Below are 57,671 nucleotides of genomic sequence, written 5' to 3' on the forward strand. Positions count from 1 at the left end.
CCTTCCTGGTCGGTGACAACGGCTCAGGCAAGTCCACCTTGGTCGAGGCGATCGCCGAAGGCTTCAACCTGGACGCGCGCGGCGGACCCGCCCCCCCCCCAACGCGCCCCCCCCCCCCCCCCCACAACGCGGTCAGGATCAGCCGTGGTTGTAGAAGGCGTAGATGGCGCCTCCGGCCGCCGCGGCGGTGGCCAAGCCCTGGGTGAAGCCGTTGTTGAACGCGCCGACGTTGAACCAGCCGCCGCCCCCGCCCATCGCGGGTGCGTCCAGGGTCTCCAGGTCGTCGATGCGCAGGGTGGGCGTGGTGTGGATGTCGTTCCTCATCGTGGTAGTTCCTTTCGTGTTTCTGTGCCGAACGCGGATGCGGTGCGGCGGGTGGGTGTGGTGCCGGACAGTGGTGGCGGGATCAGCGGTGACCGCCGGACAGGCCCCAGCCGATGGCCCCGCCGATGGCGATCGCGCCGGCGCCGGCGGCGAGGCCACCGGCGTACCCGAGGCCCCACGAGGCGGCGTCACCCCAGGCGCTGGGGGCGTCGAGGGTTTCCAGGTCCTCGATACGCAGGGTGATCGGTGCGGTGACGGCGACGGTGTTCAGGTTGTTCATGACGGTTTCCTTTCATCGATGCTTCGCGGATCGGTGTTGTGTTCTTCTCGTTCGGCTTGGTGCCTGCAACCAGTTTTGGCCACGACGGCCACGCGGTCTTTAGGGAATCAACCGCAAGAAATCAGGGGGTGGGGGCCGCGTGCGGGTTCCTTCGGTACCGAAGCCACCGAAGGCCGGACGCGAACGCAACTGCGGCCACATCAAATCCGTCTTCGCCGCCTCGGCACCGCCACCACCACCGGCGCCGAACTGGGCAACGCCATAGACACCTGGGGCAGCGTCCTGGACGAACCCCTCTCCTGACCGCTGCGTCTATCACTTGTGTTCGGCATCTCGCAGAACACCGCGCGGCGCTACACCGCCCTGGCCGAACGCTTGCTCGGCGACGAACTCGAGCATCCGGCAGACCGGTAGAGTCGCTGGGCGCTGCGGAGACTCAGATGTCACGAGCCGCCGCAATCCTGGATCTTCAGAGGCGGAAGGCCGTGGGGTCCAGCTGAAATCGCTTCAATCCGGCTGAACTCACGGAAGCGTTACTGGCAACCCTGGATATCAGGTCTTGCGGAATAGAATGCTGCGGACGGTTTGGCTCAACGCGCCGAGGGCGCAGCGCTGAGGACCCGGCGGCCGGCCGTTGCCCTGCGTGAGTTCCGTGCCGGGTCGCCTCCGGCCTGCTCGTCCCGCTGGCGTTCACCAGCGGTCAGCTGCAAGATCCTGGCGCTGCGTGGGAGAATCCCGGCTGCGCTGTTGAGGCCCCCCTCCGGCCGTATTCGTTCGGAGGAGGCGGGATCAGGAGATACCGACCTGGAACGGCAGGCCCACAGGGACGTTCTTTTTGCCTTCGGACAGTACCTCCAGGCCGCTGTGACTGCCTTTTTGGGGCAGTGCGCAGGGCCTGGGCCTGGGTGAGCAGATTTTCGAGAGTTCGTCGGGGTCGGTGAGGAGGTAGTGAACTTCCAGTACCGCATTCCTGCCCAAGGCGATCTTCACGGGATCGTTCTTCCGCTCGCTCAGGTCTTTGCAGACGATGATGGTGCCTTGGCCGACAGTAGAGGGCTTCGCCGTGCACGTCGAAGTGTGGGCCTTGCCGTCCTGCCACACGATCACTACAGCGTCGAGCCGTGGCACCTCAATTCCGCTGTAGTAGAACATTTTGTTTCCGGTGGGGAGGGTGTAGGTGACGGGTTGTCGGTCGCGGTTGTGCTTCGTCCATTTCGAGTCCAGCAGCAGGGTTTGCGTGGCGACTGGTTCGCGGGGGTTGAACACGACATTCACGGGCTGCCCGTTGAGGTCGTGGCTGGTCCACTTGATGTCCGCGCCGGACTCGAACAGTTCTTCGGCGGTGCCGGGCGGGTCGTTGATCCAGTCCCGGGGGCGGGCTTCGAAGAAGCTCCAGAGGAGCTGGCTGAGATTGTAGACGGCGACACCGACGGCGATGAGGGTTCCGGCGGGCGGGAAGGCCAGCCCGATCGCGATGCCGGCGAGACCGACGACGGCGACGACGCTCTGTTCGACGTTGCCGGTGGTGATGCCTTCCACCAGCGACATCATCTCACCCACGCCGGGGGCGAAGCTGGCCGCGATGTAGGCAGCGGACTTGGCGTAGTCGGCGACGGTGTTTGTGGTCAGGGCTCCGGCCGCGGTGGTGGCTCGCCCGGCCCAGTCAGCGAATTCACCGGCCTTGTCGCTGAGCTGCCGCACCGCCGGGCTCTTGCTCGCCTTCGCCGCCCGGCCAATCAGCTTGGCCAGGCCGGGGCCCACGCCGGTGACGGATCGGGGCTGGGTGAGCAGGTCCCGGGCCTGCGGGTCCTGCTTGACCAGCTCCTCCAGCTCGTCGACCTGCGCCTCGAGGTCCGCCGGCAGATTGTCCGCCTGCTCGGCGGTCAACTCGTTGCAGACACGCTGAGGCAGTGCCCCATTCGAGCGCTTGGCGCAGCCTGTCTCCGCGACGTTCTTCAGTTCCTCCGGAGTGCTCTTGAACATCCCGTCGAGCACGTGCGAGATCGGAGGCGCGGCGACGTCTCTCGACGTCATGTCCTCGGGCACTGCCACAGCGGTCGGGGACGCCGCGACCGTGCCCGCGGGCACCGCGGCCACGGTCGTCACCGACCCCGCCACAGCCACCACGACCGCCAGGGCCAACACCGCGCAACGACGCAACACTGCCGGAGAAGAACACATAAAATCACCGTAAACCCGATCACGCCGTCCGGGAATTGCACAAATAGGTGAGCTTCTCCGGTTGTCCGGACACCTTGGCGTGTCCGGCAAATATGGGGAACCTCAAAGCTTCGGTGATGCTGCTGTTGGTCCGCGACTGGCGGAATTTGCGGTTGGTCAGCTCGGCGATCCAGCTTTCCGCCAGGTTCGGCCACGAGCTGCTGGTGAGGGGCCACGGCCAACGAGGGGCGCGACCAGGCGAGTTTGTCTCGCAGGAGATTATGCCTGCGGATGGTCGGTGACTCTCCTCCAGCGGCCGTCCTGTCCGCGCGCGATCTTCGCGATACGTGTGGCGGCTAGTTGGTAGAGGACTTGGGTGAGGACGGAACGTGCGACGCCCAGGGTTTGGGCGATGTTGGCCGTGGCAGCTCCGGCGGCACCCGCGCTAAGGATGATGTTGAAGGCCTGCGCGCCGTGATCGTCCGGGTAGTTCATCACGGTGTCCGGAATGGACAGTCCCTGCATCATGAACGTTGCCCGCAAGCTAGTGGGGGTGAGCGGACGACGGCCGAGTTGGCGGGGCCCGAGGCGTGACGACACCAGCGGCCATTCCTCGGAACGACCGGACGACAGGAGCTTGACGGAGCGCATCTCACTCCTACACGACCGACACACACGCACAGCTACCGGGAAACCCGGGCACACGTGCGCTGCGGAAATGAGCGGTGCGGTGGCGTCACGCGGTGCGCTCAGCGGCCCTAGACATCGCGGGCATCGGTACGCGATCACCTGAGCAAGTTCGGTCAGCCACGCTTCCTCGTTGTGTGGCAATCCGATCTCCCTCAGACAACTCGACGCTCGTGCGCACTCGAATGGCCGCCCCCTGTCACTTCACTGTTCACCGCACACGATACGGCCCGTACACGACCCGCTACCTCTGAGGCGGTCGCTCGAACGGATGTTTCCGGCCCTGGTCGTTGGCAGATATCAGCTTCCGGTCAAGGTGGCCGGACGGGAGCGCCGGAACAGATCGCTGCGGTGCTGCATACTGGTGACATGTGTGACGGTGCGCCGTGCCTGTCACCAAGATCGGCATCCGGCTAGGGAAGTCGCGCGGCGGTGTGAACGACGCTTGTCACCAGTTGTGGGCTCGAACTGGCACCTGAGGTCTCCAGGCCGTGTTCGGCCACCGGCCACCGGTCGCTGGTGCGGCGACCTCGCGGTGAGGTTGTGGCGGCCGACACCGTCCTGATCGGGTGATGTAGGACAGTTCCTGACCTATGTGAGCCCTAGTTTGATCTTCATGAGTACTGACATCGTTTCCTTCCGGATCGAGATCCCGCAGGCCGATCTCGATGATCTGCGGGACCGTCTGGCCCGCACCCGATCGCCGTACCCGGTGCCCGGCGTCGGCTCCGACCGGGACCACGGCATCGCCCCCGATTACCTCCACGAGCTGGCCGCCTACTGGGCCGACGGGTTCGATTGGCGGGCTCACGAGGCCGAGCTGAACACCTATCCGCAGTTCAGCACCGAGATCGACGGGCAAACTGTCCATTTTCTGCATCTGCGCTCGCCCGAGCCGAACGCCACGCCGCTGTTGCTCAACCACAGCTACCCGACCTCGTTCGTCGAGTTCCTCGCAGCGAGCGGGCCACTGACCGACCCGCGCGCCCACGGCGGTGACCCGGCCGACGCGTTCCACGTGGTCATTCCCTCGCTGCCCGGCTTCGCCTTCTCCAGCCCGCTCTCCGCGCGCGGCTGGAATCTCGAGCGGACCGCGCTGGCGTTCGGGGAGCTGATGACCCGCCTCGGTTACGAGCGCTTCGGCGTCGAAGGAGGCGACATCGGCGCCGGGGTGACCGGCCGGGTCGCAGCGCTGCTGCCCGAGCGGGTGATCGGCGCCCACACCCACGGCGACCGGCTCCAGCTCGGCATGGCCGGCGAGGATCTCCCGGTCCCCGACGGCCTGAGCGCGAACGAGCGCGCCGGACTGGAAGCAGCGCAACATCGTTGGTCGCAGATGAAGGGCTACCGGGTGCTGCAATCGACCGAACCCAACGCCCTGTCGGCGGGGCTGACCGATTCCCCGATCCTGCAACTGGCCTGGATCGCGGAGAAGTTCGTCGAGTGGGCCAACCCCACGACACCGATCAGCCGTGAGAATGTCCTGATCACCGCCAGCCTCTACTGGTTCACCCGCACCGGGCCCGCGGCGGCCGACTTCTACTGGGAACTGGCGCACGCTGAGAACACCGGCTGGGGCGGGGCTTCGGGTGTGCCCCAGGGTCAGTCGCTGTTCTACAGCGACCCACTCGTGCGCAAGGTCCTCGGGGCCGGCGACAGCGTCGCCTTCTTCCGCGAGCACACCGAGGGTGGGCATTTCCCCGCGTTCGAAGTCCCCGACCTGTTCGTCGACGACATCCGCGCCTTCTTCGGGAAACTCCGCGACTGACGCCGATCCGCCCGGCAGGCAACGACTTCGACAAGGAGCAGCCCGAACCCCACATCCTCCGCGCAGCGTCCAGCGCAGGATGGGGCGACTCCGCGACGGGACACCGACCGGTCGTGCTGCTTGCACAGCAATCGAACCCGGCGACGCACAGCAGCAGACGAGCTGTTCACCAAACCTCGACCGGTGACAACTTCCGCTCACAAGTGACAGATACGGCTCACAGACACAACATGGACGTTGCGCACGTCACCTATCGGCCGTTCGGTTATCGAACTATAGTTCGATCGCGCTGAGCGCCTCCAGACCGAGCGAGCCCTTCCCCTCCCAGCGCCCGGGTCACCGTCGAAACACGGCGAGACCTACGCCACGGGCGACGACCATGTGTCTTCGAGCCCTGGGGTCGAAGGCTGCCATCGGCTTCCCCGTGGTGTTCCTGGTACGGCGGGGATGGTGTGTGCGCGTTGGGTTACGAGTGGTCAACGGTCAACTGTGGACCGTCTCTCCAATTCGACAACCCGCCAGTTCGGTGGAGTGAACTGGAGCGGATCGCGTCCGGCCGCGCGCCGGGAACACCGGGTGATGGCGGGGATTCCCCGGCGTGGTCGCGTACACGCGGCAGCTACGCGCCGCCTGCGGGGATGCCGGTTCGCCGGGGCCGTGACGACGCGGGGGCGGGGATCCGTGTCCCGTACGCCGAACTGCACGCCCACTCCTACTTCAGCTTCCTTGATGGGGTGTCGGCGCCGGAGGAGCTGGTGGAGGAGGCGGTGCGGCTGGGGCTGGACGCGGTGGTGCTGACCGACAAGGACGGCATGTACGGGGCGGTGAGGTTCGCCGCGGCGGCGCGGGAGCTGGGGATGCGGGCCGGGTTCGGTGCCGAGCTGTCCCTCGGTCTGGACGCCCCGCAGGGCGGGGTGCCGGACCCGGCGGGTGAGCATCTGCTGGTGATCGCCCGGGACGTGGTGGGGTATCACCGGTTGTGCCGGGTGATCTCCCGCGCGCAGCTGGCCGGGGAGAAAGGCCGACCGGTCTACGACCTGGACGAGGTCGTCGAGGAGCTGCGTGGCCATGTCGTGGTGCTGACGGGGTGCCGCAAGAGCGCGGTCCGCCAGCCCCTGGAAGGCCGCTACCCGGAAACCGGTGCTGCGGACGCGGCAGCCGCGCTGAGGAGTCTGGTCGACCGGTTCGGCGGCGAGCATGTGCGCGCGGAGTTGATCGAACATGGCATGCCGCTGGACTACGAGCGCAACCGGGTGCTTGCCGGGATCGCCGCTGATCTCGGGGTGGCGACGGTGGCCAGCAACAACGTCCACTACGCCAGCCCGGACGAGTGGGAGCATTTCTGCGCGGCAGCTGCGATCCGTGCACGCCGGTCGATAGAGGACATGTACGGCTGGCTGCCGCCGGCCGGGACGCAGTTTCTGCGCTCCGGTGCGGAACAGGCCGAGCATCTCGCTCCGTTCCCCGGCGCGGTCGGGCGTGCTGCCCAGCTCGGTGTCGAGGTCGCCTTCGATCTCGACCTGATCGCCCCGGATCTCCCGCCCTTCCCCGTGCCCGCGGGGTTCGCTGACGAGAACACCTACTTACGCCACCTCGTCCTCGACGGCGCCGCCCACCGTTACGGCCCCCGCGCCGACGCTGAGGCCGCCTACGCCCAGCTGGAGCACGAGCTGCGGGTGATCGGCGGGCTGGGGTTCGCGGGGTATTTCCTGGTGGTGTGGGACATTGTCCGGTTCTGCCGCGAACGCGGGATCCTGGCGCAGGGGCGGGGGTCGGCGGCGAACTCTGCGGTGTGTTTCGCGTTGCGGGTCTGCCATGCCGACCCGGTGCGCTGGGGTCTGCTGTTCGAGCGGTTCCTGGCTCCGGAGCGGGACGGGCCGCCGGACATCGATGTGGACATCGAGTCCGATCGTCGTGAGGAGGTTATCCAGTACGTCTACGAACGCCATGGGCGGTACTGCGCGGCGCAGGTGGCGAACGTGATCACCTACCGGCCTCGCTCCGCGGTCCGCGACGCCGCTCGCGCCCTCGGATTCGCCCCGGGGCAGCAGGACGCGTTCGGCAAGCAGGTCGACCGGTGGCGCGGCCTCGCCGACCACACCCCCGGCGACGGCATCCCCGACGAGGTGATCGCGCTGGCTGCGCGGTTGGAGGACACACCCCGCCATCTCGGCGTCCATTCCGGCGGAATGGTGTTGGCGCATACGCCGGTGTCGGAAATCGTTCCGGTCGAATGGGCCACTGCGAAGGATCGGTCGGTGTTGCAGTGGGACAAGGACGACTGCGCGGAGATCGGGCTGACGAAGTTCGATCTGCTCGGGCTCGGGATGCTCTCCGCCCTGCGCTACATGATCGATTTGGTCGCCGACCACCACGACCGCACCGTCGACCTCGGCGACCTCGACCTGGCCGACCCGGCCGTCTACGACATGCTCTGCGCCGCCGACGCGGTCGGTGTCTTCCAGGTGGAGTCCCGGGCGCAGCTGGCGACGTTGCCGCGGTTGAAGCCGCGCAAGTTCTACGACCTGGTCGTCGAGGTCGCGCTGATCCGGCCGGGCCCCATTCAGGGTGGCTCCGTGCACCCCTACATCCGCCGCCGCAACGGCGAAGAACGCTGGGAGCACGCGCATCCGCTGCTCGCGGACAGTCTGGATCGGACACTCGGGGTGCCGTTGTTTCAGGAGCAGGTGATGCAGATGGCCCGCGACGTCGCGAGCTTCACCTCCGCCGAGGCCGACCAGCTGCGGCGTGCCATGGGCGCCAAACGGTCGGAGGTGAAGATGCGGAGACTCGCGAAGCGGTTCTTCGAGGGTGCCGCCGCCAACGGGGTGCCCCGCGATGTCGCGGTGAGGGTCTTCGAGCAAATCTCGGCTTTCTCCGGCTATGGCTTCCCCGAGGCGCATTCCATGTCGTTCGCGTTGCTGGTCTACGCGAGCGCCTGGTTCAAAGAGCATTTTCCGGCGGCGTTCTGCGCCGGGCTGTTGCGTGCCCAGCCGATGGGGTTCTACTCACCCCAATCGTTGGTCGCCGACGCCCGCCGCCACGGCGTGATCACCCGCGAGCCTGACCTCAACCTCTCGCTACCGCACGCCACCCTCGAACCCGACCCGGGCAGCACCGGCGGCGTCGCGATCCGCCTCGGACTGGCCGGGATCCGCACCGTCGGCACCGAGTTGGCGGAGCGGATCGTCGCCGACCGCGACACGAACGGCCCCTACGCCAGCATCGGCGACCTCACCGAACGCATCCCGCTTGCCACCCCCGTCGCCGAGGCGCTGGCCACCGCCGGCACCTTTAGCGGTCTCACGCCTCGGCACACCGACCGGCGCCAGGACCTCTGGGCCGCCGGGGCCGCCGCCCGGACCCGGCCCGAGCATCTGCCCGGCCTCGCCCTTGGCCATACCGCGCCCGCCTTGCCCGGCATGAGCGCCTTCGAGATCACCGCCGCCGACCACTGGGCCACCGGCATCACCCCCGGTACCCACCCCGTGGAGTTCTTGCGCGCCCACCTCGACCAGCTCGGCGCCATCCCCGCCGGACGGCTGCTTGAGGTCGACGACGGCACCCGGATCCTCATCGGCGGCGCGTTCCCTGTCAAGTCAGCGTGTTGATGTCCGCTAGGAACGTGGAGCCAGACTGGGCCCGATCAGTCATAGGGCTGTCTCGGCCGAGGTGACGGAGTTCCCTGTCGAGACACCATACGACGCGCCGTTGCTGGGATGGAGCCGTTTCTGCGGCGTCCTTGACGTGCTGGCGCCTGCGACGGTCAGATGAGTCGCATCCGGTAGGCGAGGCTGCGCACGGTGGCGTTGACACTTTCGTAGCCGGGTTCGGTGAGCAGATGGGCGATGGCGCGACGGGCGTAGGGGTCGGCGCGCAGGGTGTGCGGGCTGAGGGCTTCGGCGTCCTGGAGGTGCGTGACGGCTTGCGGTTGTTGTGCGTGTAGTCGCGCGAGCGCAGCTCCCACCAGCAGGTGAAACGAGTACTCGTCCACGGGGTTGTGCTTCCGGATTTCGTGTATCTTTTCCGCGACCACGGGTGCGGCGTCGAAGTGCCCGAGCACGGTCACGAGTTCCAGATTGTTCAACAGGAACGAGGTGCGGGTGAGGCGAGGATAGTCGTCGGGCCGCGGTTCCAGCCAGCCGAGTATTTCCCGTGCTTCGGCGAGGTGGTCAAAGGCGACGGCGTCGGCGTGGGGACGGAGACGTGCATGTGCGAGAGCCGCCGTGATGTGGAGCCTGCCGTACATGATTTTCGTGCGATGTGTTCCCAGGGACGTTGACGATAATTGGGTTGCGGCGTCGAGCGCGACGTCCGCTGCCTGCTCGTAGAGCCCAAGGCGTGTGCAGAGTTGGGCCTGTTGCCATGACCAGACTGTTTGAAGGACGAGGTCATCGGATTCGCGCGCCAGCGTACTGGACCTTTCGATAACTAGTACCAACAGGTCGATGTACCCTAGTTCTCGGAGGACCTCCGTGCACACGTCTTGATAGACCGTCACCAGGAGACGGCGGAGAACGTTCTCTTGAGGGTGTTTCCGGGATGTCAGCAGCCTGTGGATGTTGAGGATCAGATCGGGTAGCTGATGCAGCGCCTGGCTGTAACGGCATTCCAGGACGAGAGTGCGAAGATGGCCTATATAGGCGTTGAGAGCGTCGATGTCGGTCACGCTTGCCGAATCCGATGGGGTGGATAGCGGTGCCGCGATAAGTGTCAACCTCAGCCGGTCTGCCGCGGCGTCGAGGGAAATTCCGCCCTGTTGCCGTGTTTGCGTCAGGAAGTCCACACCGACCAGGTCGGCGGCTGAAACGTTGAGCACATCGGCGAGAGCGATAATGTGTGAGACTCGGTCGAGGTTCCGGTGGCCATTTTCTACTGTTGACAAGAACGCGGGCGAGAGCCCTGCCAGCCTCGCGGCGGTGCGTACGCTCAGTCCTCTGATTTGTCGATAGAACCGGACGCGTTGTCCGATATCGCTGAAGGTTTCACTGGCGGGACTGCGTCCGGAAGGTGACGGCACGACATCGACCATAAGCAGATTCCATTCTGGGGAGAATAGAGCGAACGGGTCTACTGTGACTGTGCTGTGTGCGTTTGATCACGGAACGGCGTCGCGACCGTGCGGTCGCCGGTGTGCGCATAGCCGAGCCAGTGTGGCATACCTTCGCAGCTCACACCAGGTCTTGGTGTCCGTCTCCCGGTGCCTCAGGTTTTCTTTGCCGCGAGAATTCGGAGTGAACATCGTTGGCGTTCTGCATGTTTGGGCATTCGGCGCCGACGGCGTCCCGGTTTGGTGACATACACGGTTCCGCGGGGAGGTGCCGGACGAATCAGCCCATCTGCGACGACTGGCATTGGCGGCTCCCGGGGACCGAGCAGCGAGGAGGCGTGTTGGGTGGTGGTCGGACGTGCTGAAGCCGCCCGAATGCTTGAGGTTTCCGCCGAAAGACGTAGTCCTGACAAACCCTGTCGACTGAAGGGTGTGTGACGAATGGCGGTGTAGCGACAGGGGCGATGCAGCTGCATGGGTCGCATCAGGACGAATACGAGGGGACGGGAGTGTTCACCGGCGTAAACACTCTCCCGGGATGTGCCATTACGGTGGTTCCCGTTGTCATAGCGACGGCACCTGAGTTGACAGTGGTGGTTCGGGCACACAGTCGCACAAAGAGTGCGCATAGGACCAGGCGCACAGCTATCCCCCCACCCCCCGCAGCAGCGCCGGACTGGACTGTTTTGGGTCGACGCTGCTCCACGGCAGACGTTCGCCGAAAGGTTCACCGTGAATTTAGATGATGAATCATTGCAGTTAATGCTGCGACATGCGATACGAGGTTGCGACGGCGCGGGCCTGTATCTCGGCGTGCACGTGCTGTCGAACCGTGGCGAATCACATCTGATGTTCCCGCTGACGGTGGCTCGTTCCGTCGACGTTTTCGTGGCGGCCAGCGATGCGACGGTGGCCATGGCCGGGAACCCGCACCCTCGGTGCCCTCATCCGCGCGTCCGTTCCGGTGACGGTCTGGAGAACGCCAGACCCACTCCGAGACAGACGCGTCGTTTACGTCGCATTGGGGTGCTCGCGCTGAAGCCTGCCCGCCGGGCGATGTCGTCGTGGGGCCGCAGGCTATTGCGGCGTACTCGACGCATCGACCGGCCTCCGAACGGCGACGCTGCCGCTGCTACCTCGCTGGCGGGAGCTCAGCGATGACCGGGTCGTCCGCCCGTCGTGGCCTGAAGCACGGCGGGTGCGCGGAGAGCTGCTGGGCGTCGCGACTGCCTGGTGTGCAGGGACGCGAGAGAAGTCCTGGGTGGTGGCTGCACGGCGTCAATCCCCAGCTGTCTGTGGGCGTACCAAGCTGGGCAGCCCCGGGATGCGGCGAGCGGGGAGGCCTTGTGGCTTCGGGTGTGTGGTGTTGTGCGGTGGCAGTGAGCGGGCTGGCGGGTCGTGGCACGCCGATCTCGCCGTGCGTGCCGCCAAGCCGGTGCGGGGTGAATGGGGCGTGACGGTGCGGATGCGGCAGTGCACGGCCACGCGGCGTCGGCGAGTGACTTGGACGCGGTGGGTGCGCAGGCTTGCCTCTCGGAGGAGTCCGGTCGATCGGCGGGCGGAGTTGGTCGATTCTCTGCAGTTGTTGCTCGAGCAGATGGCGGAGGAGGAAGAGTGCTGCAGCGGTTCCGTGCGGTGCCGGGAACGGCGTGACTGTCTGGTGCGTCTCGCAGGAACGGTGCTGGCGCTGCTGGGGCGGCACCGGCTCGACAGGCGCGGCGATTGCGAGTACTGCAGCGGAGCGCGGCCGGAGGCGACCGGTTGTACGGTGCTGCACACCTGCGACCTGCTACTCGGCGAACGCACCGAGGTCGCATGGTGGCTTGCACTTGGGTTGACTCGCCGTCGCCGTACCTTACAGCAGGTCCGGGCGTGGCTCGCGTGTACTCGCGCGTCGACACCCAGCACTCAACCACGGCGATCAGGGTCCGAGGGACACCCTGACCGGTCCACATGACTGTCGCTTGCCAGTGTGATGGGTTCTGTCTCACTTTCCGTGAAGGTAGCGATTGATCGCCGGCAGTAGCGGCGACCGTGGCGGAAAGGCCACTCGTTTGGCACCACGACCGTCGGAGGGAGAGCGGGACAGAGCCCATCCTCCTGGCAGAAAACCCCTCAGGGGCGTCCCATCACGCTGGCAGGCGACACATGAAGTGTGCGGAGAAGCTGGAAGAAGCGACTGGACTGTCGCCATTCTCGTGTCTGTGGCATCGGCAGGCGGCCACCGCTCCACCTGCCGCGGTCACGGCCGAATCGGTGTCGCGCCCTGCGCTGGAGCACGCCCCGCAGCGCATCGACGGAGAAGTCCTCGTTGTTGAACCGGATCACGCCGTCACGCACGACGGGTTTCGTGGGTGTTCGGTATCCGAGTATCGAATATAGACGGTCGTGATTGTAGTGGCTGAGATAGGCGAACACAGCTCGGCGAGGGTCGTCGCGGGTGGCCCAGGCCTGGGCCACGATCTCGGTTTTGAGTGTCGCGAAGAACGACTCCGCGACGGTGTTGTCGTAGTACGACCAATGCAGATGTGGGCGTTTTGAAGCCATCTCCCCGTAGGGCGACTCCGAGGGCTCATACCTTCATCATCCGTGCAGCGCTCTACCTACCCTCACAAACTCCTTCACGTTCAGGACACATGGGGAACCCTACCCTTTAGTGTTCTTTATCCGTGTGTGCCCCGTTTGGGGGTACAGGATTGCCTCCGGGTGACCGTTGTCCAGTGGGTACGGCCAGGTGCGTTATGAAGAACAGGAAGGACGCCATGATCAGTCGTCTACATGGAATGATGGCTGTGAGCGCGGTCGCTTTCGCTGCGCCTACGGGAGCGCCCACGTTAGCTGTCACTGCTCCTGCCGTCGGCTCGTCTATAGCTTTGGGGGCAACGACCAGAGATGTTCGGGCTCCTCTCGCAAATGAACAGTGGATCGTTCTGGCCTGGTCCGCAGCTCGTCGTGCCCGAGCCGCCCACGCCTACAAACCCAGCCTCATTACCGAAGACGAGGCAAAGTTCGCCCAAGCCGAAGTCGATGCCGCTTCGGGCGACAGCGCTAACCTCTCCAAGATCGTCTTCCACCTTGGAAACATCGCCGGTGCCGCCGCTCACGCCGCGTACTACATCAGCAAGACAGAGCCTGCCGGTGACGTCGCGAGCGCGGCGAGCGCTGCCGGCAAGGTTACCGCCCACGTTCAGGAGGCTACCCGCACTGCTCCTGATATTACCCATTATAGGAAAATTCGGTGCGCCGAAAATATTGCCATCACCAAAGCAAATAAGGCCTTTGGTTCGATAATTCCCGCGTTGCCATAGCCACACTCAAAGTGCCTACATAGCCTGCGCCTTCTTGCATGTGTCCACAAGCTCACCGCGTTCCGCGGGAGCGCAACGTGGAACGGAGAAGCGCTACGTTTACGTTCAAGAAAGCCATCTAGGCGATCAAGGGCCGGGTGAAGGCCAGAACGTGCAGGCCAGCCCTCAACCAGAATCTGGAGCTGCTGCTCATCCTCAACCGGATGTTGGCGGCATAGACGAACTACTTCCGATACGGGGTGTCCAAGGAAGTGTTCAGCTCAGTCGATAGCCATGCATGGAGACGGCACATGCGCTGGATGCGCGCTAAACACAAGGGCAGAACCGGGTTTGGAATGATTCAACTCCGCGATCGGAGTGTTCCGATGCACACCCGAAGAGCTGGCCATGCCCACAGATCACTACTGCTGGCGATCATGACAGCGCTCGGCGTAGTAGGATCCCGCACACCTCCGGCCACCGCCCAACCCGACCGGCCGCCTTCGTCCGCTTCGGTGGGCCCGATCGGCTGGGACGTCTATCGCTCGCTGGACGCGATGGCGGCGCTGCGGCCGGGTGCGCAGAGCAAGCAGTTCTCCAGCTTCGATCGCACCGGCGGCAACGAGGACGGCTTCGGCGGCGTGTACAGCTGCCTGCGGATCACCGCCGAGGGCTGTGTGATCGCGGAGAAGACCGGCGCCGGTGAGATCGAGAGCATGTGGTTCACCCGCGACTACGGGAACATGGTCAACAACGGCAAGCTCAAGGTCGAACTCGACGGCCGAGCGGTGCTGGACTCCTCGCTCCAGGACATTGTGGACGGACGGCTCGGCGCGCCGTTCGTCTGGCCGCTGGTGGGCAACGGCGACGACACCTCGGGCGGTTCGGTGATCAAGGTCCCGATGCCGTACCAACGCTCGATGCGGGTCACCGTCCAGCACAACCCGCTCTTCTACCACGTCACCTATCGCGAGTTCCCCGACGCGGCGGGAGTGCGTACCTTCGACCCGCGCGATCGGGCACTCGACGTCGTGGATCGCTTGCGGGGCTTCGGGATCCGCGATCCGAAACCCGCCGCGAGCCGGGCGAGGACGAGTTCGGGCACCGCGGACATCGCCGACGGCGGCACGGCGAAGTTCGCCTCACTCGGCGGTCCGGGGACGATCAGCCAGCTCCGGGTGACGCTGCCCCAGCTGATCTCCGAGCCCCGGGTCCGCGACGACGGCCGGGCGTTCGGCGCCGGTGGACACAGCTCGTTCCGCGTCGCGATCGACCCGGCCAACACCGGCGTCCGGCTGACCCGGCGCCCGGATCCCGCGATCGGCCATCAGGTCGCCGACGTGTCCGTCGACGGCAAACCCGCCGGGCGGTGGACGACCGGTGCCCCGACCCCGCGCGGTGTGTGGGCGGATCAGGTGCTCGACCTCCCGGCGAGCCTGACCGCGGGCAAATCGGTACTCACCATCGCCAATACCTTCGTCTCGTCGGACCTCGACATCAACGAGTTCCGCTACGACGTGCATTCCCGAGTGGACGGAAAGTGGCGGCGCACCGACGTCCTCGACCTCGGCCCGCAGCACCCCGGCGAGGAGAAGGCACACGGCTACCAGCTGACCATGCAGAGCTGGAACGGCTTCCAGATCTACCGGTACCAGCGTGATCCCGCGAAGCTGGCGGCTTCGCAGGCAGTACTGTCCGGCGCCCGGCTGCGGATCACCTTCGACGGGAAGACCACAGTGGACTCGCCGCTCGGCGAGTTCTTCGGCTCCGGGCTCGGCAAGTTCGACGGCCGCACGATGCTGTCCTCGATCGACGCCACCGACGGCGGCGCGCTCACCGCGTGGTGGCCGATGCCCTACCGCCAGGGCGCGGTCGTCGAGCTGGTGAACCAGAGCGGCCAGCCGATCACGCAGGCCACCGTCGAGGTCACCGCAGCGCCTACACCCGCCGTCGACGCCGGTCTGCGGCCCGGCGGCGGTCTCGGCTACTTCACCGCGACCAGCCACAAAGGACTGACGCAGAACGGCGCGGACTGGACGATCCTGCAGGCCGCCGGACGCGGCGTGTTCTACGGCGTCACGCAGAGCATGACCGGGCTCATCACCTCCGGCAACCGGCGGGATTATCTGGAAGGCGACGAGCGCGTCTACGTCGACGGCGTCGGCAGCCCGCAATGGCACGGCACCGGGACGGAGGACTTCTTCGAATCCGGCTGGTATTTCCGCGACGGCACGAACTTCGCGATGCCACTGACCGGGAACCCGGCGTACAAACTGGACGGTGACGGCTGCCGCTACGACTGCACCGGCGCCGTCCGCCTGATGGCAGGCGACGCCGTGCCGTTCTCCTCGGCGCTGACCTTCGGCATCGAACACGGTCCCGCGAACAACGAGCCGGCCGAGTACAGCACCACCGCGTACTGGTACGGGCAGCCCGACGCGGGGATGCGCCAGACCGACCTGGTGGACGCGGGGAACGACACCAGCCGGGACGACCACGACTACACCGCCGAGGGCGAGACCCGGGGCACACTGACGTCGACCTTCGAAGGCACCCAGGTCCAAGGTCCGGTGGCCAGGGCGAGCACGGCTTCGACCGGCGCGGTGTCCTTCACCATGGCGCTGGATCCGCGCAACGCGGGCGCGCGGTTGTTGCGGATCGGCGACCAGAACGCGGCCTACCAGCAGGCCGCGGTGTATGTCGACGGCAGACAGGTCGGCACCTGGACGCAGCCTCTGGGGAACACCACACACCGCTGGCTCGAAGACACCTTCGCGCTCCCGGCGAGCGTCACCGTCGGCCGGTCCTCGATCGACGTGCGGATCGTGCCCACGAAGGGCGCCCCGGCGTGGTCCGCCGCGCAATACCGGCTGGAGGTGCTGAGCAGCTTCTAACGGCGTGTCTTCGCTGGTAGTGGGCTTGCTGGGCTCGGTGCTGATGGCGTCGGCGCCAGTGTGACCAGGCCCTGGGTTGCGAGGCGGTCGAGCGGGGTGGTGATCTGGTGTGCCAGGAGACGCTTGACCTCGCCCAGTGTGACTGGGATGAAGCCGCTACCAGGGCTTTTGGGGCTATTGCGGCGGTGACGGCCAGGTAGGTGTGGGCGAGCATGGCAAGGGTGATGTGCCGGTACCAGGCGTCGTAGCGGCGGACCTGGTACTGGTCGAGGTCGACGTCGGTCTTCGCGGTCTGGAAACTATCCTCGATCGCCCATCGTGCTCCGGCTACGAGAATCAGCTCGTCATCGGTCGTTCCCGTTGGGGCACAACATAAGTAGTAAGCGACCTCGTACTTGCCTTTGCCGTTTCGGGTCAGTGAACGGCGGGCCAGCAGCCAGCGTCCCCAGCCGGATGGAGTGGTGTCGGAATAGGTGGGCAGCTCGGCGACGGCCCAGTCGAACATCCGTGGTCCTTTGGCACCGTCGCCGCAGCTTCGGCGTTTCCACGCGTCAGCGGGCGCGTGGGCAACGAGCGCGTCAGCGCGGGACGTGCCGGCCAGCGCAAGTATGACAAAGCGCGGCTGGAGTATTAGGCCACTTCGACGACACTCCCGCAGTGGTGTACGAAATACAACAGGTTCCGAAACGTGACCCCGTGGACGAATACTCCTTCCGTCTACTCGTGGGAACCGCGTTATCGCGAATCGGCTCATGCCGAACGAGCGCCGTCAGGCATCTCCAAGAAGCCGAAACCATTAGCCCACACGCTCTGCATGCCGACCCCTACGCCCACTGTGCGGTCATACAACTACTCGCAGGACCCAGCTACGAAAGCGTGAATGCCAGCGTGCGCGGACTCGCCTGCCGAATGCGACTTCCATGAGCCGGAGCGCAGTTGTAACCGTTCTCGGACGCGCTCGCGCGGATGGAGAGCTCGTTCAAGCAGTTCCAATGGATCAAGGAGAGTTCGAACGTTCGGCCGCTGGCCGGGTTCCTTGCCGACGGGAGGATCGTCGGCCACGAGCTCCTGGACGAACTGCCGCCGAGCCGCAACGTACACTACGGTCGGCAGATGATTACGCAGACCGGTGTGCTGCTCGAACGCCACGAGGATCTCGCGCGGCTGTCAGAGTGACTGACCACCATCTGTTGGGCAATCCGGCCGAACCCCTCGACCTCATCCGCCCGCTCCTACGCTGGTTTCTGCTGCGGCGCGCACGTGCCCGCCGCTTCTCGGTCTCAGTCGGCTGAGATCTTCGCCATCGCCGGTCTCCCAAGGCTCGGCTGCTTCCACCGGAATTTCGTTCGTGCGTGTTCACGGCACTGAACACTTACCGCACCACACCAAGCTATGATGTGCGAGTGCTTGCGCCGGAGTGGCAGGTGTTTCCGATATACCGGCGGTTCTCGCATGACTTGACAACGTGAGCGCGCCGGTACCTCTGCGATACACGTCGTGAACACCCGGCCCACGGTATCCACAGCTGAAGAGAAACGGCATCAAGACCTATATTGGCGCGCTCAAGAGCCAACTCTGCTCTGTTTTTCCCTGACTGTGACCCGTGAGAACGAGGAGTCCCTATGTACACAAGGATCCTGGCTGATCTGCTGATGCAAGCCACTCTCCCCAGGGCTCGCACCGCGTCCGCGCTGGCCGTAGCCGCACGTGCGCCGTATGAGGTGTCAGGGTGCGTGTCCTCGGTGACCACGCACCGACAAGCCACACAGAGCGACGACTCGGCGCGGCCGCGGAATTGTTTGCCACCGGCGATGTAGCGGAGCTCCCCGGGATACGGTCGCAGCTGACACCCAGGACACAGCAGGCCGCAGAGACCTTGGTGGTCAGTGCACGCTGGCTCACCGTCGATCTGCACTGGTGTACTCGCGCCTACTGCGATCTGCTTGTCGCTCGAACGGTTGGACGGCAGGGGTCGCCGGAACGATACCGCGCGGGACACCAAGGTCGTGCGGTCGGACGGGACGTTGACGCGGTCGCAGATGCATGATTCGCTCCGCGCCCTGACCGAGGACCTGGCGGCGGAGGAATTTGCCGGGGGACCGGGCGACCGCGCAGCGGTGGCAGCGTGAGTGCTTGGTGCGTCTCGCAGGAGCCGTCCTGGTGTTGCTGAACAGCACCGGGTGGATAGGCGCTGGCGGTGCAAATACTGCAAGCCGGCTCGGCAGTGCGGCGGCGTCGGGAACCAGTGATGAGCGCGCTTGTCGATCATGTAATGGCGAGCCGACAACAGCTTCTCGTCGATGTGCTGACCGGACCATCCGGGGAAGTACAGCGAGTAGAAGGAGGAATGAAGAGTGAAAAGGATCAGAACGTTCATAGGCGCGGTGTTCGGTGTCGGGGCCGTGGCCGTCGGGTTCGCTCCCGCGGCTGCCGCTGCGGACGGCCCCGTGCGACCGGATATCGTTGGCGGAGCCGATGCCACGGAGACCTATAGCTTCATGGCGAGCATGCAGACAGTCGACGGCAACCAGGAGTGTGGTGCCTCGCTGATTAAGCCCGACTGGCTGGTCACCGCGGCGCACTGCGTGGCGGGGAAGGAACCGGCGGATTGGCAGTTCCGGCTTAACTCCAACGATCGCACCCAAGGCGGCGAGGTCGTGAAAGCGGACCGGTTCGTCATCCATCCGAACTATCTGGGGGAGGCCAAGCCCTCGGATATCGCGCTAGTCCACGTCGAAGCCCCTGCCTCGGCGGCGCCGATCGCCATCGCGACCGAATCCCCGCAACCGGGAAGCTCGTTCCGGGAGATCGGCTGGGGGCAGACCTGCCCAGAGCCCGGGTGCGGTGAAGCGCCGGTCGCGCTGCAACAACTCGACACCACCGTCGCCGAACCGACCATCTGCCAGCAAGAGCCGACGAACAACTTCGATCCGGCAACCGAACTGTGTCTGGACAACCAGAACGGCACCGCCAGCGCCTGCTACGGCGACTCAGGAGGCCCAGGACTTGTCAAAAACGGTGACAAGTGGGTTCTCGTCGGCGCTACCAGCAGGGGACGGACACCTGCCTGCACCGAGCTGCCCCACATCTACACCAACGTAACCACCTATACCACCTGGATTGACGAACAGACAGGAGGCAACGCCCCGCACGCACGGAGTCCGCAGCATTGACGTACATGTTGGGTTGCCCGGCGTTCGTCGTACCGGGCAGCCCAACCTCCTGCGGTCGGCGGGGAGTCCCAGTCGACCGCTTCGTGAAACGGACTGAAGTGTCGGCCCCGCGGGTGGCATGGCGCTCGACGTGCCGAATCAGAGCAGCGCCCCATCCCCGCGGACCCGGTGTACGCCACGGGGGCAGACACCCAACCACTGTCTACTCCGGATCGGTGTTCCGCGGACACGCACGATAGTCGCGCGACGGGCCGGTACCGAAGTACGAAAGGGCCAGGACACATGTCGGACATACCGCGGAGGCCTTTCCTCATCGCAGTCGGCGGAGACAGCCGTCGCGGCGAACGGCAGGAGCCTGCTCCGCCCAACGGAAGCCGACGCCGACTCACCGACCTTTCATCTGCGAAGTGGGTGTTGCTCACGCCCGGCTTTTGCGATTCGGTGGCGTCGGCCGGTCTGGCCACTTGGTCGGTGTTCGACTTCAATCGAGGCCTCAACCAGAAGCCGAATACGTCGGTCTCTTGGACCAGGTCCGGATCACCTCAGCCACGCTCAAGCCTGCTCGCCCCTCATCCCAGCTCGGCATATAGAAATCATCACTCTGAGCTCGATATCTGTTCCAACAGCGTGGAAGGCGGAGTAGACGGTTACCATCCGTCGACGCAGACCGCGTTGTCGATCGTGGCGATCGTGTTGTCAGCTATGTCGTTGGGCTGGCAGGCCGCGACGTTCGCGCTGATCGGTGGCCGCGTCCGGGCCGAACTCCGCCCCGGCGGCGTGTACGACGCTGGTGCCGGTCTGGTCACCATCCGTGTCGACAAGGCCTCACAGAACTGGCGACACCAGATTCGATAACACGGATTCGAGCGGGCCGTCGCCGCGATCCAGGTGGCCAACATTGGCCGGATGCCGGTCACCGTGCGCAGTTGGCAGTTGCGGGCCATCCCGGGGCGCGGCATTCACACCGGTCGCGAACCTCATTGGCGAGAAGCTGCCCTTCCGCCTGGCGGCAGGTGCATTCGACACCAGGGCGGTGGGCTTCGAGGATGTCCTGGGCCTGGTGTCCGCATCGACGGTCCTGGCGGTCGCGGAGCGTTCGTCGTCATCGTCGAGGTGCACCACGACGATGGCCGCGTCCGCCGAACCAGCAACGGCTGTCCATCGCGGCCCCGCCGCGGTAGCTGCGCGTTCCTGAGATCGGCGCAGCGGCTCGCGGCGTCTGGTGCAGCCCAAGTGCCAGCCGGTCACCCCGTGGTAGGTCGTGAGGACGCATCCGACGCTGGTCGGCACTCGAGCCTGTGCCCACGACCGATGCGCGCCTGACTGGCGCCGCAAGTTTCTGAGCGCTGCCCCCGGTTTTGTTGGAAACGGCGGTGTGCCCCTGGATTTGGCACCGTGAGCACGTGGTCAATGGGCGGGTTCCTGCTGTGTGGTGCAGTGGATTCCGCCGCCTCCGGCGGCGATGGCGTCGATGTTGATCTGCGCGACCTGCCGGTCCGGGAACAGCCGCGCCAGCGTCGAGCGTGCCGCCTCGTCGGTGCGGGCGTCGCCGAATTCCGGGGCGATGACCGCACCGTTGCAGACGTAGAAGTTGACGTATCCGGCAGCGAAGGCGCCACCAGGGCTCTTGGGTCGCACCGTGGCTGGGCTTTCCAGCACCTCCACCTGCAACGGGCGGTTCTGAGCGTCGGTAGCCGAACGCAGGATCTCCAGGTGTCGCTTGGTGACGTCGTGGTCGGGCGACTTCGGGTCGGTGTCGAGTCCGGCCACGACGACCCCGGGGCGGGCGAAGCGGGCGTAGAAGTCGGTGTGCCCGTCGGTGATGTCGTCCTTGGAGATCACCCCGGGCAGCCAGATGATCTTCCGGATACCCAGTAGTCGGCCGAGTTCGGCCTCGACATCGGCCTTGGATTTGCCGAGGTTGCGGTTGGGGTTGAGTACGCAGCTTTCGGTGATGATCGCGGTGCCGTCCCCGTCGACCTCGAGCGCGCCTCCTTCCAAGTGGAGGTCGGTGCGCAGCGACGTGACTCCGGCTCGGCCGGTGACGAATTCGGCGACCTTCGCGTCGCGGTCATGGGCTTGTTTGGCGCCCCAGCCGTTGAAGTTGAAATCCACTCCGGCCAGACCGGACTCGCCCTTGACGAAGGCCGGGCCGGTGTCGCGGATCCACAGATCGTCGATCGGGGCGGGAATCAACTCCACGTTCGCAGACCCGATCAATTCGCGCGCGAGGTCGGCCTCGTCGGGCCGCACCAGCATCGACACCGGTTCGAACCGGGCGATCGTGGTGGCTACACCGGCCAGGTCCTTGCGGACCTGCGGCAGCAGCGCCGCTGTCCAGATCGCCTCGCCGGCCCCGAACGCCATCCAGGTGCGTGCGTGCGGCTGTCCCTCCTCCGGCATGACCCACCGCTGACCCTCATCACTGCTCCCGCTACCAGCCGCGGCGCGGGCATTGGGTTGGGGGCGGCTGCAACCGTCGAGCATCGCCCCTCCGATCATGGCCATCACGATCTGTGTCACGTGTCGCCGACGCATCTTGGCCACTTCCCATCTTGTCCGGGCGCTCGCAGGGTAAAATCCGCGGTGAGCACGACCCGTGTTGACCAGGACTGTCGTTGGCGCGCCGGGTAACTCACCTCCGCGCCCTGCCGGTCCCTTGACAAAGAGCTGTCTCATTCCCTTCCACGAGGTCAGTCCACAAAGTCCGGCGGCCATACGGCAATACTCGGGACGGACCTTCTCGGGCGGCCTCAGATTTCCTCCTTGGCGCGCCTACTTCTGTACACGAACCAGTCTCGCTTGCGGTTCATCGTGGGTCCTCATCTGCCCGTGTCACCGCGGCGATTTCCTACCCCAGTGGCGACGTTGCGTCCGCATTGACCGAGGGCCCGTATTCCCGGGCGAACGGGTCCGATCGGCGAATCTCATCGCGAGGCTCGGTACTCGCACCGACGGACGTTCCCGCCACCAGTACGGCGCAGATCGGTACGGCCAGGGCGAACCCGGCCAGGACGAACACGGGAAACAGGAACGAGAAGACTTCGACACCGGGAGGGTAGGGGGCTGACGCGGCGAGGTGCACTCGCACCGCTGCCATGCCGGTGTAGTGCATTCCGGTAACCGCAATCGCCATGACCAGACCGGCCAACAGTCGGTGGATGATCAGGTCAAGCTTTGCCGTGAACCACAACGCGACAGCCGCCGACAGTACCGCGATGATGACCGACACTGCTACCAGAGTCGGCTCGTAATCGATGGTTCCCTGGACGTGGACTGCCCACATACCGGTGTAATGCATGATGTTGACCGCGAGGCCAGTGACTATGCCCGCGATCAACAGCCGCCACCACGCGAAGTTTCCTCGCGTGCCGAGCACCGCCAGTCCGACGAACACAGCGATCACAGCGAGAATCGCTGACAGACCAGTGCGAGAAATGTCGTAACGCACCGGCATGCCGGGCGTCGCGAAGCCGAGCATCGCGATGAAGTGCATGAGCCAGATGCCCACCCCGCCGATGGACAACGCCGCCATGCCGAGCCACAGCAGGCACCTTCGCGCTGTGCCCGCACGGCGGGCCTGGACGGTGCACGCCAAACCTACGGTGCAACCCACCGCTGAGGTTATGTAGGCAAGGGCCAGCAGCCATTCACCCATCGCGAAGTGTTCCATTCGATGATCCATGTCGTTCCTCGCTCGCGTTGTGGACTTCGGGGACGTGTGCTGGGCGTGCACGTGGTCAGAGCCTGTGCAAACCGTCGAGGACTCTTTCCAGTAGACCGATTCGGGCACCTGGGGCGGTGTCTTCGGTGAGGGTGTCGAAGACGTGCACCAGCCCCGCACTGAGCAGATCGCTGACCAGTACTTTGGCCACGCCGATCGGTACCGACAGCAGAGCCGAGATCTCGGCCATGGACTGAGGGCGCTGACACAGTCTGGCTACGACCGATCGTGGATCGGCGCTGTTGTAGGGCACGGCGCTGCCGGCGCTGGTGGTCCGGACGAGCGCCTCCACGGCCAGATTGGCTGTGGGACGGGTGCGGCCTTCGGTCCATGCGTAGGGCCGCGCCAATGATGGGATGGCGATGGTCGTGTTGTGTTCGACATTGGAGTCACCGACATCGTTCACAGCCCGGCCTCGGGTGCTGTGTCTCGGCGAACCGGTGTGTCGACCATCTTCCCGACTCGATCCACCAGCAGGGTCATCTCATAGCCGACCAGGCCGATGTCACAGGCCGCGTTGGCGAGTACGGCAAGGTTGGAGCCGTCGCCCACGCTCATCAGAAGCAGATATCCCTGTTCCAGTTCGATGACCGACTGCACCGTCCGCCCGGCGGCGAACAGGGCAGCCATACCGGTAGCGAGGCTTGCCAGGCCAGAGGCGATGGCCGACAGTTGATCCGCTCGATCGCGAGGCAGCTGGCTGTCGGCCGCGACGAGGAGTCCGTCCGCGGACACCAGCGCCGCATGGGTCACGCCCGCGACCTCCTCGGTGAACGTCGACACCAGCCAGTCCAGCGACGGCTTCGGCGATACCGGTTGATCGGTTTCCATGTCCCCTCCTGGACGAGTGCGTGCGAAGCGATGCACCTGCCGGCTCCTGCAACGCGGGACCGTCGTCACGTCCTCGGCCCCGAACCGCTATCCGAAGGCGACTCAGCAGTACGGCGCCTCGCCGCCCATAGTCCCTGGCTATGGCGGGCCAGGCCGCTCCGGATCACTGCGGGATCGCGGAAGCCGGCGGTCGACCGCGCCGTGGTGGGCGGCGCGGCGGCTCCGGGCGCGAGGTGCGCGCCTGGCTTGCGTATCGGCAAGCCAGCCTCGGTGCTCGGGGTGTTCGTCGATGGTGGGAACACCTTCCCTGTAGCCCGCCGAGTCGCGTCTGCCGGCACCGTCCGGTTCTGGAGGTGCGCCGGCTGCTCATGATCGGCTCGCTCCGTGTCCTCCGTCCCGTGCGCCGCGTCCTTCTCGACGAGCCATCCAGACAGAAGCTGATCGAAGATCGGCGTCTTGGCCGGTAGGTCAGCACCCGGACCCGGCCGGACCGATGGGGTTTCCTGGGCATCCGGATCGTTACGCGGCCAGGTCATCTCGATATCGTTTCCGGCCACGGGCCTCGGGATGCCATCAAGATCGGGCTGGGCTGGCGCCCCCGCCGCGGGGGCCGTGGATTGCGGGGGAAGCCCTCCGACGACAACGATTTCCGAGGGGATATGGACACTGGCGGTGATGCCAGTGGCTGTGGGCTGGTCCCAGTTCTGGCGCAGCCGGACCGTGACACCCAATGGCCTTGCCAGCCGTCCGACCACGAAAAGTCCCATTTGCCTCGTGGTCTCGGGGTCGGCATCAGTGACGGCCAATCGGGTGTTCGCCGCCACGACGTCTTCCGTCGCCATTCCCAGCCCGTTGTCGACGACTTCAATCAGCAGACCACCATCGGCCGCGCGCTCTGAGGTGAGCAGGACCTTGTTCTCGGGTGCGGAGAACCGGGTCGCATTCTCGACCAACTCGGCGAGGATGTGCACCACGTCGGCGGCGGCCGCGGCGCGCACCGCCCCACTGGGGGCATGACCGAACACAATCCGTTGATAGTCCTTCACCGCGGAAGCTGCCGCGCGCATCAGCCCGGCGGTGCTCAGCGGCGTTCTGTCGTGGCGAACCGGCTTGCCCCTAGCGAGAATCTGGAGGTTCTCGCCGTTGCGCCGCAACCGCGTCGCGATGTGGTCGACGTGGAACAACAGCTCCAGCCGACGCGGATCCTGTTCGTCCGCCTCCAGCGCCTCGATCACCGACAGTTGCTTATCCACAAGGGACTGACTGCGCCGGGACAGCGCCATGAACATATCGCTGACATGCCTTCGCAATTCCGCCTGCTGCCCGGCAAGCCGCACGGCCTGCCTCTGCATCGCCTCGAAGGCTCGCGCCAACTGACCGACCTCGTCCCTGGACCGAACCGGTACCGGCTCGACGGACCGCCAGTCCACGTCCTCCCCCGAACGCATCCGTTCGACGGTGTCCGGCAGCCGATGATGGGCTACCGCCAGCGCGGCGGCGTGCAACCGCTTGATCGGCCGTACCAGAGACCGCGCCATATACAGGGCAAAAGCGAGAGCACCGAGCAGCGCGCCGAGCACCATCGCGGCATCCCGGAGCGCGTCCGAGCGGGTCTGATTCGTCAGGTCCGCGAGGCGCGCCGACAGCGAGCCCAGGTCACCTCCGACGATCTCCCCGAGCGCGTTCAGCTCGGTCCTGATTGGCCCGATCATGCTTGCCAGGTCTATCGCCTCACCACTGAGCACTCTCTCCAGTGCTGTTCGCCGGTCCGCGGCCGCCGATGCGACCTCAGAAATCTGGGGGGCCAGGTTGGCCGGCAGAGTGCGCACAACCTCGTCGCTGGTCGCCGCCACACTCGCCGCCACTTGACTAACGGCGGCGATCAGCGTGACCTTGGCGGGAGTCGCCTGCGTGGCGGCACGGAGCAGAGCCTGTTGGCGCGCCAGGTCACACCGCAGCTTGAGCAGGTTCGCGGCGGCATTGGCGTAAGCATCAAGGCCACTATCACCGGCAGCACTGACCGTTCCAGGCAAAACGCCGCTCAGCAAGGAAACAATGCCGTAATAACGCGAGGTCTCGAGCACCACGTCCCTGCCACGCGCCTGGACACTCCGAAGCGCGCCAAGCTGACCAAGTGCGTCGTGGACGTCCTGGTCTGCACGCGCGCTGGTTCGCGCGACGCCTACCCGCGCGGCGACCACCGCCGCCTGCGCGTCGACCTGGGCGGGCACACTTCTGCTGTTCGGGCTGCTTCCCGGTACGGCGGTCTCCTCACCGACAAGCCTCGCCAAGTCGGCCACATCCTGCAGCACGGGCAGCTGGTCGCGCATCGCGCTGAGCTTGTCAGCCTGCGCCAACTCGGCCTGCACTCGAGCCCCGGCCAAACTGAGCGCGACGGCCGCCGGCAGCAGGAGCACGACCGACATCCTCGTCCACAGATTCCACCCGGCGGGACGCCAACGCGCAGTGGTGCGGGGGAGAGCATCTGTGCCGCAGCCTTCCATAGGTAACCAAACTCGTTTCCTGCCGTGCCGGAACCCGCAGACGAGCGGATACGCGACGATGTGGAGTTAAGAGTCCTGGGAGGAGCGCAAGTGCGGCCAACCGAGCTCATCTATCCAGCTCACCACTCTTCGCGAGCCTCAGCGACTCCGCTCTGGCCCACTTGCGGTCCGCCTGGTTCACCGTCTGGCGTACCCACGCCGTCCTCGCCATAATCTGGTCCGCGCCGCGGGTTGCGCTGCCAGCGTCTTCCGCGCCACGGTCCGCAGTGGTGCCCCTCCACCGCCACGTCATCCATATCGCCGCCCGTATCACCCGCTCCGGCCGAAAAGTCATCCTCCACCCTTCCCATTCACTGATCCCGAAACGACAGCCACACCGCACTGTTCATCGCCACCCGGGAACCCGAACAGCCTGCTCCCGCGTCCGCATCTGCTCCACAGTGGACACGCACGGTGAGACGCCGGCAACCCCGCACGCCCGCCAGGCAAACAAGATCAACAATCACGCCAAGATCACAAACGTCCCTCGCTGGATCCAGGTTGACGCACCGAATACGTGAAGATGTCGAGTCGTATTCACCTGCAAATTTGGGCAGTTTGTTCACGATACGTACGCGCGCAGATAGGTTGCCCCGCTTGTACCGGTCATTCCGTGGCAAGCGGTCACTCCACGAACGATATGACCACATGGACCTTTAGTGTTTATGGCTGTGAACACGCGTATCGGATCGCTGGACGTCCCGATGCTGCTGCCCGGTGGAGGGGAACCGATCTCCTTCATCTGTGCCTGGCAGCGCCGACGTGGAGGCTACGGCCGGTGCAGCCCGGATTGCATGGACGAGCGGCTGCGGAAGCCAGTGACGGCGCGATCGTCCGAAGATCAACGGGTTGTCTAGGGACTTGTCAATGGTCTGGCCTGGGCCGAAGCAACGACCAGCTCGAGACTGGCCGATGGTGGGCCCGGAGCGGCGAACAGAAGGTCCAGCGGCTCGTGTGGAAGTCTCGCGCGGACGCTGAGCGCGAATCAGGACCGCGGTCGAGACGGAGCCGTCGCGATGATCTTGCCCACGATGGCAACCCGGACGACGGCCCCGTGACCCCGCTGCTCGTGGCGTTCGTGCTCGCAGGGCCCGCCCGACGTGCACGAGCGCCCTCGGGGAGCCGGGCCGCACGACCGCCAGTGCGCCCACGCCGTCGCAGTCGACGAACTCCCGGCCGGGATCGGCCACGATCGCCCCGGCGGTGGCCAGCCCGTTGAGCGCACCGTGCCGGGCGCCGATCGCGGCCCCGGCGCTGGCACAGACGTGCATCTTGTGCGCCGTGGCCGGGTCGGCGCCCTTGCCATCCAGAAGCGCGATCGCGACGGTGCCCCCGGTCGCGTAGTACTCCACCGCCACCTGGTCGCAGTTGACCGCTTGGTCACCTGGGTGAGTGGCGGTGGCCACCCGCAGGTCCAGGACCTCGGTGGAGCCGGCGGTCTGCAGCCGCCACTGGTCGCAGGTGATCGTCGCTGCGCTGATAGTGCTGGTCATGATGGTCACGTCGGTGTCCCTTCCTAGGTTGTGGCTGTGCCGCCGGCGTGGACGCCCGTTGTTGGACCGATGTTGGACGAACGTGGGGTTCCGGCACTGCTCCACCATCAGGCACCAGCGTTGCGGAAACCGTGGTGACCGTGGGGCGAGCGCGGCATGAACCCGCCGCGGCGGGCGTGAGAGCAGGAACGATGGCAACGGGGAACGGCCGGCCGGGTCGCGAGCGCGGGGAAGTGTCGGTGCCCGGACGTAGAGTCGGGCCGTGAACCAGGCGCCAACCGACCGGTCAGCCTCGGCCGGTGCACCACAGCCGCACTCGGCGGTGCGCTCCGCCTCGCCTGCCGGGTCGTCAGGCGAGCGAAGTTTCGTGCATCTGCATGTCCACACCGAATACTCGATGCTCGACGGTGCGGCGAAGATCGCCCCGCTGTTCGCCGAGGCTGCCCGGCACGGGATGCCCGCGGTGGCGATGACCGACCACGGTCACCTCTACAGCGCGAATCCGTAACGCTGAACCTGTTGTCCGCCCTTACTAAAAGCGCTTTCCTGGCTGTGGCTGCGGGATCGGGTCCTGCGGCGGCGGTCGAAAACAGCGCCAGAGAACGCGATGAGCTCGAAGTCGGATCGCGCCCGCTTCGGACTGGCCCGCCCAAGGGAGGTATGGTCCACGCGGCGGGCCACCTTGCTCCAGGTCTGACCATCAGGGCGAACTCGTGCGAATTCTGCCCTCGCTGCCACCGTCTGAAAACGGGGCCGTGATGTGGGAGGACATGACCGCCGGACGTGGAGACAGGGACATACCCCAGCGCCGGTACCACTACCCACGCACCGCAGATAATACTTTGACCTGCGGTAACCTGCGAACTTGGTCCACTCGGGTTACGGTGACCGGACTGTCGCAATCGGAGTAATTCAATAGTTAGCCTGGCCGGGAGCACGGGAGGCGGCTATCGTACGTACGGCTACACCTTACGACTCCCGGGTTCCAGTGTGGGTGGAGCCGACGCTCGCCAAACCCGACGGCGGCCGATCGCTAATCGATCCACAGTGGATATAAGAATTCACGCTCGACTTGCGTGCACGGTTTGACCTGTTGGTCTCTAGATGCGATTTCACATTGTCCACAGGGTGTGTGGCACGTGAGGTTGGTAGCGGCGGTTTCTCGGAATACCGCTTCATCACGCTGATGAGCAGGACTGCGCACCTGTACCCCGTTGATGGCGTGGAGAGAATTCGCCGTCTTCGGTTGCGATGAGTGACGGGCCGAGTGCGGTGTCGGTGGCTGATCCGGTCGCCTTGCCCGGATTCGTGATCTTCGGTGATACCGAGCTGATCATGTTGTCGTTGGTGGATTGCAGCGCGCCGTCTATGGGAGGCATGGCGGGTGGTAGGTGAGGTTCGGGAAGTGCTGGTTCCATTCGGCGGGGGTGATCGTGGGGGTGGCTGCGGTGCAGATGCGGGTGGCGACGCGTTCGGCGTCGGTGTCCCACAGGCGGATGCTGTGGTCGAGGCTGGCGGTGGCCAGTGTTTGTCCGTCGGGGCTGAACGCGGCTGAGGTGAGGCTGTCGCCGTGGCCGGTGAGGGTGGCCAGGACGGCCGGGGCGTGCTGATCTGTGATGTCCCACAGGCGCGCGGTGTAGTCGTCGTCTGCGGTGGCCAGCGTGCGCCCGTCGGGGGTGAACGCGACCGATCCGACATGGTCCATGTGGTCGGTGAGGGTGGCCAGTGGGCTGGGGTGGTGGGGGTCGGTGGTGTCCCCGAGGCGTGCGGTGTGGTCGTCGCTGCTGGTCGCGACGGTGTGGCCGTCGGGGCTGAAGGCCACCGCCCGGACGGGCTCGGTGAGTAGCGGCGCGAATGTGACGCGACAGACGTACCGTAGCCCAGCGCCGTCGTGGAGTGTGGGAATCTGGACCGGCACGCTTTACAGACCGACCCCAACTACCAAGACGACGCAAGCGGTGAGGTCTTCATCGGAGGGGGGACCGTCAATGAGGAAGGCAAGGCCGACATCCTCGTGAGTCTGCCGGAGAGCGCGGCGAGCTTGCCGGCCTCCACGACAACCCTGATCAATACGCCGAACTGCAGTAACGGGCTGCCATGTCCACTGTGGATGAATTGCTGGCCCGGAATGGTATGATTTACGCTGAGGAAGTTGGGCGCCAGGCTTACCCATTCCTCCCCACGCTGAGGTGGATGAACCCGGCGGGTGAGACTAGTGCCCGCGCGGCGATCCGGGGCGAGTTCGCGGCCAGGGCTGCCGCGGCGCCCAGCGAATTGCCCACCAGCACAACCCTGTCGGCGTCCATCGCCGCCAGAATCTTGTTCAGCGCCCGACCGTATCAGGCCAGCCGGGTATAGGCGAGTCGACGCGGGTCACTGAGTCCGGGCTGTCCCGGCAGGTCCACCACCGTGGTGGCCCAGCGGCCCGACAGCGCCCGCAGCCACGGCAGAGCGACCGCAGCGTTGAAGCTGGTCCCCGGCGCCATGACGACTTGTGTCCGCCCTGTTCCGGCGAAGGTGAGTTCCACTCGGCCGACGGTGGCGTCCAAGGTCGTGCTGGTGAGTGGGAAGCCCGCGCTCGCCAAGGCTTCCGAACACCATTGCCGCATCGCGTGTTGACCTCGCGGGTTCCTGTATACGGTCGGCATGGCGCCAGTGTGTCCGGCGGCTCGTGGCTCGTCCAGCTTGATCAACCGGAGGTCGGGCATGCGACCTCCCCCGGTCAGGGAGACCGGTGCTGAGGGAACGGGAGAACAGTGCCGCCCGGGTCGGCGAGCGCTGTGCGAAGCTGCTGGTTTTCCAGGGTGAGCTGGTTGACAACCCGGACGAGCGCGGGGACGTCGGCGCGCAGTTGGGCAAGTTCGGTGTTTTTGTTGGTGATGGTGCTTTTGAGATTGGCGATGGTGGCGCGCAGTTGGGTTTCGGTCTCGTTGACCCCGCCGCGTTCGTGGATGCGTTGGTAGAACTCGTTTTTCAGGTCGGTGTGGCGCTGAGTGAGAGCGTTCCGCGGGACGTCGGCCTCGATCGCGAGCGCGACCACGGTCAGCGCCCCGTTGCAACGTTCAGGGGTTCCGTTGAGGATGCGGTCCATCGCAGCCAGGATGCGGTCACGTTCGTCGAAAGCGGGGCTCATGCGTCGTCTTTCGTGATGCGGGTGTGGTCGTGGGTGTCCGCGTGGGATCGGAGTTTGCCCGCGTTGGCGCGTAGCCGGTCACCGAGTGGTCCGGGAACGTGGGTGGCGCGTGTGTCGAGGACGTTGGCGCGTTCGCGGAGCAGTTCGGCGTGGCGGTCGGTGCGGACGATGTTGCCGCAGCCCGGGACACAGTGATCCAGGCTCGGGGTGTCGCGGACGCCGTCGCGGTGGCAGAGTGCCCGGTCGCGTTTGTAGTGGCAGAGCAGTAAGGCGTGCGGGTTGTCGTAGAGCATGGCGTCCTCGTTGGTCAGCAACCTGCGGGCGGTGGTCGCGGTGATGAGGGTGCCCGCGAAGCTCGGCGCGGTCACCGCGGCCTTGATCGCACGACGAGCAGCCGGACCCGAGACCCCGCCGCCGGCTTCAAGGTCGTCATTCAGGTCAGCGACGGTGTCGGCGACCGCGCGGGCGGTCTCGACGTTGATGAGTTCGTGAATGCCGCCCCGACCGCGGGAAGCGTAGTTGCCTGATACGGCCGTGCGCAGGTGTCCATATTGGATAGCCAGTGCGACCAGCCCGCCGGGCCGGCGGGCGATATGCCAGGCCAGGCTGCGGCGGAACCGGGCGGTGCCGATCCTGCCGTAGGGATCGGCAAGGATGATCTCTCTGTTCAGGCCATGGGCGGTGGCTTCGGTGTTGGCCCAGGTGACGAAGTCGTCGATGCGGCTGCGCAGTGAATGCAGTCCGAGGGAACCGGTGCCGGGGCGGGTGCGCACATCGTGCACGTTGTGGTCGAACAGCAGAGCGTCGGCCGGGACCATGCGCTCCAGGACACGGATAGCAGTGACGACCGGGGCGATCGCCACCCAGGGAACTTCGCGTTCGACGCCTGCGGACAGGTGGTTGCCGTGCTCGTCGGTGGCGGTCTTGTATTCGTTGCCGTGGATCAGGTGCCGACCTGGTGTGCCGGTAGCGTCGGGTTCGGGGTCTGGGCAGCACCCGGCCCGCAACCCGAGAACCTCTCCGGGCCGCATGCCGGTCAGATAGGCACAGACGATGAACGCGGCCGTGCCCAGGTGCCGCATCAGCGTAGGGATCTCGGTGAAGTCGAGGACGCCACGCCATGGCCGTCCCGCGATCTGGCCGGTCACGGGCACATCCAGCGGGCATGATCTGGAGCACGTTCGTACCAGGGATGAGAGGTTGGTGTGGCGGGCGAAGTGGTTGATCTGCCGGGCACTGGCGCCGGTGAGCCCGCTGATGTAGGAGCGCGCGAGCAGGGCTCGGCCCCGGTGGACGGTCGAGGGGATCGGCGCGCCGGTCGCGATGAGCGGGTCGAGATAGGCGTGCAGCGCCGCGCGCGTGGCCGCGGTGCCGACCGTGGTGTTCGCGGTGTCGATCAGATGCTGGCGCCGGGCCCAGGCTGCCAGGATGTCCGCGGCCAGGTCTTCGACCATCCTCCTCGCCCAGACCAGCAAGGGGCCTACCGTCTGCTCACTGAGGGGCTCGGTCGTGTTTTCACCGCTCGGTGAACCGGTCACGGGCAGGTAGTCGTCGAGGCCGGTGTCTTCCCACGGTGGTCGTCCGATCCCGAGCGGGTAGGCGCTGAGCTGGTCGAACGCCCACAGTCGGGTGAGGGCGACCAGAACCTTCAGCACGCTGTCGCGGCGGCTGTGGGTGGCCAACAGGTGCTGACCATAGTGGTGCAGGAGACCGGTACTGCAGCGGGAGAGGCTGTGCACGTCACGGGCCTGTAACCAGGTCACCATGCGCGTCCACGCGGTGACGGTGTGGCGGAGTTCGTAGGCTCCGAGACGGGACCGCATGTGGCTGCCTCGCCGACTGAGGAACGTGGGCCGCAGTTCCCCGTTGATCAGGTTCCAGGCAAGCAGCCGGACCTCATCGCGGAAGCCAGGTAGGCAGTGCTTCCAGCGGATGGTGTGTTTGCTGGTGCTGGGGTTCGCGATCAGCGGTGCCAAGGACCAGACGGGGGCGTCGTAGCGGGAGTTCAGGTGCGCGTGCTCGGGGACTACCCGGTGCGGTTGCACCACGAGGCTGGCCGGGGTGGGCATGGGCAGCAGGTAGGGGTCGTGGTCGAGGGCAGTGCTCATGTGTCGATGGCTCCGGACAGCAGGTGGTCGATGAGGTCGCGGTCGGTGGCGGTGACCCGGGATAATGCCTGGGCCCAGAGCCCGTCGCCGAGTGTCCGGCGCAGCTCGTCCAGCCGTGCGTGGGCGTCGGCCCAGTCGGTGTGCCAGCGGGGCGTCGGCAGGACCGAGCGGAGATTACTCAGTGCCCGGTGCAGGTGGGCCAGGCGCGGGTGATGGCCGGGATGAACGTGCGCGTTGGTGCAGGCCAGACACAACAGGAATGAGGCGCCGCACCCGCTATCGGCGGCGGCGAATGGGCTGTGGTCGAAGTCGCCGCAGTCGGCGGTGGCGGTCTCGGTGTCTCCCGGGGTGGGCTGGTCGCGCAGTTCGGCGACAAGTACCGCGCTGCGTGCACGGTTATTCGCGTCCTGGGCTCCGGCGGCGATGATCTCGACTGCTTCCTCTTGGACATGCTTGTCCGTCACGGCGTAGTGCCGGTCGTGGGTGTCCTGGGAATGTTGAGTGGGCTCTCGCCGATCCAATGCGATCACGGTTCGTCGCCCGCGCCGAAACGGGGCTTCCCCGAATCCGTGGGTCCGGGCCCACTCCAGCGCGGCGTTGTCGGGGATGCCGAAACGGAAGGGACCCACCGGTGGGTGATGGTCGGAGTGGGCGTCAGGGCGTGTCGGGTGGTGACAGCGCCACACGATCAGCCGGTCGGTGCCAGGGGTGAGGTCTTCGACAATGGCGCGAGCGAATCGCGTGGCCCGCAGCGCCTCGGTTATCAAGCGCCCGCGCGAAGCGGCCCCATCATCAGTGACGTTGCGGGTTTCGTACGCGCCGACGGGACCGCGTCGCGGTTTCTCCAGCGGGATCCGGTAGGTTGGGTTCCCGTCCTCGCCGGGGTCCGGGAGTGCCCGGGGCACGGCGGCCCCGGCGATCACTGACAGGTTCCAGCCGTACTGAGCCAGCAGCAACACGCCCAACGCCACCGCTTCCAACCGGGACAGGAACAGTCGCTGCCAGGTGAAGGCCGCGCTGTTACCGCCCAGTGCCGTGCGATATCGGGCCAGCACCCGCCTGCTGCGCTTCTCCTGGCCGGCATGGCGCGGCACATCCCCAGTACGGGCCAAGACATTCAGTGCCTCGCCGATCACCCAGTCCCGACCGCGCTCAGAAAACTCGCCGGCACGCCAGCGATCCAGATGCCGGGCGTTGTCCTCGATCCGCAGCAACGCGGACCGGAAGGTGCGGCGGGCCGCAGTCTGGATCCGGTCGAACTCGGCCTCGCTGTAGGACAGGACCGTGCTTTTCGGCGTCTTCACTCGCCGCGCCAGCTCATCGGCCACCCGGCCGGTTTGCAACCGCGCATCGTCGCGCAACAGGCGCGTGACCCGCTGCATTGTTTGCAGGCTGATGCCCGTGCTGCTGCAATGCGCACGCCAGGCCACCACCACGTCGACGGTGACCTCGTCCAGGTCGTGGGGAGGATGCTGCAGATGGGACAAGAACTGCGCGAACGGTGCTACCGCGAACCAGGCTCGTTGCGAGGATTCGTGGGTGGTCCACCGATGCGGGACGCACCCGGCTGCGAACAACGCGGCCAGCGATCGTTGCATCGGCTCGGCGACAGGCAGGACGGTGAAGTCGTAGTGCTTGACCCGCCCGGCCCGGTTGTAGTGGTGCACGACCAGGCCGTCGTTGGACAGATACTCCGGGCGAGCGTGATCGACCGGCGGCAGTGAGGCCCGGCGTCCGCGCGCGCTCACCCGGCACCGCCCGAACCGTGCTGCATCCGGTCATCGAGATCCTGAATACCGACCGATTCCCGCGCGACACGCGCGAAGACGGCGTCCAGCTCCGGCATCGGCGCTGCGGTGGGCTCCGCCGCACCCGCCAGCATCGAGCGCAACTGCAGATCGGCCACCGGGGTCAGGTACCGCTCGACCGTGGTCTCCCGTGAGGCATGGCCCAGCAGTTGCTGCACCAGGAACCACGGATCACCGTAGAGCTGCCGGAAGTCACGCCGTTCCTCGGCGCTCAGCCCGAGCTTCTGATCCATCAGGGTGTTGAGCACCACCAACATGTAGAGGGCGAAACTGTGCCGGGCAGAATGCGGTGTCGCATACGGAGCGAACACCTGATGCGGATCCACGCCCATCCTGGTCGGCGGAATCAGCACTCGCGCACACCGCTGGTTGGCCGCCGCGAACACGCCCTCCCACGAATGCGGCCGCAACGGAAGTCCCTGCTCGTTGAGCCACAACCACAACGGCTCCAGCCCACGCGCCCCCTCGGCGAACAGCAGCATCCGGTCAGCCACCGTCAGCCTGTCAAGTTCCCGTTCACCCACGGCGCCGTTGCGGTCGCGCCAGCGCACCACGGGTTTGAGCCCGCAGGTGACATGTTCAACCACGCGGATCTCGGGCAGCTTCTCGTAGCGGCCTCTCTTCTGCGCGGCCCGCACCGCCAACGCCCGGGAGGACTCCACATACGCCTCGATCTGCCCGACGGCCTCGGCCGCCACATAGAAGGTCCGCGACCGCTTCGACCGGGTCACCATCGCCGCGACCTTGCCGCGGCAGTAGCGGCTCCCGTCAATCTGCCGGGTCGGCACCTCGAACGTCAGCAACGATCCCCCTTCCGCCCGACGCAGGCCCGAACTGGTCAGCAGCCGCACGAACGCGACGTTACGGTCTTCCAATCGCCCCACCCAGCCCGGTTCCGGCACACCGTCGCGGGTGTGACCACACAACCCGATCTCGATCCACCGCCGCCACGTCCGCGGAGTCAGCCAGTGCACATTGCTCCGCCGAGCGTCTTTCGCCCTACCGACCGGCACCGTGAATACCTCACCGTCCCGGCCCACCACCTGCTTCATCGCCACCGGGCTGCACGTAATGAGCTGGTTTGCCGCCGCCCAGCGGTACAAGCTCGTGAACGCGGCAAGTTCCCGATCCCACTTCACGCCCCCGACCCGTCCCGGGTTCGTATCGGCAAACCGGCGCCAATGCTCGTAATCCTCCAGATCACGCGGTGTCGCGTCCGTCCACACGCGACCACGGTTCCCCAGGAACGTCAGCAACAAGGCAATGTCTGTCGCGTAGTTACGCCGTGTCTCAGCGGTGTACCTGCGGAACCTGCCGGACTGTCCGTACAAACTCAACAATATATCCACCCGGTACTCCGGCGACAGGAAAATCGGATCTCCCGCCCGAACCCCAACCTCAGCCTCGCAAGCCGGCAAGTCTTCCCACCCCACCAGCACCTGGCGCCGAACCCCGACACGTACCGCATCACGCGGCACCCAGAACACCCGCCAACCCGCCACCCGGCACCTCCTCCCGACGTGCGACAACACGCACATCTAATAGGGAAGGCGCGGTCACCCACCGGCAACGGCCCGCGACCGCGGGCGGGATCACCTTCCTCAACCTCGAAGACGAAACCGGGATGGCCAACATCGTCTGCAGCATCGGTGTGTGGAACCGCTTCCGCGCCGTCCTGGCGAACCACAACGCCCTCGTCATCCGCGGCATCGCCCAAGCAGGACAGGGCTCAGTGTCCATTGTGGCCGACCACATCACCCCGCTCGACCTGAAGACCCTGGCGGCCGACTCCCGTGACTTCCGCTGAACCGCCCACCCACCACCCCGGCGACGACACCACCGCACCTGCGGCCGGGGCGCTTGGCCCCGGCCGCGAACTCACCGTGCCCGTCCGACCCGGCACCGGCACCCCGTCCCGCTGCCCGTGGGGATGCCGGCTCGACGTCGGCGGCGTCCGGTGTGGCTGGTCGCAGGACTACGGCACCCCTGAATACCTCTGCGAAGCCTGCCACGCCCTGCCCGAGCACCGCGGCCGCTGGGCACAGTTCGACACGACCGTCACCAACCAGGTCACCGACGCCCGCGCCGACCCAGCCAAGCTGCAAATCGTCGTCACCCCGCCCGCCGCGCTCGCGGGGCCCGGAACTATCGAACTGCGGTGGGGTACAACGATTTTCGGGCATATCACCGTGGCGCTGTGCCCGATCGACCGCTGCGCGATCTTTCTCGACCTGCTCACCGAAACCCGGCACCGACGACGCGGCGTCGGCCGCGTACTAGTTGCTGCCGCCCGCGCCCGGGGAAGCGGCTACCGGTGGACGTCGCTACCCCGCCTCACCGACGCGGTCGCCACTGCGTTCTGGGCGCGCGTCGGCCCGCTCGGACCGACACCCGCGCACGCCTGCGGTCACCACGTCGCCGCCGGAACCGTGTCCGAGCGCTACCGCTGGACACGGTGGTGGTAGCGGTCGTCGTCCGTCCTGTTTCGCAAGGGGACCCCGGCGCTCCGAGGGGGAGGTGGGCGCCGGGGTCGACGTCCAGAGTAGCCGCGCGACCGGTGTGCCGCCGTTCCCGACCGAGCTGCCCGGTCATGATGTCGTCGCGTGCGCGTCGAGGGCGGTGATCCAGGTGCGGGCGTCGTCGGCGTGGTTGCGCAGGATCCACCACATCCGGGGGACGAGGTGGGTGGGGACGGCGACGTCGTTCGCGCGGAGGGTGGTTACGAAAGCGCGCTGGGTGTAGTGCTCGACCGGTGTGCCGAGTGCGTCCAGGGTGGCCAGCGACTGGGCGAGGAAGGTGACGAACTTTCGGAGCAGGTCGAGTTTGACGTTGAAAGCCGGTGCCTGCCCGGCACGCAGATAGGCGGAGTTGACCGCGGCCCACAGCTCGATCGTCGGATAGCTCCAGCCCGTCCGGGTTTTCTGCTGCTGCGGTGCGTGTTCGCCGAGATGTTCGGTGATGGCACGGCTGACGGCGTCGCGGGTCGGGTAGCGGGCCCCGCGTGTGCTCGCGGTGTCCCGGATCAGGGTCCAGGGCACCGTATCGCTGTGCCAGCGGACGTTCAGGACGTGAACCAGGACGTCCAGGAATGGTTCTGGCGCACCATCGTCGGGGCGGTCCTTTGTGGACACCGGTGGAGTGTCGCTGTGCCGCTTCGTGGTGTCGTCGGGGTGGCTGACGTGAGCGCGGGGTACCGCGTTGTCGAGCATGGGTGTGGCGGCGGGTGTCGCGGGCACGGGCTCGCACAACGGCAGCTGCGTGATGCCCAGGCGGGTGAGCACCGGATGCTCTGCGGGCAGTGCCCGGGTGAGGAGCGCGGGCAGGCCGGTGGTGGCCGCGAGGGCCAGGGTGTGCGTTTCGCCGACGCTGAGCTGCAGTCCCGCGGTCAGCGCGGTGATCGAGGTCTGCACGGCCGCCTGGGCCAGGTCGGGCAGGACCCGCTCGACACCGATCGCCGCGAGCTCGCCGAAGGCCCCGTCGGCCATGGCCGCGAGCTCGGGGTCCTCGAGCGCATCGACCGGGTCGCGGATGCCGCGGTGCAGGTCGAGCAGGGCAGTGCGCAGCTCGAGGAGCGACCATTCGGCGATCCGGGCGCCGTGAGTGGCGATGGCCGCCGTGATCAGCTCCGCGACCTCCTCGCCCAGTGCGGTGTGGTCGAGGAGCAGGGCGAGCACGCCCGCGTCGACGACGACGGGCTGCTCCAGCTGTTCGGACAGCGAGAGCACGTTGGGCACGTCCGGCACCGCCCCGCGGTAAAAGGCCGCGGCGACGCCGGCGTGCTGGCCGCGCAGCCGCCCCACGGCCCGGCGCGGGTGTTCCAGCACGACCGTGCCGGGGCTGGCCGGGTCGATGCGGACCACCAGGCGAGTGGCCCGGCTTTCGATCCCGAGGGCCCGGCGCGCGGTCAGGGGCAACTGGCCCTTGCCCCGGACATCGACGCGCGCGGACGCCAGGCGCTCCGAGCCGGGCAGACGAGGCTGGGGGACAGGAGAGGAGTGGGCCACGGCGCCATCGTGCCCCACCACCCCCTCCGCGGGCGGTCCCGCAGCGCGGGGTTCACCTTATCGTAGGGGCTTCATAGTGTAGTCAAGAGGATGCATATGGTTATTCTCGTGTGTAGCGCTAGTCACCGCGTCGACGGCGCCGATCCACTGTGTACGGGAGCAAGCTCGACACACCAGGGCAGCACTGGCTGCGCAGGCCCGGAGTCGTCAGGCATGGAACCTGCTGCTGTCTACTGTGGACCCCCGTTGGCGTCGGACCCGATTGACGACATCGGCGTCAGGCGCGTGCGCTCTCGTCGAGTTCGCGCCAGAATCGGGCACGCAGCTCGTGCCGGATAACGTCGTTCAGGTCGTAGACGCCCAGAACGTCGGACAGATCCTGCAGCAGGGCCCGGTCGATATCGCGCGGGATCGACGGGCGGTTGGCGATTAACTCTGCCTGCTCGTGGGGTGTGGCACTACCGAGCCACGTCTTCAGGACACGACTGACGACCTCGTCGATGGGCTCGGCGACGTCCTCCACCGTCCTGAATCCTGGTGCGAGCGCAGTGCCCGAACTGGTGCTGCTCGAGCAGACGAGCGCCGCATGGGTGCGCGCCGGCGTGCCGGTGTCGAGAGCGGACGGCGTGGGTCGCCCAGGGGTGGCGGGGCGCGCGCGGTGGGCGAGTAGGGACGGAGACGGCACGTCTGACCGCGCGGATGTTGCGCTGGCCGATGCGGGAGTAGTAGACCCTCGCGGTGTGAGGGCCGCGTCGAGGTCGTCTGCGGCGAGCAGTTCGAGCCCGTCGGCCGCGCGCAGCAGATGCCGGCTGACACCGTGGGCAGCGCCCTCGCGGGTGGGGACGGCCAGAACCGACACCTGCGCGCCGTGTGCCTGTGCTTCCTCGACCGCCACGCTCAGGTCGTCGTCCCCGGACACGAGGAAGATCACCTCGACCGCGGCGTTGCGTGCGTGCGCGACCATGTCGAGCCCGATGCGCAGGTCCACGCCCTTCTGCTCGCCGTCGACGCCGATGCGTCCCAGCCGCACTTTGACCTTCGGGAGCAGGCCGATTTCTTCCTGCGTCCGGTTCGGCACGCCGTTGGCGGCGGCGTCGTACCAGTGGACACGCAACAGGGGCAGCCCGGAGCACTCCGTGGCGCGAGCTACGAGCGCCTTGATGAGCCGTTCGTGGTCGACCTCGATACCGCTGCGCAGCGAAGTCCCGGTGATCCTCGTCGCCGCGGCGGCCAGCAGATAGCCGGCGTCGACGTACAACGCACAGTGTGACCGCAAGGCAACCACCCTCCCCGCGCGGACAAGGCCTGTACCTTAACGCTCCACGCGCGTCGCAGGATTCACGTCCATGATGCAGCTCGGCGGCCAGCGACAGGCTGGTGGCAACGCCTCCGTTCGAGCCCGCGATCGATCAGTCCAATAGCGAGTCCGCCGAGCGGTTTCCGCAAAAGTCGTGTGCCGACACAACCACAGTCGCCTGTCGGTCCCAAAACGCAACACACTGCCGGCGTGGTGCCGGACGTCGCGCAGCGACGGCAAGCGGTCAGGCCGCGCGTACGGCGGAGAGCGAGGGGCGATGAGGGCAAGGTCGTCGTTCGCATCATGACCGCGTTGAGGGAGTCCAAGCGTGCCACGGTGTTGCGACGGACAGTTGCCCTCGGCGCCACAGCGTGCGGATGGCGAGTGGTTGCAGTGTGGTGAGGTCGTGGCCGGTGCTCCATCGGAATGGGGGCGGCCACATGTCGTAGTCGGTGTGCTGGTCGACGAGTGTGACGTCGAAGAGGAACGCGATTTCCGTTGCTGGCCCGTGCCCGTCGAGCGTGATGTCGTGTTCGACCACCGTGCAGAAGTCCGCGGCGCTCGGGGTGACGTTGAGCTGTTGGGCGATGGCTCGGCACAGGGCTGCTTCGATGTGGTCGCCGTCGCGGACCGCAGTACCAGGCAGCGAACAGCCAGCCTCGCCGTTGTCACGAATGAGCAATTGTTCATCGCGGCCGAGCAGAGCGTAGGCAGCGACCCTCGGACCGACCGAACGAACTCTCATCATCATGACCGGTACACCTCGACATTCTTTTGGTACAGGAAGAAAAAGGGAGGACTCAGCTCGTCCGGAGGCCTTTGAGAAACTCTCGTCGCGTTCGCGTCGGAACTACGTCTGCGCAGCGGCGTCGACCTCGGCGGCCGATGCGGTGCAGTCCGGCCCGAGTCCGTGCCGGGCTCGGCGACAGCAGCGATCGGGTGCTCGCTTGACCATATCGCCGGGGACAGTGCGTGATTTCGACCGATGTGGTGCATCCCAGCATGATTTGCATTGCCTGAGCCCTCCTTTGAGGACGGTTGCCACCTGGTACCGGGGCCTGCGGAGGCGGCCTTTGTCGGACGGTCAGCGCCGTCGAGTTCTGGGATGGTCCTCAGTGGCGTTCTCGGAGGGTGGCGAGTACGCCGGTGGCTTGGGTGATGCCGAGTTCGCATGGGTCGGCGTGGTGGGTGAGGGCGCGGTTGCCGAGGTTGATGGTGACTTCGATGGTGACGGTGTCGGTGATGCCGATCGCGACGGCGCACGCGTCTTTCGGGTCCGGGCCTTGGTGGGTGAGGTAGGCGACTGCTGGGTGCCCGTCGATCTCGGTCGGTTTCCAGACGGCGGATTGTGGTTTCGAGTTCTGGTAGAGGCCGCTGAGCCCGGCGTGGGGTTCGGTGACGTAGTAGATGGTGATTTTGGCGCCGCTTTCTTTCGCGTCCCAGACGCATTTTGGTCCGATCCCGTCGAGATGGCTGGGTTTGGCGGTGGTGGCGTCTTTGCCGAGTGCGGCGATGCGTTGCTGCTGGGTCAGTGCGGTGCACGGTCCTCCGTCGAGCACGGCGATCGGGAGTGGCTTCGGGACGGCGGGGGCGCCTGCGTAGGGAGGCGTGGGTGTTCGGGGCGATGTGGTCGGTGCCGGGCTGGGCTGGGGGCGGGGAGCGCAGCCGCTGACGAGCGCGGCGGCTACGACGAGGAACAGTACGGTTCGGTGGGCCGCCGCGATGTGACGTAGGGCGTGCATCGTGGTGTCCGGTGTGGACGGTGAGGTTGGGGGTTGGGTGTGCGGGCGGGTCATGACCAGCTCCTGTCTTCGGGGGTGATGAGGGTGCGTGTCGCGGTGCGCCAGTCGTCGGGGATGCGGCAGGCGGTCGTGGGGTAGGGATCGCGGTGCGGGGTCCGGTTGGGGCTGGGGAGTGTGAGTAGCGCGCCGATGGCCGTGGCCGGTGGTCCGCTGGTGTGCCAATAGGCGAGGTCGGTGGCGAACGGGTCGGCGAGATCGTCGTCGGCGGGCGCGCGGGAGGCGTGGACGAGGCCGTGGGGGTGGCTGATGGCGACGTCGAGGTGCTCGGGCCACCAGCGCAGGTAGACCACGCCCAGCACACTGAACTCGCGGAGGAAGTACCACTCCTCCCAGGGGTGGCGGCGGAGTTGGTGGAATACATGGCTTTCGTTGACGGAACCAGGATTCGTGGCCTGCTCGGCGAACGTTGTGATCATGGGGGATCCCCTGTGGTAGTCGGGTTGGATGGGAGCGCGGCTGCCCGGCTGGTGTTGTGGGCGGACGTGACCGGTGGTTGTGGTGCGGGGTCAGCGCGTGTGCAGCGTGCTGATGACGGCGGCCGCGGCGTCGCGTGCCCTCAGGCACGGAGGGGTACGCGCGGAGTCGTGCATGACGAGGTCGACGTCGAACCGGGCGGTGTCGCTGACCGCGACGGTGACCCGGCACTGCCCGGTGGCGCGGTCGTCGCGCTGCCCGTAGGCGGCGACGGGATAGCCGAGGATCGGCGGGAGCGGCTCGAACAGCGCATACCGGTGCTGCTGGGCGTACAGCTCGGCGACCGTGGGCGCGTCGCCGCGGACCGGAAACCTCACCTCGAGCCGGATGACACCCGACGGGATGCCGGGGTCCGTGGAGGCGAGAAGGCAGACGGGGCCGTCGGCGACAGCGGGGTCCGGGCGTGAGATGACGTGCTCGCCGAGCAGGGTGACGGCGTACTCGTGGGCGAGCGCGTCGCAGGGGGAGGTGAGGAAGTGGTGGATGTCCAGCGGATCGGTCACTGGTGGGGGCGGCGGCTCGGAGGGCCGGTGTTGTTCGTTGCTGGTTGTGTTCGGTGTTGGTGGTGTGGCCGGTGCGGTCGCGGGGGCGTCGGCGAGCAGGATCGCGGCGACGGCTGCGGTGAGCACGAGCGCGGTAGCGCCGATGGTGGTGGCGCGCCGGCGGTTCACTGCCCGCATCCAATATATCCATTGTGGACAGAGATGGAATGTGGGTGTGGTGGGTGCGGTTTGGTTGTTGTCGGAGCTGGTGTGGGCATGCGGTGTGTTCGCATGGTTGCGGCTTTCTCGATGTGGTGGCGGAAAGGTGCGGGAGCGGGGTGCCCGAGGCCGGGCACCCCGCTCAGGTCACGCGGCGAGCGCGTAGTCCTTCATGGCCTCGTCGTGGACGAGCTGGCGGACCTGGCCGCTGGCGACTTCGGTGTAGGAGTTGGCGGTGGTGCCGGGGGATCCGGTGCCACGGCTGCAAATCCCGACCAGCTTGGGTACGCCGTCGATGTATTGGACGGCGGGTCCGCCGGAGTCCCCGGGGCCGGGGCCGGCGTAGCCGTCGGGGTTGTCGAGGCATAGTTCGCCGCTGGTGCCGTCGGTGCAGCGCTGTGGTGCCACCACGGTGGTTTCCAGCTGCTGCAGGTTCTTCGGCAACTGCCGCTGGCGCTTGGGGTTGGGGTCGGTTTTGCCCCAGCCGAACAGCACGACCTCATCCCCGACGTCGGGGGAGGTGCTGGCCATCTGGATGGTCTGCGCCTCGACCGGATGGTCGAGGACGTAGACCGCGGCATCGCCCATCGGGTCGCCGGCCCCGTCGCGCCAGTCGTGACCGAAAACGACCCGGGCCACGGCGGCGGTCTCACCGCCGCGGGTGCGGTCCTGCGATCCGACCCTGGCTTTGATTTTGCGGTGCGACACCGGGATTCCGGTGATCTTCTCGCTGGCGCAGTGCGCGGCACCGAGGGCGATGCGGGGCGAGACCAGAGTCGCGGCACAGAACGGTTTGCCGTACAGGTGGTCTTGCGGCGCGTCGAAATCCATCCACACCATCCAAGGGGTGGGGACGGTGGCCGCGTGCCCGCCGACGATTCGGGTCCGCGCGCCGCCGGAGTCGTCGGTGGCATGGGCGGTGCCGACGGTGGCACTAAACAGGCCGCTCAGCGCCAGCGCCGTGGCCGCGGCGCGGATGGCGGTTTTTCTGGTGGACAAAAGGGATTCCTGTCTTTCTGTGTGGTGTGGACATTCCGGGCCGGGGGTGGCCCGGAAACCTGTGAACGCCAGGGCCGGGGCGTCGTGGTGGGGCGCCGGGATGCCGTCGCCGGGGTGACGTCGCGCGGGTTGTCCGCGAGGGAGGTCACGGCAGGAGGCGTGGTTCCCTGGGGCGACGGCAGTGGCGGACAGTTGGTGAGGACGGCGAACACGTGCCTCGGCGCTCCGACGGGCTGGCCGGTGGAGTTGCTGTGGCCGGCCGGGCGCGGTGGTCTGGCGGAGTTAGTGCAGTGCCGCGTCGAGGGCGTCGCGGTGGCCGCGGTGCATGCACGGCATCAGCTGCCGGCGGAGCCGGGTTTCGGTGACCATGTGCACGCCGGGCCCGGTCGCGGTGGGCAGGCGCGGCAGCTGGAGATGGACGGTGTACACGCACGTCCAGGCGTGGAACGTCATCGCCGGGGTGAGAGGGCGTTCGGCGCGGACGAGCACGGCGGTGGCGTCGCTGGGGACGGCGATACCGGCTGTGGTGGTGACGATGCGGCGCGCGGCGACCTCGATCCCCGCCCACGTCACCGGGCGCCGGCCCGCTTTCCATTGGGCGTGGGTGAGGTAGTAGTCGGCCGGTGTGCTGGGACCGCCCAACAGGGCCGGGTCGGTGTCGTGGTCGGTGAGCAGGATGCGGCCCGGCGCGGTGAGTACGACCTCGACACGGACGTTTTCGCCCCACCAGGTGGACGTGCCGAGCCCGGTGGGCAGCCCGAGCCCCGGGGCGGCCAGCACCACGTGGTGCGGATGGAGGGGCCGTCCGTGCTGGTCGACGCGCCATCCGCGCTGTGCGCTCCAGGCACGGATGCCGGGCATCACCGGCGCGGGATTGTCCACTGTGGTCGCGATGTTCTCGTCGCGGCGCGAGACAGGAACGGCGTCCCGGCAGGGGGGCTCGGGTGCGTCGTAGCCGGGCGGGATGAGACACCGGTGGGCGGTGTCGTCGAAACCGGCGGCCAGGATCGTCAGCCGCGGCCCGCTACTGGCGGGGCGTTGGGTGAGGGCGGTGAGGTGGTCGCCGGGGTAGCGGTGGTCGGCGAATCCGGGGCCCCATTGGTGGGGGTGCGGGGCGAGGCCGATGTCGTGTTCTCGGACGGTGTCGGGCTGGGCGGGCATGCGGGCTCCACGGGGGTGTCGGCGTGATGGGCGGTGTGCCACTGCCGCAGCAGCAGGGCGTAGAAGCGGAGGTCACGGAAGGTGGGGGCGCCGTCGGCGTCGCGGTAGGCCACCGACATCCGGTACTCGGGCAGGTGCTCGACGACGAGCCGCATACCGAGCCACCGGCCTTCGGCCACGAGCGCGGCCTCCCATTCGCGCAGGCGAGGCCAGATCCAAGGGCGGGCGCAGCGACAGCCGGTCTGGTAGATCGCCAGCGCGGCCTCCCGCCGGGTCCGCGGCATATACAGCTGCGTCCCCGGCGGTGCGCGACGCGGCCGCGCCGCCGACCCGGCGGTGTTGGGACGGCGACGGGGCAACGCGGCCGGCGCCGGGGCGCGGTCGGCGGTGAGGGTCATGGCTGCCCCGGGTTCGGGGCGGAGCCGAGGTTTTCGAGGGCGGCGTGGGTGCGGCGCAGGCCGTGGCCGTCGTGCAGGTCGTGGTAGAGCGCGAACGCGGCGACCAGGTGCTCACGGGCCTCCTCGGGGTCGCTGTCGCGCAGGGCGTGCGCGAGGTGTTCGAGGGCGTCGGCGTGGTCGGTGGTGGCGCGCGCGGTGGCCAGGTCGGTGATCGCGTGGCGCAGGATCTCGGCGCCCCGGGCCGGGTTGCCGGTGTCGGTGTGGGCTTGGCCGAGGCGGGTGCGTACCCGCGCGCACTGCACGAAGTCCCCGAGCCGCACCGAGATCTGTTCGGCGCGTTCGAGGGCGGGGACCGCGCTGTGCGGCATCCCCATCGCCAGGCGGGTCTCGCCGAGCCGCCGCTGATAGACCGCCATCGCCCGGGGTTCGGTGACCGGGTCGGTGAGCCGGATGGCGTCGCCGATGTGCGCGAGCGCGGCGACGCCGCGGCCCCGCTGGAGCATGGCCAGCGCGAGGTGCTCGCGCGCGGAGGCTTCCAGGGTGGTGTTGGCGGCGTCGATGGCCAGGTGCAGCGCGGCGATGAAATGCAGATACGCGGGGAATGGGTCGTCGGTGATCAGATCCAGGTAGCCGGTCTGCAGGTGCATCCGCGCCGTGGCGCGCGAACTCCCGTCGTGCTCGGCGGCCGGCAGGCCCCACTCGTGGATGCGCCGCCACAGCTCGAGCGGGCGGCGGTCGAGCAGGTAGCCCCACATCGCTTCGACGAGCTGCCAGCACAGCGGCCACCAGCACATCGTGTGACAGGAATGGATGATCGCCCGAAGGTTGTCCACTTCGGACTCGATCCAGGCGAGCGCGTGCGCGCGGCCGGTGAACGGCCGCCAGTCCGTGAGTTGCTCGTAGGCGGGGGACAGGTGCGGCCGGTGGGCGGACACGACGGCGTCGGCGGCGGTGAGGGTGTGCAGGTAGTAGGTGGCCAGCCGCAGGCGCGCGGCCTGCTCGTGGTCGTTGACGCCGGGTTGGCGGGCGTAGTCGAGGGCGTAGTGCTGGGTGAGGCCGTCGAAGCCGTACCGGCCGCCACCGTGGAGGGTGAGCAGGCCGGCGGCGACGAGACCATCCAGCAGGGACTGGGTTTCGGCGGGGGTGTGGTCCAGCAGCGCGGCGGCGGCCTCGACGGTGAGCCACGGCCCGGTGTGCAGGGCCAGCAGCCGGAAGGCGCGCGCGGCGGCGGGCCCGAGCGCGGCGTAGGCGGTGTCGAGGATCGAGGGCACCAGCTGCTCCTTCCACAGCGGCATGCGAGACCGGTTCTCGGCGACGGAGGTGATGTCCGAGGCCAGCGCGGACAGGGACAGGCGCGGATGGGTGACCAGGTGCTGGGCCAGCACGGTCAGGGAGCGGGCGTGGCCGCCGGTGGCGTCGATCAGCGCGGCAGCGCAGGCCGGGTCGGCCTCGAGACGGGCGTCGTCGCCGGTGAGCGTGCGCAGCAGCTCCCAGGCCGGGCCCGGCGCGAGCGGGCCCAGCTCGAGCCGGCGCAGCCGCGCACCGCCCCAGGTATGCAGGTCACCGGCGAGGTACGGGGTGGTGAGCAGCAGCAGGCTTCCTGGCCCCGCCGGGAACAGGGTTTCCGCGTCGTGGGCGGTGGTCGCGTTGGTGGCCAGCACCGCGAGCCTGCGGGTCGCGGTGACCGAGCGGTAGAGCGCCAGCACCGCCTCGCGATCGGCGGGGACGTCGTCGGCCGCGACCCCGAGAGCACACAGAAACCCGGCGACGACCTCGGTGAGTGACCTCCCGGCGGGCCTGCCCACGCCGCGCAGGTCGGCATACAGCACCCCGTCCGGGAACCGGTCGGTCTCCGCCGCGAGCGCCCGGCCCGCCAGCGTGGTCTTGCCGATGCCGTACACGCCGCTGATCAACACCGGTACTGGGGCGGCTCCCTTGCGGGGCATGACTTCGCGCAGCCGAGCCAGTTCGGTGGCCCGGTCGACGAACACCCCGTCGGCCGGTGGGAGTTGCCGGGGGACCGGCATCCGCCACAGCGGGATCGCGTCCGGTCCGTCGCCGTGGACATGGATGTCCCCGTACACGGTGGCGGTCTGCACCAGGCGCCCCGGCTGGTCGCCGTCGACGCCGGGCACGGCGCGGGGCTCGTGTGGGGGTGGGGTCGCGGCGTCCATCACTGGCCTGCCGCGACGAACTGCGGAGCGCACGCCCCGGGCTGTGCCGCACGGTGCCTGGCGGGCAGATTGGCGGGCAGGTAGACGTAGCGGCGGTCGCACTCGTCGTTCTCGCGTCGCTCGAACTGGGACACGATTTGTCCGCTGGTGTGCAGTTCGTGGTAGCTGGGGTAGACGGCGTCGCGCTCGGCGCCGACGAGCCGGGCCAGCGTTTCCACCGTGACACCGTGGGGATGGGTGGTCAGGGCGTCGAGCAGCTTCGTCTCGTAGGAGATCGCGGTCATGGGAATGCCTTTCGCAGTCAGAGGGTGCGCGCGATCACCGCGCGTCGATGACGGGAAGGACCGGGCCCGGGACGTCGCGGTGGTCGTGGGGCGGCCTGCGACGCGGACACGGCGGCGGGATCTACGCGTGTTCGGGGCCGAACCAGTCGTAGGTCTCTGTGTCGCCGGTCGGGGGCAGGGTCGCCCCGGGGCGTCGGCGGGGCAACGGGGCGCGGGAAAATCCGGCGCGGCGGGTAGCCCGAGCAGCGCGGTGATCACCGCGGCAGCGGGCCCGGTGTCGCCCCAGTGGAGACTCATGCGGTCGCGGTGGCGGACCGGCGCGGTACTGGCGGCGAGGCGGTATGCCCAGCAGTCCTCGGTGTCGTAGACGATCACCACATCCAGTTCACCGCCGGGCAGTGCTTTGACGAACTGGAGCACCGCGACGTCCTCTGAGGACAGTTCGCGGGGTGTGCGCGGCGCGCGAGGTGGCTGGGCCAGGACCGGGATCTCCAGGTACCCGGCGCGCAGGAGCGCGTCGACGGCGGCATCGAACTCCGACAACTCCGGGCCGGTCATCGCGCGCCCCCGAGCCGCACAACGAACCGGTCCAGGTCGTCGAAGCCCGGCAGCCGCTCGTCGAGGAGATCGGCGTAGTGGGCTTTGGTCGTGTGCCGGGCGGCGTCCCAGCGGGGATACCACTGCACGGTGACGCGGGTAGGCCAGTCCAGCAGCTGGAGCGGGGTGTACTGCTGACGCGCCGCCAGTGTGATCGCGCGGATCCGGCGCGCGGACAGATCTGGGCAGGCCAGCGGCGGCACCGCCTCGGCCAGCGCACAGCAGGTCAGCACCGCGTGCAGAAAATCCCGGTCGGTACGCGGCTCCAGCTGCTGCCACGCCAGGTCGGTCCGCGACCGCGACAACCGCACCCGCCCCCGGCACACGCGCGGCCGCGGCGCGGCGGGGAGGGCGACACGCGCGCTCACGACGCCCACCCGCGTCCGGCCCTGGCCGGTACTGCCGGTGGCGACAGGCACAGGGCCGCGGTGCGCCAGGCCGAAGAGCGGAGAGCGAGAGCCAGACCTCGGAAGACGATCAACACCGCCAGGAAGGCCAAGCTTTCCACGAGCGTCGGACGCAACTGCGGCTCCGTGGTCGCGTGACCGCTGATCCTGACGACGGGAATGGCGAGGTAGCCGAGAAACACCAGCCAGCTCGCAGCGCCCCAGAACCGATCAGCGGTAGCGCAGGCGCGCAGCGCGTCGACCAACCGGTGCCCAGTGCGCGCGGTAGGTGCTGTCCGCGCGCACCGCACCGCGTCACGCAGCAGGAGAGCCCGGGGCGAGATGGCCACCGCTCGTGCCAGCTGCACTATGTCGAGCACCAGCAGGCCTTCCAACAGGACCGTCCACACAGGACGGAACAGCTCGCCGCAGGCGAGTGCCACGACCGGGTCGACGGCCAGATATCGTGCGCCTGCGGCCAGGACAAGCAGCACCGGACACATAGTGGCGAGGGACCACACCGCCTCACGGAACCGGTAGTCCTGGGCGAGGACACACTGCCCCAGGGCGCACGCGGGATTCTCCACACGCGCTGAGGCCGTCCGGTCGCAGTCGCCGGGGCGGGATGCGGCCGCACCGGTGGTGGACAAGTCGTTCGGTGGTGCGGGATTCGTGTCGGTCATGAGACGTCGTCCTGACAGGGAGAAGAACCACTACGGAAAAGGAGGACTGTTCAGGCGCTCGGCGCGGCGCCGGGATCCGGCGCGAAATCCAAGATCAAGCGCGCGAAATCGGTGGCCGCGGTGCAGGCGCTGGCGGTGGTGGCGGTGCTGTCTGGGCTCACCTGGAAACCGACCTGGACATAACTGCTGTCGCTCGCCGCGATGGAGGCCCGGCAGTTCGGCGGCTGGTCGGGAGTGATCTCCAGGAGTGCGGAGCGGCCGTCGATGCTGTGCCGTACCGCGAAGTCGTCCATACGCCGGTGCAGTACGTGCTGTTGTTCGTAGTACTGCCCCAGCGGCTGCCGGACGAAATCCACGGTGTGAGTCATGCCGCCGGCGAGGTCGCGTCGCCAGTGGCAGCCGCGACCGTCGGCGCGGGGCGACCCGGCTTCGTGGCGGTGCTGCAGCGGCTTCGGGTAGGCGGTGCACGGGGCGGCGGTGTACCGGCTGATGTCCACAGTGGACGATGCGTCCTGCGGTCCCGGGGCCGTCGCCAGGGTGACCACGGCGGCCGCGACCGCGCTCAGGAGTGCCACTACGGCGACACGAAACCCGTTATCCAGAGCCGAAGGGGCGTCGAGGAAGTCTTTCATCGTCAGAGGTTCCGCTCGATCCGCGCGGCGAACTCGCGCGCCCGCCCACACAAGTCGGCACCGACAGCGGGATTGCTGTAGATGGGCACGACCTGGGCATCGCCGACCGCGAACACCACCTTGCACGTGCCGTTCTTGCCGGGGAGGACAACAGCACGGTGGGTGCCGATCATCTCTGTGGTCCCTGCTGGGAGCGCACCTGCGCCGCTGACGATCGCGACGCCGTAGCCGACGTTCGCGGGCTGGTCGACGGGCCATCCGCACAGCGACCGCTCCGGGACGGGGACACCAGGCGCGGGGATGTGCAACTCGCGGGCGTCCTCCGGCGACAGCAGGCTGCACGGATCCCGCCGCGCCAGCGGACCAGCCGACCGTGACGACGCCGACGGGGCCACACCGGAGGACGCCGGAGAGGACCGGGCGGACAGCGAGCCGGAGGCCGGCGGCGCGGCCGTGGCTGGGGGTGTGGGCGCAGCAGGGGGAGCGGCGCCGGAGGTCGCGGTGAGCATCTCGCGGTAGTGATCCAAGGTTTCCGGCGAATTGAGATGACAGCCCGCGGTGACCGTTGCCACCAGCGTGACAGCGGCAGCGAGCGCGATCCGGGCATGAGGTGAAGGCAGTGAAGGCATGACGTTTCCTTGACAGTGCGGGATTTCTGACGACTTTTGAGCGCGACGGGGTGCCACGTGAGCAAACGTGTGCTCACGTGTCCGGGGAGTGCGTGTGCGGTTAGGTCAGGTGTGGACGGTCAGACGTGCCTTGTGTGGTGAGCGGGATGCGCTGCGCTGTCGCCGTTCCGTCGTGTTTTAAGTCCTTTGTGGATAGTTATGGTTGCGTGGCGGGATTCGTTTGTGGTCCGGCTTCCGGCCGCCTGGGAAGGCGACACGCGGCCGAACGCCGGACCTGCGGTTCCCACGCCCCGATGTCGCCCGGGGCATCGGGAACCGGGCTCGCCCTGGCACCGGGTCACGGTGCGTCGGAGCGAGCGCCGATCCCGGCACCGCCCGGGGCGCCCTACGGCAAGCCACACCAGGCAGCGAAGCAGCGGATCGGCATGGGTGCGCGGCCGCGGCGCGCACAAGAACGGTCACGGAGCAGGACCTCCCGATCCCGGACCGCGCCGCTGCTCGGGGCTTCGCCGCCGATACTCATCGAGGTGGTCCTCGCGGACAGGGGCGGCGGGGATGGCGGTGATCTGCTCGGTGCCGGTCGGGGGCGCGTCGGTGCGGTGTGCCGGTGTGGTCATGGGATCGTCACCGCCACGGTGGCGACCATGCCTGCAGCGGGGCTTACGGGGCCGGAGTCGATTCGGGGGCCGGTAGGCCACCAGCGATCGCACGAGACGAACCCACCCGGCGCCCGTCCGGGCCCCGACGGCAGCGGGATCATGTTGCCGGGCAGCAGGTTGTCGAGCGCGGCGATCGGCCGGAACCGGATCGGGCCGAGCCCGTGGCGGTGATGGATGTCGGCGACGGCGCGGGCGATCCTCGCGCGCGGGCCCGCCGCCGGGGCGGTGTAGGCCGAGACGATCACGACACTGCCCGGGGCCAGCAGGTGCGCATAGCGGGTGAGCATCGCGGTGGCGGTGCGATCGTTGCAATGGCTGATCGCGGTCCCCAGCTGCACCACGACGGGAAGGCTCAAGTCGAGGTGCTCGGCCGCGGCGGTCATCGCGGTGTCCGGGTCGAGCACGTTCCCGTCCTCGACGGCCACGCACGGCTCGGCCAGCAACGCACGAGCGTGCGTCAGCGCCATCGGATCACTACCGACGTAGACCGTCGTGGCGTCACCGGTGTAGCGATGCACCTCCGCGTGCAGCGGGGTCAGGCTCGGCGGGGGCACGGTGAGGTCGGCGAGGACGAACCGCCGGTGACCGGCTTGGGCGGCCAGGTAGCGCACAACCCGGCCATGGCAGCGATACGGCGCCAAAGCCAGCTCGCCCGGCACGGGGACGACGTCCCACAGCTGGTTGAGCACGTGCTGCTCGGACTCGTAAGGGTGCGGGTCACCGAGCAGCGCTTGCGCGACCCGGAACGGGCTCGGGAGGAGGGAATGACGGTGATCGTGCTCGCGCTGCAGATACAGAACCCGGCCGGTCTCGCCGACGTCCGGGGGAACTGGCGCCGTGGCTGCGGAGGCCTCGGCGGTCGCGGTGTCTCGAAGCAGGGTGTCGATCATGAGGGCTCCCGGTCAGGGTGCGGGGTGGCGGCGACGTAGGGCCCGAGGCTGGTCGGGCTCGTGGCGGCCAGGAACGCCCGCGCGGCGGCGGTGACGGACCCGGCGGGCACGTCGACGGAGACACCGGGCGTGATCGTGGTCGGCAACCACCCGGTGAGGCGGGCGAGATACGCGCGCCAGAGCCGCTGAGTGATCGTCGAGAGGTGGGGGTGGTGGGTGCGGGCGGCATGCCAGGCCTCGACCAGCGGGCCAGGCCACCCTGCGGCGGTGCCGCGCGTGACGTAAGCCGTGTCACCGGGCTCGGTGTCGAGCGCCGAGGCGATCGCCGCCCGCAAGCTGGCCGGAGGCGGCGGGCTCGTGGTCAGGTCACCGGTCCAGCTGTGGCGGCCCTGCGGCGGCCGGTATAGCGGTGGCTCCATCCCCGCGAGCTGCAGCGCGGTCGGCAGAATCGCCTCCGCCTCGGCTTGGTCGATCAGTGCTCGCGTCGGCTGGACGGCTTCCGGATCGGGACGGCGCAGCTGTGTCTCGGAGACACCGAGACCGATGTGGCGGGCGGCGGCGATGATCGCCAGCCCGTGCCCGGTCTCCCACGTCAAGCGCTCCAGGCCCCAGCGGGGAGCGAGAGCGGCGGCGGCGACCGGGGCGGTGAGCACGAGAGTGCGAGCCCGGTAGTCGTGCAACGGGCGGCCGAGCGCGGGCGCGCACAACGGCCGCAGCACGTGCAAGGACAGGAGCTGCTGCCACCACGGCGTTCGCAACGGGCAGCTCACCACTCCCGTGTTCGGGATGAACGGCAACTCGTGAAGCGCCGCAGCCATCGCGGACTCGGCCGCGGGCGCATCCACGTCCGCCGGAACCTCGGGATCAGCGATGACGATGGCGTCGGCACCTTGGTGCAGACCGTGCCGGAGGCCGCGCGTCACCGCCGCGCCCCACGTCGCCGACGGCATCGTCACCACAAAACGTTCAGCACGAAGCCCGCATGCCGCGAACACTTCCTGCGTTCGCGCTGCATCCTCCGGGCGGTCGTCGGTGTCCACGAGCACCGTGGACACCGGGCGTCCGCGGGAGCCTGCCAAGACCGCCTCCTCCGTCCTACGAGCCACGACTCCGACGGTGTCGAGGTGCAAGCGAGTGGGCAGCACGATCACGATTGGCCGGAGCTGCTGTTCGCCGCGACAAGGCTTGGTCCGAGGCCCGCTGAGGTCGCAAGGCGCGGACGCCCGCGCGTAGGTGCGGTGAGCCAGATTGCACTTTGAGGTGGCAGGCATCTCACCTACATCCGCCATCGTCCCCTCCGTTCCGGTTCGGACAGGTAGGAGCGAGCGCGGAGCATTCCATGTCGCTCCTACCTGCCGTTTTGCCGACTCCGCCGGATCGGATCGTTCTGTACACCAGCGGCACCGGCACGGAGTATTATTACGCGGTGCAAGTTACACCGCAACAGTTGCGTTGAAGTCGACGAAGAGATTCGAGTGGTCGTTAGGGTGTGCGCATGAGTGCGGAATGGACTCGCCGTAAGGGCAGGCTGGGCAAGAAGATGGCCGCGCTTCGCGAGCGCGTGCCAGGCAAGCTGACACAGGCGGTCGTGGCGAAGCGCCTCAAGATCTCGGAACCCACCATCTCCCGGCTCGAAGCCGGAAAGAGTCGTCCGCCGTGGCCGACGATCGCCAGCCTGCTCATGGCCTACCAAGCCTCGCCCGAAGATGAGGCCGAGGTGTCAAGGCTCTGGGAGGCAGCCCGCCAGAAACCCATCACCATCGAGCACGGCAAAGGGTTGTCGCCGAGCTACCTCGCGTTCCGACGCGACGAGTTCGACGCCGACGGAGAGAAGGCGTTCAACGTCGGCGCGATCACCGGCCTCTTGCAGACGCCCGGTTACGCGGACGCCCTGCGGTCAGCTGCGCCCACCAACATCCAGGGAGACGAGCAGGCGCAGCGGGCAGCCGACGAGCGGCGTAGCCGCCAGCAGCTCTTGGAAGGCGACAACCCGCTGCACCTGCACGTGATCATGGGCGAAGCCCTCCTACGGCAACTCGTTGGCGGGCGCGAAGTCATGATCGAACAGCTTGAGCACCTGCTCACCACGGGCCAGCGGGATCACGTGACCATCCAGGTCGTGCCGTTTGAGCGTGGCGCTTGGGCCACAAGCCCGGCGGTGCTCCTGTACTTCCCGGACGACGAGCCGCCCATGGCTTACCTGGAACACGCAGGCGGCGGCGAGACGGTGGAAGAATCCCACGACGTACAGGGGCTTGCTGACACGTTCGACTACGTGGCCGAGCACACGGCACTGCCGGAGGATGCGTCAGCAGACCTCATCGGATCGGTATTGAACGAGTTGAGGATGGATGAGCAGCAGCCAAATTGAGCTCGGCGTTTGGCGTACGAGTTCCTACAGCGGCGACAAGAACGAGTGCGTCGAGACACAGCTCAATCGCACGCACGTACGCCTGCGCGACACCAAGGACCGGAAGGGTGGCCAACTGACGGTCGAGCCGGAAGCGTTCAGGGCCTTCCTGACCGTGCTTCGCTGATCGAGGAATGAAACGAGCATGAGCCCCTGGTGCCGCCCGCACCAGGGGCTCATCGTTTGCCACGGCGTGTTCTCGGAGAATCCTCACCTTGCCGACCAGGCTGCTCACTGACTCGCCTGCTTGCGGGGGCGGGGAGGCTCACGGCCGTGGTCAGGGTGGCACCCGGTTCCCTAGCGACAGTCTTCGGTAGGGAACCGAGATCGAATGTTCTTGCAGGTCGCGCCATACCCGTGGCGGTGTCGACGCGTCATGAGACGGGCGTATGTTCGGCGCATGTGGCAGTACGCCCTATGGGGGCTGGTGGGCGCCGCGGCGAACGTCGGGATCGTCTTCCTGGAAGCGTCCCAGCGGGTCAAGGGGCCCCCATGGCGGTACCCCCACGGGCCCGGCGGAGGCATGTACGCCGTCTCTATCCTCATTCACCTGGGCATTGCCGCCGCCGCTGTGGCCGCACTGTCCACCACCACGGTCGTCGCCAACGGTCTGGTCGCCTTCGGGGCAGGGGCCGCCGCGCCTGTCATCGTGAAGAAGATGGCCCGCTACGCGGAATCGCTCGTCCCGGTCCGGGGCGGCAAGCCCCAGCCGCCGCAGGACGGAGGTGGTCATGAAGACTCATGACCACGGTGGCCGTGCCCGCCGACTGCTGTCCGCGCTGGCCGGATCCACTCCCGCCTTTGTACCTCAAGCCACGCCCTTAGCGTCGGCTGGTCGCGCCCGCAGGCTGCTGTCCGCGCTGGCTGGCACCACCGCTGCCTTCGTACCCAGCGGCAGCGGAGATGAATACACCCCCGCCCTCTCAGACATCACTGATGAGGCCACTAGCCAGAGCGCCACGACACCCCCAAAGCTTTCGCCCACCGGTGGTGAACTCCGCAGCGGGCTTGGCATCCTCGCCGACGCCCTTGCCGAGCGCCCGCCTCATGAACGCCTGGCTGTCCGCGCGTGGCTCCCTCTCTACGCTCTCGGCCACGTCCGCGACCTCGTCCACAACCTCGACCGTGCCCTTGACCGGGCCCAAGACCTCGCCGACGATCTTGGCCGCGCGCGCCTCCTCGCCCTCAACCGCGCGCGCGACATCGCCCGCCTCCTCGACCTCGATCGCGCCTACATTCGCACCCTTGACCTCGCCCTCGACGACGCTGACGACGCGCTTGTCCGCGAACTCGCTCGCGTGCTCGACCGCACGCTAGATTCCGGCAGCGCCCACATCGGCATCCTCGACCACTCTGACGACGCGCTTGTCCGCGAACTCACTCGCATCCTCGACCGCGCCCTAGATTTCAGTAGCGTCATCTTCGACCGCGATCTCTCCTTCGCTCGCGACCTCGCTCGTGACCGCACCCGCGATCGCGCCCGCCTCGTCGCACGCGATCGCATGCTTGAGCACGCCCGCGACATCGCCCAAGACCAGGTCCTCAACCGTGCCCTCGCCCGCGCCCGCGCCCTCGCCCGCACCCACGACGTCGCCGACGACCTCGCCGACGACCTTGACCGCGACCAGGTCCTCAACCGCACCCACGACCTCACTCGCGCCCTCACCCGGGCCCGCGCCCGAGCTCTTGTACTCGGTGCGGAGAGCGCGAAACTGATCGATGCTGTGTCGGACTTCTCTGGCGCCGATCTCCGTCAGGCGAACTTGGAAGACACATTCCTTGACGGGGTGCTCTGGTCGGACAAGACACGCTGGCCGCACGGGTGGGAAGAACGCGTCCGCAAAAGCTCGGTGGAGATCTCCCCCGGCCTGTACGAAATCGGCCGCATCGGCGGCTCTGACCATGCCGTTCCGTCGGTGCCAGTCTGAGCCGTAACAAACCGCGCTTATGGCGTGGGGCTGGGCTCGCTCCACCACCCAAGTGGCTTATCTTTCCTGGCCAGGCGAAGGAGGTGAGTGACGAAGTGGGTGACAATCGCGGAGGTCAGCGAGAATCTTCGGCGGACGTCCACGGACGTTGCTTGCCTTGCGAGAGGTCTCCTGGCCAAGATCAGGAGAAGGCGATCTTGGCCAGATAAGGAAGGAACGAGCATGAGTCCCTGGTGTCGACTACACCAGGGACTCATCGCACTCGGCACCTCCGCAAGCCAGCCTCGGAAGGAACGACTG

At 67.5% G+C, this 57,671-nt stretch carries 46 protein-coding genes and 3 pseudogenes; 15 read left to right on the forward strand and 34 right to left on the reverse strand.

The genetic code is table 11. The features are described from left to right. Window positions 1-138 precede the first annotated feature (138 nt). From ACFWX1_RS20190 to ACFWX1_RS20205, 4 genes are all read right to left on the reverse strand, one after another. Window positions 139-324, reverse strand: a complete 186-nt coding sequence (locus tag ACFWX1_RS20190; protein ID WP_378389396.1) for a hypothetical protein — start codon at window positions 322-324, stop codon at window positions 139-141. 82 nt (window positions 325-406) lie between these two features. Continuing rightward, window positions 407-604 carry a hypothetical protein gene (locus tag ACFWX1_RS20195; protein WP_378389398.1) on the reverse strand — a complete coding sequence of 66 codons (198 nt, stop codon included), beginning with the start codon at window positions 602-604 and terminating at the stop codon, window positions 407-409. 789 nt (window positions 605-1,393) lie between these two features. Further along, window positions 1,394-2,710 carry a hypothetical protein gene (locus ACFWX1_RS20200; protein ID WP_378389400.1) on the reverse strand — a complete coding sequence of 439 codons (1,317 nt, stop codon included), beginning with the start codon at window positions 2,708-2,710 and terminating at the stop codon, window positions 1,394-1,396. 333 nt (window positions 2,711-3,043) lie between these two features. Next, window positions 3,044-3,415 carry a hypothetical protein gene (locus tag ACFWX1_RS20205; RefSeq protein WP_378389401.1) on the reverse strand — a complete coding sequence of 124 codons (372 nt, stop codon included), beginning with the start codon at window positions 3,413-3,415 and terminating at the stop codon, window positions 3,044-3,046. Between the two features lie 652 nt (window positions 3,416-4,067). Here ACFWX1_RS20205 and ACFWX1_RS20210 point away from each other — a divergent pair. Then, entirely contained in the window at window positions 4,068-5,219 is a 1,152-nt protein-coding gene (locus ACFWX1_RS20210) for an epoxide hydrolase family protein (protein ID WP_378389403.1), read from the forward strand. 638 nt (window positions 5,220-5,857) lie between these two features. After that, a complete protein-coding gene (locus ACFWX1_RS20215) occupies window positions 5,858-8,830 on the forward strand; it encodes an error-prone DNA polymerase (protein ID WP_378389405.1) in 2,973 nt (990 codons plus the stop codon). Window positions 8,831-8,985: 155 nt separating this feature from the next. Here ACFWX1_RS20215 and ACFWX1_RS20220 read toward each other — a convergent pair whose 3' ends face one another. Together ACFWX1_RS20220 and ACFWX1_RS20225 are read right to left on the reverse strand one after the other, a co-directional pair. Then, window positions 8,986-10,251: a helix-turn-helix domain-containing protein gene (locus ACFWX1_RS20220; protein WP_378389407.1), complete on the reverse strand. Its 1,266-nt coding sequence runs from the start codon at window positions 10,249-10,251 to the stop codon at window positions 8,986-8,988. A 2,133-nt stretch (window positions 10,252-12,384) separates the two neighbouring features. Next, window positions 12,385-12,816 carry an integrase core domain-containing protein gene (locus ACFWX1_RS20225; RefSeq protein WP_378389409.1) on the reverse strand — a complete coding sequence of 144 codons (432 nt, stop codon included), beginning with the start codon at window positions 12,814-12,816 and terminating at the stop codon, window positions 12,385-12,387. 194 nt (window positions 12,817-13,010) lie between these two features. Between ACFWX1_RS20225 and ACFWX1_RS20230 the strand changes: the two genes are divergently transcribed. From ACFWX1_RS20230 to ACFWX1_RS20255, 6 genes and pseudogenes are all read left to right on the forward strand, one after another. Further along, on the forward strand, window positions 13,011-13,577 hold the full coding sequence (locus tag ACFWX1_RS20230; protein ID WP_378389411.1) for a hypothetical protein: 567 nt from the start codon (window positions 13,011-13,013) through the stop codon (window positions 13,575-13,577). Window positions 13,578-13,807: 230 nt separating this feature from the next. Further along, window positions 13,808-13,885, forward strand: a pseudogene (locus ACFWX1_RS20235) (hypothetical protein); the annotation flags it as partial. Window positions 13,886-13,993: 108 nt separating this feature from the next. Further along, window positions 13,994-16,450 (forward strand): glycoside hydrolase family 172 protein, encoded by a 2,457-nt coding sequence (locus tag ACFWX1_RS20240; protein WP_378389413.1) that lies wholly within the window; start codon window positions 13,994-13,996, stop codon window positions 16,448-16,450. A gap of 966 nt (window positions 16,451-17,416) precedes the next feature. Then, window positions 17,417-17,626 carry a hypothetical protein gene (locus ACFWX1_RS20245; RefSeq protein WP_378389415.1) on the forward strand — a complete coding sequence of 70 codons (210 nt, stop codon included), beginning with the start codon at window positions 17,417-17,419 and terminating at the stop codon, window positions 17,624-17,626. Window positions 17,627-18,804: 1,178 nt separating this feature from the next. Beyond that, window positions 18,805-19,623: a S1 family peptidase gene (locus ACFWX1_RS20250; protein ID WP_378389417.1), complete on the forward strand. Its 819-nt coding sequence runs from the start codon at window positions 18,805-18,807 to the stop codon at window positions 19,621-19,623. Between the two features lie 627 nt (window positions 19,624-20,250). Continuing rightward, window positions 20,251-20,478 (forward strand): hypothetical protein, encoded by a 228-nt coding sequence (locus ACFWX1_RS20255; RefSeq protein ID WP_378389419.1) that lies wholly within the window; start codon window positions 20,251-20,253, stop codon window positions 20,476-20,478. Window positions 20,479-21,030: 552 nt separating this feature from the next. Here ACFWX1_RS20255 and ACFWX1_RS20260 read toward each other — a convergent pair. From ACFWX1_RS20260 to ACFWX1_RS20285, 6 genes are all read right to left on the reverse strand, one after another. Next, entirely contained in the window at window positions 21,031-22,026 is a 996-nt protein-coding gene (locus tag ACFWX1_RS20260; RefSeq protein WP_378389421.1) for an agmatine/peptidylarginine deiminase, read from the reverse strand. A 448-nt stretch (window positions 22,027-22,474) separates the two neighbouring features. Continuing rightward, window positions 22,475-23,308, reverse strand: coding sequence for an MHYT domain-containing protein (locus ACFWX1_RS20265; RefSeq protein ID WP_378389423.1), 834 nt, complete (start codon window positions 23,306-23,308; stop codon window positions 22,475-22,477). A 55-nt stretch (window positions 23,309-23,363) separates the two neighbouring features. Continuing rightward, window positions 23,364-23,753, reverse strand: coding sequence for a DUF742 domain-containing protein (locus ACFWX1_RS20270; protein WP_378389425.1), 390 nt, complete (start codon window positions 23,751-23,753; stop codon window positions 23,364-23,366). Further along, a complete protein-coding gene (locus ACFWX1_RS20275) occupies window positions 23,750-24,178 on the reverse strand; it encodes a roadblock/LC7 domain-containing protein (RefSeq protein ID WP_378389427.1) in 429 nt (142 codons plus the stop codon). Before ACFWX1_RS20275 ends, ACFWX1_RS20270 begins: the two co-directional genes overlap by 4 nt. Window positions 24,179-24,243: 65 nt before the next feature. Further along, window positions 24,244-26,604 carry a HAMP domain-containing protein gene (locus ACFWX1_RS20280; RefSeq protein WP_378389429.1) on the reverse strand — a complete coding sequence of 787 codons (2,361 nt, stop codon included), beginning with the start codon at window positions 26,602-26,604 and terminating at the stop codon, window positions 24,244-24,246. A gap of 773 nt (window positions 26,605-27,377) precedes the next feature. After that, complete coding sequence (locus ACFWX1_RS20285; RefSeq protein WP_378389431.1) at window positions 27,378-28,223, reverse strand: hypothetical protein; 846 nt, start codon at window positions 28,221-28,223, stop codon at window positions 27,378-27,380. Window positions 28,224-28,536: 313 nt separating this feature from the next. Between ACFWX1_RS20285 and ACFWX1_RS20290 the strand changes: the two are divergent. Further along, a pseudogene (locus tag ACFWX1_RS20290) lies at window positions 28,537-28,716 on the forward strand (PHP domain-containing protein); the annotation flags it as partial. Window positions 28,717-29,580: 864 nt separating this feature from the next. Here ACFWX1_RS20290 and ACFWX1_RS20295 read toward each other — a convergent pair. The 6 genes from ACFWX1_RS20295 to ACFWX1_RS20320 form a co-directional block, all read right to left on the reverse strand. Then, complete coding sequence (locus ACFWX1_RS20295) at window positions 29,581-30,132, reverse strand: WD40 repeat domain-containing protein (RefSeq protein WP_378389433.1); 552 nt, start codon at window positions 30,130-30,132, stop codon at window positions 29,581-29,583. A gap of 421 nt (window positions 30,133-30,553) precedes the next feature. Beyond that, window positions 30,554-30,862, reverse strand: a complete 309-nt coding sequence (locus ACFWX1_RS20300; protein ID WP_378389435.1) for a hypothetical protein — start codon at window positions 30,860-30,862, stop codon at window positions 30,554-30,556. Window positions 30,863-30,936: 74 nt separating this feature from the next. Beyond that, window positions 30,937-31,347: a hypothetical protein gene (locus ACFWX1_RS20305; protein WP_378389437.1), complete on the reverse strand. Its 411-nt coding sequence runs from the start codon at window positions 31,345-31,347 to the stop codon at window positions 30,937-30,939. Further along, window positions 31,344-33,455, reverse strand: coding sequence for an integrase (locus ACFWX1_RS20310; protein WP_378389438.1), 2,112 nt, complete (start codon window positions 33,453-33,455; stop codon window positions 31,344-31,346). The genes ACFWX1_RS20305 and ACFWX1_RS20310 overlap by 4 nt, the downstream gene beginning before the upstream one ends. Continuing rightward, complete coding sequence (locus ACFWX1_RS20315) at window positions 33,452-35,203, reverse strand: hypothetical protein (protein WP_378389440.1); 1,752 nt, start codon at window positions 35,201-35,203, stop codon at window positions 33,452-33,454. Before ACFWX1_RS20315 ends, ACFWX1_RS20310 begins: the two co-directional genes overlap by 4 nt. Continuing rightward, complete coding sequence (locus ACFWX1_RS20320; protein ID WP_378389442.1) at window positions 35,200-36,765, reverse strand: site-specific integrase; 1,566 nt, start codon at window positions 36,763-36,765, stop codon at window positions 35,200-35,202. Before ACFWX1_RS20320 ends, ACFWX1_RS20315 begins: the two co-directional genes overlap by 4 nt. 59 nt (window positions 36,766-36,824) lie before the next feature. On the opposite strand from ACFWX1_RS20320, the pseudogene ACFWX1_RS20325 reads away from it, so the two are divergent. Next, window positions 36,825-37,070, forward strand: a pseudogene (locus tag ACFWX1_RS20325) (OB-fold nucleic acid binding domain-containing protein); the annotation flags it as partial. Further along, complete coding sequence (locus ACFWX1_RS20330) at window positions 37,057-37,728, forward strand: hypothetical protein (protein ID WP_378389444.1); 672 nt, start codon at window positions 37,057-37,059, stop codon at window positions 37,726-37,728. The pseudogene ACFWX1_RS20325 and the gene ACFWX1_RS20330, both read left to right, overlap by 14 nt. Window positions 37,729-37,851: 123 nt before the next feature. Here the strand turns inward: ACFWX1_RS20330 and ACFWX1_RS20335 are convergent, their stop codons facing one another. The 16 genes from ACFWX1_RS20335 to ACFWX1_RS20410 all read right to left on the reverse strand — a co-directional run bounded on the left by ACFWX1_RS20335 (window position 37,852) and on the right by ACFWX1_RS20410 (window position 53,989). Next, on the reverse strand, window positions 37,852-39,267 hold the full coding sequence (locus ACFWX1_RS20335; protein WP_378389446.1) for a hypothetical protein: 1,416 nt from the start codon (window positions 39,265-39,267) through the stop codon (window positions 37,852-37,854). A 277-nt stretch (window positions 39,268-39,544) separates the two neighbouring features. Continuing rightward, on the reverse strand, window positions 39,545-40,525 hold the full coding sequence (locus ACFWX1_RS20340; RefSeq protein ID WP_378389448.1) for an NYN domain-containing protein: 981 nt from the start codon (window positions 40,523-40,525) through the stop codon (window positions 39,545-39,547). A 340-nt stretch (window positions 40,526-40,865) separates the two neighbouring features. Further along, window positions 40,866-41,315, reverse strand: a complete 450-nt coding sequence (locus ACFWX1_RS20345) for an NUDIX domain-containing protein (RefSeq protein ID WP_378389450.1) — start codon at window positions 41,313-41,315, stop codon at window positions 40,866-40,868. 361 nt (window positions 41,316-41,676) lie between these two features. Beyond that, window positions 41,677-42,360 carry a DUF3558 domain-containing protein gene (locus ACFWX1_RS20350; RefSeq protein ID WP_378389451.1) on the reverse strand — a complete coding sequence of 228 codons (684 nt, stop codon included), beginning with the start codon at window positions 42,358-42,360 and terminating at the stop codon, window positions 41,677-41,679. Further along, window positions 42,357-42,782, reverse strand: a complete 426-nt coding sequence (locus ACFWX1_RS20355; protein WP_378389453.1) for a hypothetical protein — start codon at window positions 42,780-42,782, stop codon at window positions 42,357-42,359. Before ACFWX1_RS20355 ends, ACFWX1_RS20350 begins: the two co-directional genes overlap by 4 nt. A 90-nt stretch (window positions 42,783-42,872) precedes the next feature. After that, complete coding sequence (locus ACFWX1_RS20360) at window positions 42,873-43,520, reverse strand: DUF3558 family protein (RefSeq protein WP_378389454.1); 648 nt, start codon at window positions 43,518-43,520, stop codon at window positions 42,873-42,875. 168 nt (window positions 43,521-43,688) lie between these two features. Beyond that, window positions 43,689-44,540: a S1 family peptidase gene (locus ACFWX1_RS20365; protein ID WP_378389456.1), complete on the reverse strand. Its 852-nt coding sequence runs from the start codon at window positions 44,538-44,540 to the stop codon at window positions 43,689-43,691. Between the two features lie 282 nt (window positions 44,541-44,822). Further along, window positions 44,823-45,701, reverse strand: a complete 879-nt coding sequence (locus ACFWX1_RS20370) for an NUDIX hydrolase (RefSeq protein ID WP_378389458.1) — start codon at window positions 45,699-45,701, stop codon at window positions 44,823-44,825. A 394-nt stretch (window positions 45,702-46,095) separates the two neighbouring features. After that, window positions 46,096-48,273 (reverse strand): hypothetical protein, encoded by a 2,178-nt coding sequence (locus tag ACFWX1_RS20375; RefSeq protein ID WP_378389460.1) that lies wholly within the window; start codon window positions 48,271-48,273, stop codon window positions 46,096-46,098. Then, entirely contained in the window at window positions 48,273-49,115 is an 843-nt protein-coding gene (locus tag ACFWX1_RS20380) for a hypothetical protein (RefSeq protein WP_378389461.1), read from the reverse strand. The genes ACFWX1_RS20375 and ACFWX1_RS20380 overlap by 1 nt, the downstream gene beginning before the upstream one ends. Continuing rightward, complete coding sequence (locus ACFWX1_RS20385) at window positions 49,112-49,522, reverse strand: hypothetical protein (RefSeq protein WP_378389463.1); 411 nt, start codon at window positions 49,520-49,522, stop codon at window positions 49,112-49,114. Before ACFWX1_RS20385 ends, ACFWX1_RS20380 begins: the two co-directional genes overlap by 4 nt. Continuing rightward, window positions 49,519-50,223 carry a hypothetical protein gene (locus tag ACFWX1_RS20390; RefSeq protein ID WP_378389465.1) on the reverse strand — a complete coding sequence of 235 codons (705 nt, stop codon included), beginning with the start codon at window positions 50,221-50,223 and terminating at the stop codon, window positions 49,519-49,521. The genes ACFWX1_RS20385 and ACFWX1_RS20390 overlap by 4 nt, the downstream gene beginning before the upstream one ends. A 50-nt stretch (window positions 50,224-50,273) precedes the next feature. Then, window positions 50,274-50,798, reverse strand: a complete 525-nt coding sequence (locus ACFWX1_RS20395; protein ID WP_378389467.1) for a DUF3558 family protein — start codon at window positions 50,796-50,798, stop codon at window positions 50,274-50,276. 59 nt (window positions 50,799-50,857) lie between these two features. Next, window positions 50,858-51,484 (reverse strand): DUF3558 family protein, encoded by a 627-nt coding sequence (locus ACFWX1_RS20400; protein WP_378389469.1) that lies wholly within the window; start codon window positions 51,482-51,484, stop codon window positions 50,858-50,860. A 613-nt stretch (window positions 51,485-52,097) separates the two neighbouring features. After that, window positions 52,098-53,033, reverse strand: coding sequence for an SAM-dependent methyltransferase (locus ACFWX1_RS20405; RefSeq protein ID WP_378389471.1), 936 nt, complete (start codon window positions 53,031-53,033; stop codon window positions 52,098-52,100). Then, window positions 53,030-53,989 carry a hypothetical protein gene (locus ACFWX1_RS20410; RefSeq protein ID WP_378389473.1) on the reverse strand — a complete coding sequence of 320 codons (960 nt, stop codon included), beginning with the start codon at window positions 53,987-53,989 and terminating at the stop codon, window positions 53,030-53,032. Before ACFWX1_RS20410 ends, ACFWX1_RS20405 begins: the two co-directional genes overlap by 4 nt. 539 nt (window positions 53,990-54,528) lie before the next feature. Between ACFWX1_RS20410 and ACFWX1_RS20415 the strand changes: the two genes are divergently transcribed. The 4 genes from ACFWX1_RS20415 to ACFWX1_RS20430 all read left to right on the forward strand — a co-directional run bounded on the left by ACFWX1_RS20415 (window position 54,529) and on the right by ACFWX1_RS20430 (window position 57,371). Continuing rightward, window positions 54,529-55,404 carry a helix-turn-helix domain-containing protein gene (locus ACFWX1_RS20415; RefSeq protein WP_378389475.1) on the forward strand — a complete coding sequence of 292 codons (876 nt, stop codon included), beginning with the start codon at window positions 54,529-54,531 and terminating at the stop codon, window positions 55,402-55,404. Continuing rightward, entirely contained in the window at window positions 55,385-55,570 is a 186-nt protein-coding gene (locus ACFWX1_RS20420; RefSeq protein WP_378389477.1) for a DUF397 domain-containing protein, read from the forward strand. The genes ACFWX1_RS20415 and ACFWX1_RS20420 overlap by 20 nt, the downstream gene beginning before the upstream one ends. A 396-nt stretch (window positions 55,571-55,966) precedes the next feature. Continuing rightward, window positions 55,967-56,188 carry a hypothetical protein gene (locus tag ACFWX1_RS20425; RefSeq protein WP_378389479.1) on the forward strand — a complete coding sequence of 74 codons (222 nt, stop codon included), beginning with the start codon at window positions 55,967-55,969 and terminating at the stop codon, window positions 56,186-56,188. Beyond that, window positions 56,175-57,371 (forward strand): hypothetical protein, encoded by a 1,197-nt coding sequence (locus ACFWX1_RS20430; RefSeq protein ID WP_378389481.1) that lies wholly within the window; start codon window positions 56,175-56,177, stop codon window positions 57,369-57,371. Before ACFWX1_RS20425 ends, ACFWX1_RS20430 begins: the two co-directional genes overlap by 14 nt. Window positions 57,372-57,671: the final 300 nt, after the last annotated feature.

Origin of the sequence: Amycolatopsis sp. NPDC059021 (assembly GCF_042739895.1) — a bacterium.
Lineage (GTDB): Bacteria > Actinomycetota > Actinomycetes > Mycobacteriales > Pseudonocardiaceae > Amycolatopsis.

Bases quoted from the DNA above. Each gene is read 5' to 3' on its own strand.
- ACFWX1_RS20350 (WP_378389451.1), bottom strand. From the start codon at position 42,360: ATGACCCGCCCGCACACCCAACCCCCAACCTCACCGTCCACACCGGAC.
- ACFWX1_RS20415 (WP_378389475.1), top strand. From the start codon at position 54,529: ATGAGTGCGGAATGGACTCGCCGTAAGGGCAGGCTGGGCAAGAAGATG.
- ACFWX1_RS20230 (WP_378389411.1), top strand. From the start codon at position 13,011: ATGAAGAACAGGAAGGACGCCATGATCAGTCGTCTACATGGAATGATG.
- ACFWX1_RS20205 (WP_378389401.1), bottom strand. From the start codon at position 3,415: ATGCGCTCCGTCAAGCTCCTGTCGTCCGGTCGTTCCGAGGAATGGCCG.
- ACFWX1_RS20310 (WP_378389438.1), bottom strand. From the start codon at position 33,455: ATGAGCACTGCCCTCGACCACGACCCCTACCTGCTGCCCATGCCCACC.
- ACFWX1_RS20305 (WP_378389437.1), bottom strand. From the start codon at position 31,347: ATGAGCCCCGCTTTCGACGAACGTGACCGCATCCTGGCTGCGATGGAC.
- ACFWX1_RS20400 (WP_378389469.1), bottom strand. From the start codon at position 51,484: ATGCCTTCACTGCCTTCACCTCATGCCCGGATCGCGCTCGCTGCCGCT.
- ACFWX1_RS20260 (WP_378389421.1), bottom strand. From the start codon at position 22,026: ATGCCGGAGGAGGGACAGCCGCACGCACGCACCTGGATGGCGTTCGGG.
- ACFWX1_RS20425 (WP_378389479.1), top strand. From the start codon at position 55,967: ATGTACGCCGTCTCTATCCTCATTCACCTGGGCATTGCCGCCGCCGCT.
- ACFWX1_RS20195 (WP_378389398.1), bottom strand. From the start codon at position 604: ATGAACAACCTGAACACCGTCGCCGTCACCGCACCGATCACCCTGCGT.
- ACFWX1_RS20375 (WP_378389460.1), bottom strand. From the start codon at position 48,273: ATGGACGCCGCGACCCCACCCCCACACGAGCCCCGCGCCGTGCCCGGC.
- ACFWX1_RS20190 (WP_378389396.1), bottom strand. From the start codon at position 324: ATGAGGAACGACATCCACACCACGCCCACCCTGCGCATCGACGACCTG.
- ACFWX1_RS20360 (WP_378389454.1), bottom strand. From the start codon at position 43,520: ATGCGGGCAGTGAACCGCCGGCGCGCCACCACCATCGGCGCTACCGCG.
- ACFWX1_RS20225 (WP_378389409.1), bottom strand. From the start codon at position 12,816: ATGGCTTCAAAACGCCCACATCTGCATTGGTCGTACTACGACAACACC.
- ACFWX1_RS20430 (WP_378389481.1), top strand. From the start codon at position 56,175: ATGAAGACTCATGACCACGGTGGCCGTGCCCGCCGACTGCTGTCCGCG.
- ACFWX1_RS20265 (WP_378389423.1), bottom strand. From the start codon at position 23,308: ATGGATCATCGAATGGAACACTTCGCGATGGGTGAATGGCTGCTGGCC.
- ACFWX1_RS20390 (WP_378389465.1), bottom strand. From the start codon at position 50,223: ATGACCGACACGAATCCCGCACCACCGAACGACTTGTCCACCACCGGT.
- ACFWX1_RS20370 (WP_378389458.1), bottom strand. From the start codon at position 45,701: ATGCCCGCCCAGCCCGACACCGTCCGAGAACACGACATCGGCCTCGCC.
- ACFWX1_RS20355 (WP_378389453.1), bottom strand. From the start codon at position 42,782: ATGATCACAACGTTCGCCGAGCAGGCCACGAATCCTGGTTCCGTCAAC.
- ACFWX1_RS20405 (WP_378389471.1), bottom strand. From the start codon at position 53,033: ATGATCGACACCCTGCTTCGAGACACCGCGACCGCCGAGGCCTCCGCA.
- ACFWX1_RS20300 (WP_378389435.1), bottom strand. From the start codon at position 30,862: ATGCCGACCGTATACAGGAACCCGCGAGGTCAACACGCGATGCGGCAA.
- ACFWX1_RS20245 (WP_378389415.1), top strand. From the start codon at position 17,417: ATGGAGAGCTCGTTCAAGCAGTTCCAATGGATCAAGGAGAGTTCGAAC.
- ACFWX1_RS20380 (WP_378389461.1), bottom strand. From the start codon at position 49,115: ATGACCGGCCCGGAGTTGTCGGAGTTCGATGCCGCCGTCGACGCGCTC.
- ACFWX1_RS20420 (WP_378389477.1), top strand. From the start codon at position 55,385: ATGAGCAGCAGCCAAATTGAGCTCGGCGTTTGGCGTACGAGTTCCTAC.
- ACFWX1_RS20215 (WP_378389405.1), top strand. From the start codon at position 5,858: ATGCCGGTTCGCCGGGGCCGTGACGACGCGGGGGCGGGGATCCGTGTC.
- ACFWX1_RS20280 (WP_378389429.1), bottom strand. From the start codon at position 26,604: ATGTCGGTCGTGCTCCTGCTGCCGGCGGCCGTCGCGCTCAGTTTGGCC.
- ACFWX1_RS20275 (WP_378389427.1), bottom strand. From the start codon at position 24,178: ATGGAAACCGATCAACCGGTATCGCCGAAGCCGTCGCTGGACTGGCTG.
- ACFWX1_RS20240 (WP_378389413.1), top strand. From the start codon at position 13,994: ATGACAGCGCTCGGCGTAGTAGGATCCCGCACACCTCCGGCCACCGCC.
- ACFWX1_RS20210 (WP_378389403.1), top strand. From the start codon at position 4,068: ATGAGTACTGACATCGTTTCCTTCCGGATCGAGATCCCGCAGGCCGAT.
- ACFWX1_RS20345 (WP_378389450.1), bottom strand. From the start codon at position 41,315: ATGATGATGAGAGTTCGTTCGGTCGGTCCGAGGGTCGCTGCCTACGCT.
- ACFWX1_RS20220 (WP_378389407.1), bottom strand. From the start codon at position 10,251: ATGGTCGATGTCGTGCCGTCACCTTCCGGACGCAGTCCCGCCAGTGAA.